This window comes from Staphylococcus sp. HMSC34G04 (assembly GCF_001838765.1).
GTDB classification, from domain to species: Bacteria; Bacillota; Bacilli; order Staphylococcales; family Staphylococcaceae; genus Staphylococcus; species Staphylococcus epidermidis.
Genome location: NZ_KV838705.1, coordinates 1 through 57,671, shown reverse-complemented (window position 1 = coordinate 57,671; position 57,671 = coordinate 1). Strand labels below are relative to the sequence as shown.

Sequence of the window (57,671 nt, the reverse complement as noted above, 5' to 3'; positions counted from 1 at the left end):
AGATGAAGAATTGCAACGTAAAAAAATTAGAGATACCAATATCGGTAAACAACTGCAAGATCAAATTGATATCCTCAAAATTTTAATGCACGACCGATATTTAAAATAATATCTTTAAACATATTTAGTAAGTTGATGTGTAATAACATATCTTATCTCCTAATAACTTAAATTAAAAGCGCCCGTACATACACTCATGTACAGGCGCTTAATTCATGTGCTAAAGTATACTATGTTTTATTTTAAATTAATTAATGGTCACGTCATTGATTATCTTTTCATAAAACAAATTAATTTTTGAAGTATGGCTTTTTATAACTTACGCAACACATTAAGTTAAATAAGCATTTTTTAAAATACCATAAACACCTGTTTCATGTTCAGGTATATCTCTATTACTTCGTTTAAACGTCACTTCTTTATCCTCATTGATATGATAGATTAACATATCATTTTCCGTAATTTTTTCATAATCTTCTGCCGGTACTTCAACAATATTATGTTGTGTAATAAATTGATTAAACCAACGTGGGGTATGATTTTCATCAAATAATATATGATTTCTAATTGGACCATTTAAATTGTTTCGTGCTTGCTCATCATTAAAAGATACTGGCATCATATCTACATTATTCAAGCCAAATTCAGGTACCAATTCATTAAATGCTAAACTGTTAAAGATAAACGATTGTGTCATCAAAATACATTTATTATAGCGTAATAAATCAGAATAAATTCTATCATTACTAGATAAAAGATTACCTTTAAATACTTCGAACCCCGCTTCGTGGGCTTTTTCTGATGTGTTTTCAAATAAGTTGAACATCATGACGGGTATACCATGATCCCTTAGATTAATGCCGAGATGGAATGAAAATTCACTTTCTCCGACGATGATTACGCCAGGTGGCTCTGTACTTGCTACACCGAACAGTTTACTTAAAGGTGTAAAACCAAATCCATAAATGACTACAGTGATAAATACAAGACCAAAGGTTACTGGTGTAATATATTGAGCCATAGGAATTTTATCGTCCATAAATAAACTTGAGAAGAATTGTGCCACTGTTAAAACCACAATACCTCTAGGCGCCATTAGTGCTACTACTGCACGTTCCTTTTTAGTTATTTCAGTACCTAATGTTGAAAGAAGCACTGAAATTGGTCTTACTAATACAATCATAACCAAACTAAAGAGTATGAGCTGCCAAGATAACACATTGAGCAACACATCTTTAGTTAAAGAGGACGTAATTAAAATAAATACAGTACTCACAAGTATAGAAGATGCATTATCTATAAAGTGGTCTGATTCTTTAAAGATGAGATCATGACGTTTTTTACGCGCCATCATTAAGCCGAAAATTGTTACAGCTAGTAAGCCTGATTCTGATAATATCTCATCGCAGATACTAAATGTTAAAAGAATAAATACAAACTGAATGGGTGGCATTAAACTTTGAGGAATTTTATCTTGACCTATAAGCCAATTAAATAGAAAGGCTGCACCAAAACCTATTAAAATTGCAGCTAAGAGTTTCAAGATAAAGAGAATAATAACAACAAAGCCTATCCCTTCCTCAAAAATCTGGAATACATAAAATGCTGTGAGTGCAATAATAGGTCCAATAGGATCCAATATAATACTTTCCCATCTTAATACTGAATCGACATTTCTTTTTACTTTCGCTTGCTTTAATAAAGGTTGAATCACAGTTGGACCAGTGATTAAAAATAGACCCCCAATCACAAACGAAATGGATAAAGGGAAACTCATTGTTATATGTAAAGCAATCGCTCCTAAAATCCACGCAATCCCTGCACCTATAGTTATAATTCTTATAACAGCTTTAGAAATGCCTTTTAATTCTCTAAAATCTAGATTACTACTACCTTCAAATAAAATAATTGCTACAGCAAGAGATACAATTGAACTAAATGCCTCAGGTCCAAGTGCCTCTTTTGGATTTGCTAATCCAAAAATAGGTCCTACGAGTAAACCTACGATGGCCATGACAACAATCGACGGCCATTTTATTCTACTCGCTAACCATTGACTAAAAATGCCTAGTGCTAAGAACAATACAATCGTTAGCATCACGGGCAATTCCAATGACATATTAAACACCTTCTTTATTTCCAATTCGATTTATATACTTAATATTGACCTATACTACCAAAAATGATTTGCAATTGCATTATGATTTGCTTAAAGATAATGTAAACATTTAAATGAAATATATGGATTTAGGTTAGATGGTACTTGACTATACGCACTTATCTGCCATCTTATTTAATCATACCACACTTAAACGTACACCCTATTTATACAATAGTACATATGTGGCGAACTTTACTGTTTATTTTTTCGGTAAAATCATCTAAAATAGATTAATGTAATTTTTAAAATTTTTGTAAGAAAAATTAATCTAACTTGGATAGCACCTGAAGGGATTTGTTTATTAAATGAGCAATGTTAAAGAATCCATCATTGTTGCCTTCGCCTTTGTAGGCGTTGTAGTTGGAGCGGGATTTGCGACAGGTCAGGAAATTTTTCAATTCTTCACTAGTCATGGTATTTACAGTATTAGCGGTATTTTTATTACTGGACTTATCATAACTCTTGGAGGAATATTCGTATTAAATACTGGCTTTCGTCTTAGATCTCAAAACCACTCCGAATCTATTCGCTATTATCTACATCCAACAATAGCTAAATTATTTGATATTATACTTACAATATTTTTATTTTCTCTAGCAATTATTATGACAGCCGGCGGAGCATCAACTATAAATGAAAGTTTTGGTTTGCCTTTTTGGTTAAGTTCTCTCATTTTAGTAATACTTATTTTGTTAACATTATTTCTAAAGTTCGATCGTCTCATCGCTGTTTTAGGAGGAGTAACACCATTTCTTGTGGCAGTCGTAGTAATGATTGCAGTGTATTACTTTATTACTGGTGATTTAAACTTTAGTGACGCCAGTCAATATTCAAATCAAAATAAGTCGATTTCTCCTGGTTGGTGGTTTGACGCAATTAATTATGCTAGCTTACAAATTGCTGCTGCATTTAGCTTTTTAACTGTAATGGGCGGTAAGCTACGATATCAATCGTCCACAATTTTTGGTGGACTTATCGGTGGTATTATTGTGACTTTACTATTACTTTTGATTAATTTTGGTCTTGTTACAGAATTTAATCAAATTAAAGAGGTAGCATTACCATCATTGCTACTTGCTAAGCATATTTCTCCATCCATTGGTATTATCATGTCTGTCATTATGGTTTTAGTCATATACAATACAGTAGTAGGTTTAATGTACGCCTTTGCATCGCGCTTTAGTCGACCGTTTACGAAACGCTATTATATTCTTATAGTTATGATGGCGATAATAACATTTGCTTGTACTTTTGTGGGATTCATTTCTCTCATTGGTAAAGTATTCCCTATCATGGGACTTTTTGGTTTTATCTTATTAATTCCTGTGATATACAAAGGAATTTTACGAAAATAATAATCTTAGCCTAGGACAAATTGTCTTAGGCTTTTATATTGTCAATAAGGTAAAGAGTTAAACACATACTAAACAAATTTTAATTCTATTAGCACTTCCTGTGTAAGTTAACCAATCTATTTAAACACTATTCACCTTCTTAATAGTTGCTCATTTTCTTGAAGTTCAGGAGAATTTTAATATAAATAACGCAATTTAAATTTAAAACTGATTTTTCAGGGAATACTTCTAATGGAGGTGTTTAACATGACAAACCAATTATTTATTAACAATGAATTTATAGAAAGTCAGTCTAAAGAAACAATGGATGTCATTAATCCAGCTACTGGAGAGGCATTTGATACTATCACTCTTGCAACTGAAGAGGAAGTAAACGACGCAATTGAAAAATCTCAACAAGCACAACTTGAATGGGAGCGCGTGCCTCAACCTACACGTGCAGAACATGTTAAATTACTTATACCTTTATTAGAAAAAAATCGCGATGAAATAGCTCAATTATACGTAAAAGAACAAGGTAAAACTTTAGCGGAAGCGTATGGAGAAATTGACAAATCAATCTCATTTATCGATTATATGACAAGTCTGAGTATGTCAGATAAAGGACGTGTTCTACAAAATAGTATTGCAAATGAAACGATTCAAATTATCAACAAACCTATCGGAGTTACTGCTGGTATTGTGCCATGGAACGCACCGATACTTGTCCTTATGCGAAAAGTCATTCCAGCTATAGTAACTGGTTGTTCAGTAGTGATTAAACCTAGTGAAGAGACAACGTTACTCACTCTTCGATTAGCTGAATTATTCAGAGCATCAACTATACCAGCAGGGTTGATTCAAATTGTTCCTGGCACTGGAGAAACAGTAGGTACACAATTAGCTTCGCATAAAGACATTCAACTTATTTCTTTAACTGGAAGTATGAGAGCTGGTAAGTCTGTTTACGAAAATGCTGCTCAAACTGTAAAGAAAGTAAATTTAGAATTAGGTGGAAACGCACCAGTCATTGTCACATCAAATGCCGATTTAGATAAAGCAGTTGACTATATTGTGACAGCCCGTATAAATAATGCAGGTCAAGTTTGTACGTGCCCTGAACGTATCTTTGTACATGAAGATGTCCACGATGACTTTTTAAATAAAGTAACTTCCAAAATGAAAAGCTTAACTGTTGGAGATCCATTTGAAGAAAACACCGATTACGGCGCAATTATTAACCAAAAACAACTTGATAGTATTCATGACAAGGTCCAAGATGCTATTAAAAATGGTGCAACATTGATGACTGGTGGACATCAATTAAAACGCCATGGTTTCTTCTACGCACCAACGGTATTAGATAACGTTAGAAAAGACGATAGTGTCTTTAAAGATGAAATTTTTGGTCCTGTTCTTGCGATAACAACATACCGTAATTTTGAACAAGTGATTGAAGACGCTAATGATACAAACGCCGGCTTATCTTCTTATATCTTCTCTGAAAATTTAACAGAAGTAATGACAGCAACCGAACGTCTAAAATTTGGTGAAGTATATGCAAATTGTGAGGCTGAAGAAGTCGTTAATGGCTATCACGCAGGTTGGCGTGAATCAGGCTTAGGTGGCGCTGACGGTATTCACGGTTTTGAAGAATACTACAATACCACTGTAAGTTATATCAGATACTAATGTAATCATTATCATATAACTAACGGGATGGGTTTAACGTTTTATTTAGAACGTTAGACCCACCCCGTTTTTAATTATTGAGTGCGCGATTTAATACGTGAATGTTCTTTTTCATTAATGATTGGTATGAAATTGAATCATCATTTTGCTCCTCTTTAGTCAATACAGCTAAATTATGAAAACTTAATGGTTTCGTATCTGTTTCTTTCTTAATAACATCTGTAATTTTGGAGGTAATATTTTGTTCATATAAAACATAAGGCGCGTGTGAATGCTGTATATCTTTAACGATATTCAAAATCTCTTTTTGACTAGGTTCTTCATCATTCATACCTTTAACACCTTGTTGTTTAAAACCATAACGATGCGCTAAATATCCTAGCGAATCGTGTGATATCACAACTTGATCTCTTTTAGAATGCTTCGTTATTGATTGTAGCTGTTGATCAATATGCACAATATCTTTATTTACTATTTTATAATTTTTATTGTAATAAGCTTGATGTTTAGGGTCTTTCTCTATTAATTTCTCTTTAATCATGAAAGCGAATTTTTGATTTAGAACAGGATCTAACCAAACATGAGGATCTTGATTCGATTCTTCATGATGTGAATGATGCTCATGATCTTCATCATGGTCTTTAGAGTGAATAAAATCACTTTGTTTGAGTCCTTCGGCAAGCGCTAATTTCATGCTATTATTGGTCATCGAATTCGTAATCTTTGCAGCGACAGGATCTAATTGATGACTTGAATAGACAAACAGGTCACTTTTGGCAATATCAATCATATCTTTTTGTGTTGGTTCATATGAGTGTAAATCAGCACCAGCAGGATAGATTGATTGCGCGTCAACATATTTTCCACCAATCTGTTGTGTCAAACTTTGAAATGCGTATACAGTCGTGTATACTTTCATTTTATTCTTGTCATTAATACTTTCGCGTTTACGATGATCAAAGCTACTGCATCCGCTTAACATTAAAATGATGATTGACACTATAATTAATTTCTTCAATATAAGTGCTCCCTACTATGACCAATTTATACGCTTATCACTATATCCGTTACATTATAAAAAAGCAATAGTTATCAATATAAATGTAAACTGTAAACCAATTATGTTTGAAAACGTCAAAGCGTGATAAATATAACTATATACTATTTTAAAGGAGTGAACGTCGATGGCTGCAGAAATTAAACAAGGCGATCATAAATTCTATGTAGGTGATGACGAAAATAACCCAAAAGCTGTTATTACATTTAAAGAGGTTGATAACAATGAGATAGACATAGATCATACTGGAGTTTCTGATGAACTCGGTGGACAAGGTCTAGGTAAAAAATTAGTTAATCGTGTTGTTGAACATGCACGAGAAAACAATCTAAAAATTATCGCTTCTTGTCCATTCGCAAAAAACGTATTAGAAAAAGATGATCATGCACAAGATGTTTATTTAGGATAGTTTATGTGAATGTACTCATATCAATTTGAGATATACGTCGTTCGCTTATTTCACCGAAAATTTATAGCAGTTGACTAAATATGCAATACGTTTATCAAATGGGCACACATATAGTTAACTATGTAAGGGTAGGACTAATTTCAAAATAATTTAGTTCTACTCTTTTATTTAGATTTTATATTAGTTCAATATATTAGCTATTTTAGTATCTTTTAAGTATATTAATTATACTTATTTTAAAATTGAAAGGAACACGAAACGATGACAAATTTTCATTCTATAGATGCTACACAAGTAACAAACGTCACTTTAAATGTTAAAGATTTAAATAAATTAACTGATTTCTATTCTAATGTATTAGGTTTTTCTATTGAAAAACAAACGAATCAACAGACCGTATTCAACATCGGAAATCTTGGTTATACTTTAACTTTAAACGAACTCAACAACGGTCGACAACCCGAATTTAGAGAAGCAGGTTTATTCCATGTTGCTTATCTTTTACCGACTCGTAGCGATTTAGCAGACTTCCTTTATCATGCTAACAATCACAACATCGCAATGGGTGGCGGAGATCACCTTGTCAGTGAAGCGCTATATTTCGCTGATCCTGAAGGTAATGGTATTGAAGTCTATCATGATCGTCCTTCAGAAGACTGGGTATGGCGAGACGGTTTTGTCAAAATGGATACATTGAAAGTTGATGTCAATGATTTAATGGCTCAACGCTCAAACGAAGGTTGGCAAGGTTGGCCGGAAGAAGGAAAAATCGGCCATTTACATCTCAAAACCCACAATTTAGAATCAGCTTATGAATTTTATGTTGAAAAGCTAGGGTTCGAACATATATCTAATTTCCCACAAGCACTATTTATGTCTACTCAAAAGTATCATCATCATATAGCTACAAATACTTGGCAGTCAAATAAGATTAGAACTCAAAATGAACAAACTTATGGTTTATGTCACTTTGACATATATCAACCTAATGCAAATAGTAGTCATGTTACTTCACCTGAAGGCTTTGACATTACAATTCATGGTAACAAAACAAAATAACGATGATAACTTACCGTAGTTGATACACACCTTATTTTGAATAAGTTATCCAAGTTACCGACAACTTGCTTTGCCCTGGGAATTTTTCGGTGAAATTCTCTTTGTTGGAGCCTCGAACCTCAACTTTTCTAATCCATTGAATTCCAACATATACTTCGTCTTTATGGGGTTTGTTGAAAGTGTTTGATATAAGGTAGATGTAATTTCTAGTGTTTTGTCTATATATTAAGAAAACCTGAGACAAGATTGATGTGTACTATACCTCACAATGTTAGAATTTAGTCTAACTTTACGTTGCACTCAATGTCTCAGGTTTTTATAATTTTATTTATTTTTCATTAATTTTACTTCGCTTAATGCTTGCTGACGTATTCTTTCTTCATCTTCTCTAACCCAGTTTGGAATTAAAAAAGCATCAATAATAGCCCAAATTAATGTAGGAATTCCAAAAGTAAACCAAACAGTTAATAATGTTAAGACTAATAATCCAACTCCACTTCCTACTTTACCATGATAAAATCTATGTGCTCCAAATCCTCCTAAAAAGAACCAAAGTACATAAGATACAGCAGTAGATTTTCCACGATTCGTTACTTGTTGTTCAATATAACTCTTTTCTTCTAAATTCATAAAATCCCTCACAACATTTTCATATTTAAAATTATTGTACCATACAAAATATAAAAACAAATATTAATTTATTATTTTTCACCAGATAAATAAATTTTTGTGTAATACTCAAAAATATTTTCTGCTTTTAATTGAAGTAAAATTTCAACAAAAAACAGGATGCACGCATACGCATGCATCCTGTAAAGTGCCTCTTTTTATTAATATAAACCTTTAGTTTGGTTGCTTGTATCAATAAAGATATTTTTAACTTGTTGATAGTTTTTGATAGCATCTTTATATACTTCGCGCCCAATACCTGATTTTTTATATCCTCCGAATGGCGCACCTGCAGGAATTTGATTATAAGTGTTAATCCAAATACGACCTGTTCTCATAGCTTTAGCTACATTTAATGCACGATTTAAATTTGTAGTAAAGATACCTCCAGCTAAACCATACTCAGAATCATTTGCAATTTCGATAGCTTCTTGCTCATCATCGAATTTTTCAACTACTACAACTGGACCAAAGATTTCTTCTTGAGCAAGTTGATGTTTATTATCGTTAATCTCAATAATTGTAGGCTCAAAGAAGTAACCTTTGTCTAAGCCGTTGTCTGTGATTCGATGACCACCAGTTAAGATGTTAGCTTTGTCATCTTCTTCAGCAATTTTTATATAACTTTCAATTTTATCTAATTGTTCTGGTCCAGTTTGCGCACTCATTTTAGTATCTTCATCAAATGGATCGCCAACTTTAATATTTTCAAATGCTTCTTTCAATTTTGGCAATAATTCATCGTAAATAGATGATTGTACTAATAATCTTGAACCTGCACTACATACTTCACCTTGGTTAAATAATATACCAAGTTGAACACCTTCAATCACTTGCTCTAAATTAGCGTCATCAAAGATAATATTAGCACTTTTACCACCTAATTCTAATGTTGTAGGAACGATACGTTCAGCACCTGCTTGTGCTACACCGTAACCCACGTCAGTAGAACCTGTAAATGATAATTTGTCTACACCTTCATGATGGAAAATAGCGTCTCCTGATTCAGACCCTTTACCAGTTAAGACATTAACTACTCCTTTAGGAAGAACTTCTTGGAAAATTTTAGCAAGTTCAATTAATGATAAAGGCGTAGATGATGATGGTTGAATTACTACTGTATTACCTGCTGCTAAAGCTGGTCCTAATTTCCATGATGCTAATAAAATTGGGAAGTTCCATGCTACTACTGCACCAACAACTCCAACAGGTTCATTAACAACTAAACTCATTGTATTTTGATCAATTTCATTAACTGAACCTTCGTCAGTTGTTAAAACGCTAGCAAAATACTTAAATTGATTGGCTGCTTGTGGTACATCAATTGTTGATGTTTCACGATAGGGTTTACCATTTTGCAGTGATTCAACTGTCGCTAAATGTTCAGTTTTCTCATGAATACGTCGACTAATTTCTAATAGATAATCTGCACGTTCTTCTTTAGAAATCTTACTCCAACTATCAAATGCATCATGAGCTGCCTGAACAGCTTTATCCACATCTTTTTTACCAGCGCGTGCAACTTTAGCTAAATCTTCACCATTAGCTGGATTAGAAACAGTTAATGTTTCCCCACTATCACTAGCTTGGAATTCATTGTTAATAAACAAGCCGTAACTTTCATCTATATAATTTCTTACATTAATATTTGTCATTAAAACCCATCCTTTTTTAGTGATATTTGAAGTAATCGCTTATCCCTAATAAAATGTAAGCGTTTACTCAATGTAACACTTATTTTAACCTCTTTTGTAAATAATGCAAAATTATCTGTTTGCATCATCAATAAAAGTGACTATGTTTGTGTTGTACCCGCTTCGAGTTTTATTATTCAACGTATAAAAATTTTATTATATTCAACAAAACAATCTGAGGCTTCAAGTAGAAGTCTCAGGTTGTTTATATATTAATTATTGATAACTCACTCAATTTTAAATTCATATAATCGTACTTGATTAAAGTTCTCACTATCAGGAGTAAACTATAGTATTTAACATAAACCTATGCTATACCTTGTGGTTTCATAAAATTTCTTTATTCAATCCAACTAATGATGTCGTCTTCATTTTGTCTAACTTTGCCATGTTTAGGCTCTTGTGCTCTGTAACCAAAGCCTACCATAACTGAAATACCAAATTGTTCTGTATCTAAAACACCCTCATCAGAAAGAATTTCAGTCACTTTGTCTAAATCAAATCCTTCAATTGGACATGAGTCGATACCTAGTAATGCAGCACTTGTCATCATGTTTGCTAACGCAATATATGTTTGTTTACTCGCCCAATCATACAATGTTCGTTCATTATCGGCGATATGGAAACTTTCTTGGAAATCATCAAATTTATTTTCAACAGCTGGAATTGTACTTTCTTCATATTTTTTAACACCACGAAGTAAATGTTGCACGTATTCTGTATGAGCCGTCACATTCTTACGGGCAAAAATTAATACAAAGTGACTTGCTGTATCAAGTTGCTTTTGTGCTCCCCAACTATAGGCTTTCAATTTTTCTCTCAATTCTTTATTTTGAACCACTACAAAGTGCCAAGGTTCTAAACCTAGTGAACTTGGAGATAATCTACCTGTTTCTAAAATCGTATTAAAATCTTCATCACTAATTTTTTTCGCAGGGTCAAATTCTTTTGTCGCATGTCTAAAATGGAATGCATCAACAATCGTTTGATTCATTTGATTCATCATCATACCTTCCTCTCTTTACTTCTGTTGATACAAATTATATACGACCTCAAAGTGTAACTAAAGTAATTGATTTCTAATCTCTTCAGCTCACTTATATAGTTAGTATAATTTAGAAATTTAAAAGACCTATGAAATAACTTGTTTAGTGAATTAAATCACATATAATAAAAAAATCATAAGTACTGACTTGTGAATGTTTTTACTATTCATTAATTCTAAATTTTAGAAATGAGGTAATTTTAATGACAAAAATTATGTTTTTCGGTACAAGAGCATATGAAAAGGACATGGCATTACGTTGGGGAAAGGAAAATAATATCGATGTTACTACATCAACAGAACTTTTAAGTGTAGATACAGTCGATCAATTAAAAGATTATGACGGTGTGACAACAATGCAGTTCGGTAAATTAGAACCTGAAGTTTACCCTAAATTAGAGTCTTATGGTATTAAACAAATTGCACAACGTACGGCTGGATTTGATATGTATGACTTAGAACTTGCAAAAAAACATGGAATTATTATCTCGAATATACCTAGTTATTCACCTGAAACAATTGCTGAATATTCGGTATCTATCGCTCTGCAGCTCGTACGAAAATTCCCAACAATTGAAAAACGTGTGCAAGCACATAATTTCACGTGGGCGTCCCCTATTATGTCTCGTCCAGTAAAAAACATGACCGTAGCAATCATCGGTACAGGACGTATTGGTGCTGCAACAGGTAAAATCTATGCTGGTTTTGGTGCGAAAGTAGTTGGTTATGATGCATACCCTAATCATTCTTTATCTTTCTTAGAATATAAAGAAACAATAGAGGATGCAATTAAAGATGCTGATATTATCTCATTACATGTACCCGCTAATAAAGATAGTTTCCATTTATTTGATAACAATATGTTTAAAAAAGTTAAAAAAGGTGCCGTTTTAGTTAATGCTGCAAGAGGAGCTGTGATTAACACGCCTGATTTAATTGAAGCAGTAAATAATGGTACATTATCAGGTGCTGCCATTGACACATATGAAAATGAAGCTAATTATTTCACCTTTGATTGGTCAAATCAAACGATTGATGACCCAATATTATTAGACCTAATTAGAAATGAAAATATTTTAGTTACACCTCATATTGCCTTTTTCTCTGATGAAGCAGTACAAAATTTAGTCGAGGGTGGTTTGAATGCTGCATTATCAGTAATTAATACTGGCACATGTGATACACGATTAAACTAATACGAATAAAGTCAGTAATCACTGTAATCAAGATATTATTTATCATTATTTCGATTTACTTACCCTATATCATTACATTATCACTTGGTATTAATGTGAATAAAATAAAAAACATTTTACTTTTCTAATAAAAAAATGGTTAAGCGTCTGTACATGTTAATGTTTCAGACATTTAACCATTTTATTATTTATTAGAATAACCGAGAACAACATTTTCGATTGTTGATAGTACGCCTTGTTCATCATTGGAAGGTGCCACATGACTCGCTATATTAAATAATGATTGATCTTCACTATTAGCCATGACATAACTATGTTCGGCGAGTTCCAACATATCTTTATCGTTATTTGCATCTCCAAATGCCATTAAATGTGAAGCAGACATTTGCCATTCTTTTAATAATCTAGACAAAGCTTGACCCTTAGTCATATTTGGCATAATAACATCTATACTATCTCTTCCACTTGATACTAGTTTAATATCATCTTTAAACTTAAGAGCTAATTTCTCATCTAAGTCTGGATGAGTTTGACGATTAATATTGAAAGCAATTTTTACATAATCATCGTCAGGTAATGTTTGTAAGGAGTCAATCTCTATGAGTTGGTGATAATATGTACGTGCATCTTGCTTAAATGCTTCGCTTGTCTCTTTTAAAATATATGCACTTTTTACGCCACAAATAATCAAATTGTTTATCTTTTGATTCAAATTTAAATAATTTACAACTTTTTGAAAAATATACTGATCAAAACTTCGATAATTATAAAGTTGATTCCCTTTATAGATGACTGCTCCATTTTCAGATATAAAGAACATTTCCCTATCTCCAAAAATTGATTTTAGCTTTGCAAATTGATTCCCACTCGCAGCTATAAATTTGATATTTTTATCTATTAATTCTTTAAAAATAGTTTCAAAACGATTTCTATCAAACTGTTTATTTGAGTCAAGAAATGTTCCATCCATATCTACCGCAATGGCTTTAATCATCGTTAAGCCCCCTATCTATAGATTAAAATTCATAATCATTATATAGCTGTTGGATTTGGGATTGAAGCAATATCAAATATAGTGAAAACATATTCATATATTGAAATTGTTTTCAACATAAAAAATAATTACCTTTGTCATTCACACTATCGCTTAATATATAAGATAAATCTCTAATTTACATTTATATAACTTGAATCGACATATTAAAAAGAGCCAAGGACAATCACTTTGTCCTTAACTCTCTAATCAATAAGTTATTAAAATTCATTTTAACAAAGCTTCTTCTCGAAGCAGAACATAATTCATACAGTTTATTACGTATCTTTCACTTATAAGAATATTAGTTAATTTGTGTAGCTATGAATATTTTCCTTGTTTCCCAAACACCCGTTTCTTCATTATAGTCATCACAAGTAATTAATGTTAATTGATTTTTCTTATTAGGATGTTCGTCTAATACCTTAACCTCTGTAGGTTTAACATCACGTATTTTAGTTATTTTATACTTTCTAGTTTGATTTCCAGTTTTAAAATACACTTTACTACCGATTTTTGCTGATTTTAAATTTGTAAATTGATAGTGCGGACGATCAGTAAACGTATGACCAGCAATTGAAATGTTCTGTTGATTAAGAGATTCGTCACCTTCTGCAAAACTTACACCTCTATTGAGTTGTTCTGGCGTTGCTGGACCAGGGTATACAGGTTCTTTTATTTGCGCATCTGGAACTTCTATATAACCAGCCATTTTAGATTTATCGGAAGGTATCTTTGGCGTCGATTTAGATGTCTTTGTCTGTTCTTTTTCCTTTTTATCATAATTTTCAATTTTATGATCGTTATCTTTTTCATGAAGATAATTATCGATATATGGCTTTGAGAATAAATAAATAGCTAAAATGATTAACAATACGCCTATTAAGGTGATTAATCTATTCATCCACTGCTTCATTTATGTTACTCCTTTATATTTATTTCGCAAATTATATAATTTTAGTTTAGTATAGCATTAAATTAAAAATTCAACATTACATGATGTGATATCTGAACTAGATGAGAATGCCTGAAGATGATGCATTGTCTATTGAATAAAAATAATAATTTTAAAGATTTGAGGGATTGAGATGATTAGATTTGCACGACTAGAGGATCTTCAAGATATTTTGACAATTTATAATGATGCTATCCTTAATACAACAGCTGTTTATACGTATAAGCCACAACAATTAGATGAACGTCTTCAATGGTATCAATCTAAAGCAAAAATAAACGAACCTATATGGGTTTATGAAAAAAAAGGGAAAGTGGTTGGTTTTGCCACTTATGGTTCCTTTAGACAATGGCCGGCCTATTTATATACTATTGAACATTCAATATATGTTCATCAACAGTACAGAGGACTAGGTATCGCTTCTCAATTATTAGAGAATTTAATTCATTACGCTAAAGAACAAGGTTATCGCACCATTGTTGCCGGGATTGATGCATCGAACATGGACAGTATCGCATTACATAAGAAGTTTGACTTCTCACATGCAGGTACAATTAAAAATGTAGGTTATAAGTTTAATCGATGGCTCGATTTATCATTTTATCAATATGATTTATCCGATTCATAAGAAAGTGTGGAGTTATTATTAAATAAGTTAATCCAAAAAGATACTCTTTATTTTTTATTTCTTCAGTCTTCTTTTTTATCTTCAATAACAAAACGAATGTAATAGAATATAAAAACAATTATCATGCTCAATGATAATGATTTAAATAGCAAGTTGGGCCATGTTCCCTCGATGGTCCATAAATAAGTTATCGTCGTGTTAATGATGAATGCGATGAAGATCAAAAATAATCTCAGCATTTCATCAACCCCTTTTTAGCTATTTTATGTTGTTGTCAGAAAATTTGCAATATATAAAACGCCTATAATCATATGATTATAGGCGTTCTTAATATAAGAACTTTATCTTTTATAATTTTTTCTTTATTTTTAACATCTTTTACTACTAAAAATGCTCAAGCTTTATAATTTATAAAGCCTGAGCATTTAAATCTTAATTATTTATTTTTAACCATGTTGTCTGCTTCGCCGAATATTTTACGTTTGATTTCTTCGCCAGTAGGTGTACCTGCTAAACCACCTAAACCTGTTTCTCTTAATGATGCAGGTAAATTACGACCTACTCTATCCATAGCACCTATGACTTCATCTACTGGAATTTGACTTTCAACTCCAGCTAGTGCAAGGTCTGCAGATATTAATGCATTTCCTGAACCAATAGCATTACGCATTACACATGGAATTTCAACTAAACCAGCAACTGGATCGCAAACTAAGCCTAATAAGTTACTAATTGCCAATGCCATGGCATGTCCTGATTGTTCAGGTGACCCGTTAAAAATTGATACTGCAGCAGCTGCAGCCATTGCAGATGCCGAACCCACTTCGGCTTGACAACCACCAGTTGCACCGGCAACGCTCGCGTTGTTTGCAACTACTCGCCCGAATAAAGCTGATGTGAATAGAAAATCTATCATTTGATCTTCAGTGATATTATGAGTTTTTTCTAATTTAAATATTACGCCGGGAATCGTTCCCGAGGAACCAGCTGTCGGAGTAGCACAAATAATACCCATTGCTGCATTAACTTCGTTCGTTGCAACTGCACCTTTGACTGCATCAATCATTTCATGACCTGATAATGCATGATTATTCTCGTTGTAATCTCTAAGTTTAGCAGCGTCATGTCCTGTATAACCTGTCACACTTTCTACACCGTCGCCAGTCGTACCTTTTTCAACCGCCTCACGCATAACGTTTAAGTTTTGTCTCATTAAATCACGCACTTCTTCGCGAGATTTACCTTCTCTTTCCATTTCATCATTAATCATCATATCAGCAAAACTGATGTTATTTTCAACTGAATAATCTATTGTCTCTCTAATTGAATCAAACATGTTAATCCCCCTCTATTTGATATAGGAAACGTTTAAATCACTATGTTTATCTTTAATAATATTTAATGCTGATTCTGAGATTGCTTTATTTAAAGGAAATACAACTAAACCTTCATTATCATTTGTTTTTATTAATTCTTCACCTAGGTCTAAGTTCATATCTGATAAATCATTAATAAGATGATTTATTTTAGCTTTATTCATATTTCCATCTATAACTAACATTGGAAGCCCATGATTCAGTTCCACATCTAAACCATTTACATTGATACCTTTTAGTTTGATTGTACCGCCACCAATAGAAATACCTATCACTTCTATATAACGTCCGTCTTTCGTATTTGCTTTGATATAAGCACAGTTAGGATGTTGACCAATACTTTCTCCTTCATCTTCAATAATATCAATTGTAATATTTTCATCTTTTGCTATGTCTAAGGATGATTTAATTCTACTATCGAAAGTGCTGTAGCCCATAGCACCTCCGACAATAGCAACGTCTGTACCATGCCCTTGATGCGTTTTAGCAAAAGATTCATAATAACGAATTTCTATATGCTTAGGCATATCTCCTAACACAGCTCTCGCTGAATTACCAATTTTTACTGCACCTGCTGTATGAGAACTTGAAGGTCCCATCATTACTGGTCCAATAATATCGAAAGCACTTTGATAATCATAGCTTTTAGCCATCATTAAACACTCTCCTTAACTTGGTTTTTTCTACGTGGTAACTTGAATCCGACATTCATCAAGTTAAATTTATTAATAATAGCACTAATAACGTACGCTAATATCACACTTGCAATTGCTACTGCGATAATTGTAATTGTAGATCTTACAGCATCGTTAAAGCCATAAAGTACAATAGCACCTGCTATAGGTGTTGCCATACCTTTAATATCAATAATTAGTCCACTGTATGTGACAATACAAGCATTTACAACACCAATAATGGCATTCGCACCAAACAGTTGTAGCGGATATTTGGCAATTAAGTCAATTTGAGTTAACGGCTCTACAAATACCGCGAAGGCATTACCTTTATTACCAATTTTTAATTTGCTAAATAAGATTCCATTAACAAAAGATGCTCCTGTACATGTTAACGCACCAATTGCCATTGGAATACCAGTTAAACCTAATAAACTTGTAAGTACCATTGAGCTTAATGGCGTCATACCAGTTACAGGAATAACAAGTCCTAAAATGACTGCTAATGCATATGGGTTGTTATCACCTACTGAAGTGATTGCACTACCAATTTGTTTAAGTACTGCAATAACCCCTGGAGAAATTAAGTTTGCAAGACCAAATGTAACTGCTGGAGCCAATAAAATAACAACAATTAAATCTAGTCCCTCTGGAACTTTTTTCTCAACAAACTTGATTCCAAATGCAACAACATACGCTGCGATAAACGCAGGTAATAATTTTGAGTCATGTAATACTAAACCTACAATGACTGCAAATACTGGAGACACTTCTAACTTTAGACAAGTTAATATACCAACAGCTATACCACTTAAACTCCCTGCTAAATCACCAATTTCTTGGAAAAATTTAACATGGAATACGCCACCAATTGCGTAACTTAAGAACGCCTGTGGTAAAAACGTGGCACAAGCAGCCCCTGATAAAGCTTGTAAACCTTGTTTACCATATGGCGCAAAATTTAAGAAAAGCGTCATGATAATAAGAACAAGTACTAAAGTCCCTACTCCTAAAATAATATCCATTTCCCCAAAACCTTCTTTCTTTATTTTTAGGCCATAGTTATCGTACACCCTAAAGAAAGCGATTTCAACAATTTATTGAACACAATTAAGTCTATATTGTGAATTAATTCACAAAACTGTTTTAATAGTATTTCTAAAGCATTTATATACACGAATTTTATATTTTAAGATGGTTTCAAATTACTTTTTTTAGTCAATTGGTTTTATTTATCTACTTTAAATACTGTAAAAGTAAAATGTTAATCACAATAATTCAATATTTTGTCAATGCATAACTAAGATGACTCCATGTATTCTAACGCTAAAAGTCATATTTGTAAAAAATTAGTCACAATTAAAAAAGGAGCGGAACTGAATTCATCTAAGAATTTTATGTCCCGCTCTATCGCTCTTATTGACTGAGTTTATAAAAAACTTAATGAACCAAAAATTTCATTTCAATCAATGATTGCGAAAAGATTGAGAATCTACACGTAATTTTATGGTATAGATTCTAAGCAATATGAATGTTTATGTTAAATAATGTGTTTTAATGACTTAATATCAAATAAATGAAACGAATTTTATCATACTTTAACCTTCTTATAACTTACCTTTCGTACCTTTTATGGTGGTGCTCGACATCTCACTATCAAATGTTTTAAGTGTCCATTTAATCTTTTGTATGGCATTGCGAGTAAAAATAATATTGACTCAATGAATATTCTTGTCTCGCGAGATGTTCAGGTAATTGAAATATAAGTAAAAAAAGCTTTTGTATATGGAAAATAAGATCATTCAAAGACGGTATCATGAAGGTATTTGAGATTTCGAGATATTGGAAATCTCTATGCCATGCGTGGATGCTATATTGTAATGGATATAAATGGTCTTGCTGTTCGTGATAGTTTAAATCGACCTTTATGATATAGTTTGGTAGTTTTATTTCGAAAGAATTATTCTTTAGAGAAACAGGAACTTGGCATTTGGTAATTTCGTTGATTAATTTTTGTAATAGACAAATTAAAATATCATTGTCTTTGTCAGAGCTTTGAGGTGGTGTAATTTCTTTACGAATAGAATGCTGATCTAAGGGGAATTTGAGTTTTAAACAATGTAATTGAGGCCGTAACTTTAGACTTTTCATTCTAGAATAAGCACTCAAAATTAAATGTATTTGCTGACGTGGATAAAAATGCAGGAAACTTAATTGTTCATTATTAATTGGGGTCGGAATTTCATCCTTTAAATGAATATAACAATTGTCTACGCGATTCTTAGGCTTCATAATTTTACTTCCTCGCAATGTTTTTCGAAGTTGATGAATCGGTGGAATAGATATTTGATGCTCTTCAATTATCATTAATAAGTTATAATAATCTATTTCATTCAAGTAGGCAAACGTTCTTGGTGTAACATATTGTAACTTTTCATATAATTCTTGTTTTGAAATAAACATAGTATCATCCTCTCGATGCTTATATAGTCTTGAGTGCTCAAATCTTAAAAATGATATCTATATTAAACGTATAATTTAAATCAATGTCAATATTCATTTTAATAATTAAATTTTTACTTATCATTTTTAGTTGACAGTTTTTCAATTTTTGAACTTTTCTACGACGAAATTGTATGTACTGTTGATAAATATAATTATTTTTTCATTTTCTTATAATTGACTATAATAAAAAGACTCATCGCCATTAAAAGTGAGCGATAAGTCTTTAATATTTTAATTCGTTATCGTTAACAAATCAGCAGTAAGCTGTTTCGTTTGTTTATATATAGCTTCATAAACTGAATAGTATTGTTCATAAAGGTCATGATTTTCATTATTCGGCTCAAACACCTCGTCTACTTTAATAAATGCCTCTACACAAGACTCAATTGTTTTAAACCATCCTAGACCGTATGCCGCTAAAATTGCCGCTCCCATGCTTGGTCCTTCTTCATGCTTCAACCTTTTTATTTGTACATTAAAAATATCAGCTTGAAGTTGTAACCAAAATCTACTCTTAGCACCACCACCGATTGAAGTGATAGAGTTCATTTCATGACCAGCTCGTCTCATAATCTTTATAGAATCATATAAAGAATACGTTATGCCTTCGATTACTGATCTCGCAAAGTCAGCTTTAGTATGTTGCCCACTGATACCTATAAAACTTCCACGTATTTGAGCATCACCATGTGGCGTACGTTCTCCAGCTAAGTAAGGTGTAAATAGTAGTCCATTGGCACCTATCTTTGAAGATGCAGCTAAATTTAAAATCTCTTCAAAAGATTCATTTTCAAAAAAAGTTTGTTTTAACCAGTTTAAACTATAGCCTGCTGCCAACGTTACTCCCATTGCGTAATAAGTGTCTGGAACACTATGATTAAATAAGTGTAAATTACTATCATATGAAGTCACACGTTGGTATTCAACATTTAATACAACACCTGAAGTACCTATGCTACATAATGCACTTTTATCATGGATGACACCAGCACCAATTGCACCACATGCATTATCGCCACCCCCAGCATATACAGCAACATCACTAGATAATCCTAATTCATTAGCCAGTGATTCAGTCACATTTCCAACATATGAATGTGATTGTACTAAGGGTGCGTAGATATCACCAATGTTAAATGTATCTCCAACATCTCTTGTCCATTCACAATTCTCAGGATTGAATAATAATGTACTACATGCATCACTATATTCCATATGAATTGTCTGAGTTAAGCAATAACGTAAATAATCTTTAGGCAACATAAAAACATCAACTCGACTCCAAATTTCAGGTTCATGTTGTTGTACCCATAACATTTTGGGAAGTGTAAATCCTTCTAATATCGGATTATAATTCAATCTTTCACCATATATATTTTCAATTTGTCTGCATTGTATTGAATTTCTAGTATCATTCCATAAAATCGCTTTTCTCAAAGGAATGCCGTTATCATCAACTATGACCAACCCATGCATTTGACCAGAAAAAGAAATCCCCTTTACTATCTTATCTGACATTTCTGTTGATTGAATTAATTCTTTTATCCCTTTCTTAGTAGCCTCAAACCATTCATTAGGGTCTTGTTCGCTATAACCAGGATGCTCTTGGTATAATTTTAATGTTTCACTTACTGATTCAATGACATTTCCTAATTGATCAACAGCAATAATTTTTATTGCGCTTGTGCCTAAATCAATTCCTAGAACTACTTCTTTCACCATCGTTCACCCTTTGTTTAAAATGTTAATTAATTATAAATATATTATAAATAGTTAGACTGAGAATTAAAACTTAAAATTAAAAAGTATCCATTACACAAAATAAGGGCGTGGAGAAGAATTCGTGTTAAATTTCGTCCTCGTCGTGCAACTGGCTTAATCTGTTCGATCTTTCTATAATTCCTTTTAATTGAGCCTTTGATATTATTTAAAAAGTTATAAAATTTAAAGATTCCCTCTTTATAAGTGAAGAAAGTCTGCGACATTATTTCATGTCACAGACTCTCATTTCATTAATTATATTCTGCCTCTACTTCTTTCCGTGTTGGTATAGAAGCTTGTGCTCCTTTTCGTTGTACTGTTAGAGACGACGCTTGATTTGCAAGTCGAATAGCCGATTCTAAATTGCTCAAATCTTTATTTAACTCACTTAAAAAAGCACCTATAAATGTATCTCCTGCTGCTGTCGTATCTACTGCTTTTACATTACAAGCAGGAATCATTTTGTATTGTTCTTGATATGCACTATACGTGCCTTGCTCCCCTAAAGTAATTAATACTGCAGATATACCTAAATCGAGAAAATATGTTGCTGTTTCTTTCATATCACTTTCATTATTGATTGAAATACCTGTTAATAATTCTGCTTCTGTTTCATTTGGAATAATTATATCAGTTAACTCTAAAAGTGACTTAGGCAATTCAATTGCTGGTGCAGGATTTAATACAGTAGTGATATTTTGCTTACGAGCAATTTTAAATGCTTGTTCTATCGCCTCAAATGGAACTTCAAGCTGCGCTACAACAAAGTCTGCACCAATAAACGCTTCTGCACTCATCTCAACATCAGTTGCACTTAATGTCATATTCGCACCACCGTAAACAAGAATCGTATTTTGTCCTGCTTCATCAACAGTGATAAATGCTTGCCCAGTTTCTTCACTTTCTGACGTTAAAATATATTGTGTATGAATACCTGCTTTTTTGAAATCTTCCAATATAAAGTTGGCATTGCCATCTTTACCAATTTTACTGATAAATGTTGTATCTGCTGCTAATCTACTAGCTGCTATGGCTTGATTGGCTCCCTTGCCCCCACCAAACTCCTTTTGAGCTTGATTAATATGTAACGTCTCACCAGGTTTTGGAAACCTTTTAACATTAAGAAATTTATCTACATTTGTTGATCCAATTACAATCACTTTATTTTTATTCATTTCAACTTCACCTACTTTATCTTTTTAAAAGCACAATCACATGACTATTAAACTTAAAAAGTCACATTAGATTCTAGGATAATGTTAGAAAAAGGGGTGATTTCACCAGTTCGTATATTCCCTTTATTTAAAGGGGATTTTAACATTTCTTTCATCTCAGAATGCGCAATAAATTTAATTTCTACGTCATCATTGATTAATTTCTTAATTGCTTTTAATTGCTGTGCATTCGTAGTTTTAATTTCTTCTGCTAAATATACTTTTTGTATTTCCATTTCAGTTAACACTGTCTCCAACACATCAATAAAACGTGGCAATGACTTAGTCACTGCTAAATCTATACGTCTGTCATCATTAGGTATAGGCATACCTGCATCATTAATCGTTAATAACTCATAGTGACCTAGTGTGGAGATTGCGCTTGAAATGTGACTATTTAATACTGCTGTTTTCTTCATCTTATTCTTCCCTTCTTAATATTATTTAATAAACACTGTGATTGATGCTGCAACTAAAATAAGAACTAATCCCACAATTGTAATCATTAATTCTTTTGATGTTTTTTTCTGATTTAAGAAAAAAATGCCTGTTAGCGTTGCTAATACTACAGATGTTTGAGATAGAACAAATCCTGTTGCTAAACCATTCATATTAGGTTGTGCTGAAATTAAATAAGTTAAAGCAGCAAATGCAAAGAAAAATCCGGATATTATTTGTTGCCAACTTACTTTCTCTTTAAAAGCATTACCTTTAGACATATTCATCAACGCATAGATAACAGCCACAATGACCATCCCTATAGCTTGAGGTAAAAATGCTTTAAAACCACCAATATCCGTTGCTTGAGGTGCAGCAGAATATATCCAATAGCCAATTTCACCTACAAGTAATAAGAGCACTGCACTTCTTAGATTTTTACTATATTCTTGTTGTTTTGTTTCAGTCCATACAGTCATACGTGCACCTATAAGAATTACGAGTAAAGCTAGAAATCCAATGATTTTGTTTGTTATACCTGGCCAGTTGCCAAGCGCAAAAACGCCCCATAATGATGCACCAAGTAATTGAAATGCAGTAGTAATTGGCATCGCTCTTGATGAACCTACTAATTCGAACGCTTTAAAAGTAATAATTTGACCAAATGCCCATCCTGCACCTGATATGAGCGAAAATACTAATGCCATACCTCCTGGTAAACCGATACCTTTAAATAGTGCTAGAACAATTGCGAAAATCAAAGTACCAACAGTAGCGCCAAAGATTTGATTGACTGGACGTCCACCAAACTTAGAAGCAATCGTTGGAAATAATCCCCAACCTAATAGTGGCCCTAATCCGATTAAAATAGCTATAAAGTCCATAAGACACCTCTATATATTTCATTTTTTTATGTAAATCTTCCACTCAATCATCATACTACTTCTTTTATTTATTGTATACGCTTACACTCTTTGTCAAAAAATTGTCTTAAATTATATTCATATTTGAGTTATTTTTGTCGTTAAACTTGAAAGCAAATAAATATATATAGTTTGTAATTTAATACACACAAAAAAGCACCTTAAATGTTTTCGTTACTCATTTAAGGTGCTTTTTAAATTAAATATTTATTTTAACGGTTACCTACATCATGACCGACATCTACAGTATTTTTATCTTTATCATAAACAGCACCTTGGACACTGCCAAAGTTTGGATCATTATGCTTTTCTTCAACACCATAACCAAGACTTTTAAAGATATTTATATCTTCATCAGTCATAGCATTTTCGTAAAATATCGTGCCGCCGTCATTATAAAATCTTGGTTTATTAATAGATTCTTGTAATGAACCATCACTGTTTAAATAATCGACAATCACTTCATTAAGAATTGTTGGAATTTTGTTCCCACCTGGTGTACCAATGCCCATATAGAAATTAGGGCCAACAATTACTGACGGAGAAATAAATGATCTAGGCGCCTTGTGAGGTTCACCGTGGTTTGGGCTTAATTTATCCTTACTAAAGTCGCCTAAAGAGTTATTCATATAGAAGCCCTCTTTCATATAGTCTCCTGTCCCGAAGTAACTAGATAGTGTATTAGTCGTACTTGCTAATTTACCATTCTTATCAATAATTACAAAATGGGTTGTACTTGTATTATCCGTTCTAATTTGATTAAAATCACTGCCATTATCTGTGTTTTCACCAATATTAACTTTGTTAAGTTCACCAAGTAAATAATCATCAGTCAGATGTTGTTCATTACTAGGCTCATTGCCATTAACTATGTCCCTATTCTTATACATGACATCACGTGATTTAATCATTGCTGTGATAAAATTATTGCGATCCATATTGTCTACGTTTTCTTTTTCATCAATTTTCAATCCTTGAAGCATTAATGTGCCACCTAAAGGATTAGGTGCTGAATACACTTGATTATTCTTATAATCAGTACTTACCGCTTCTTTTTCTTCTGTTTTAAATTCTTTGAAATCTCTTTCAGTTAATTTATTATCTAATTGTTTTGAGACACTCTTACCAATATCTTCATAGAAGTAATCAGGACCTTTATCTTTGATTTTAGTTAATGTATTAGCGAGTTTATCTTGTTTTACAATATCTCCTTCGCGAACACTTTTATTTCCTTTATAGAATGGTGAGTTGTGATCAATATCACGACCGTATAATTTTAAACTTCTTTCTAGTTCTGAATCTACCTCAAAACCATCTTTAGCAAGCGGAATGACGTAATCTAAAATCTTTTTCTCATCCATTTTTCCTTCTTTCACGTGCATATCATGTAATCCTCTCACTAAGCCAGGAACTCCAATTTTGTCTCCTTCTTTATATTCATATGAGGACATCGTTTTATATTCATAAGCTTTAGGTGTTTCATTCTCTTTACCATTATATGTAAGTGTCGCACCGCCACCTCCTAGTCCTGATGAATGAGGTTCTGTCACTGCAAGTGCATAAGAAACACCTATTGCCGCATCAACCGCATTTCCACCATCTTCAATAATCTTATTTCCGACTTTCGTAGCTATTTTATTATTAGATGCGACACCATAATTCTTAGGTTTACCTGCTTGTTTATGATTTGTAATTTTGTTTTCATACAATTTATCTTTGTCCACTTTTTTCTCTGTTGTATAAAAATAGAAGAGGAACGAAATGATAATTGTTATAACTAAAATGACAGATAATGTCACTTTATTATATATATTCATAATTAGCTTGCCCCTTTTGAAAGATATTGCTGTTCACCATTATTTAATTCATGTTGCTCATAATTATCTAAACCTTCATTTGCTCTAGCGAAAGTAACTAATAAAAAGATAACAACGACAAGAATGACTACAACAATTGGTAACCAATGCTTTTTAATATTCAAAAGTATATCCTCCATTTTGATCAGACTTTAAATCAATTGATTTATCTTTAATGTTATTTTTGAATCGAATATGATCCATTTTGTTCATATTATCTTTAGAGATTTTTCCATCTTTTGATTGTATTGGTGTGATATGGAACTGATTATGCGAACCTTTCCAGTCTTGTTGTACAATCATTCCTTTCTGATTTTTTGATAAGAAGTTATCAGACGTTGTGTTACCTAAACTATAAAAAATAGGCGTTCGCTTATAATTTTCAACTTTTTGAATTACTGTATTATGACCAATAATGACATCTGCACCAGCATTCGCTAACGCATGCGCATATTCTTTTTGACGTGTAGTCACATTTCGTTCATTAGGTATCCCCCAATCTACATTGACTACGACGTAATCATTATTTTCCTTTAATTTTTTTATTAAAGGATAAAATATATCTGGATCTAAACTGATTGACGTTGTGTTTTTTAAAGAGTTAGTATAGTTAGATTCGATATCGGTAAATGAAACATTAGCTATTTTTTTACCTTTAATGTCTTGTTGTACAGTTTTACTATTAATTGGATTTGAACCATTACCTGTTAAAAAATTATAACCTGCTTGGGAATCTATTTTTCTCATCATTGCTGTCGCTTGAATATTATCCATAGATTCATTGATTAAGTTAACACTTTTTACATTATGCTTGCGTAGAAACATGATATTTTCAATATTTTTATTTATGTTATCTTTTTGCTTTTTTGAAAAATCATTTACTATTAATGAACCTGTTGAAAAATCACTATGATCTAGAGTATCTTGAATACCTTTAAAAACATCATTCAAGTTAGTTTGTCGAATATGTTTATTTAAAGTGACGTTACCTAAATATGTGAGACGAATGCTATCCTTGTCTCTAGCATCACTTTTTACAGGTTCTACTTTTATTGAATTAACAGCAAATATGAGTAGAACTAACGCTACTAAAAGTACAATTGCCGTGTAAAGTGTATTTTTCCTTTTATGTCTTTTAGATTGTTTAAGCAACCACTCACTAGGCGATAAACGTTTTTTCTTTGTCATTAATACGCGCTCCTTGTTCGTGATTAATTAATAAAACTATATAAAAATAAGATGATATATGTAATACATGTTAATAACATTGTTGTTGAAAGTGTAATGACTACACCTTGTTTTTGAATTGTATTCGCAATAATACCAGGAATGACAACGCCTATACCTGAAACTTCAACCATTTCAAATGGGGTCAATGGGTACAAGAGATCAAATATAAATTTAATCACCATTCCTGTCAGTATCATGGCAGCGAATTTTCTTCTACCATATAAAATAACCCACTTACTAATACCGTTACTTACGATAAAATAAGTTAAGCAACTAATGATTAATACTGATAACAACATAATCGGTTGATCAAAAATCAAAGCTAAATAACCTGGAACGACTAACCCTGCTGGATTAATCCCAAATTTCTCAGCAAATATCAAACTGAGTACGACACCTACGAATAAGGAGAAATATAATTCTGAACCTATCATTTTATTCTATCCCTTCTATGAATTCCGCTATTCTACCACCCGGGCCGTGGATGTTTCCTACACAAAATACAAGTGCATTCTCAGCTTCATGTAGAATACCTTTTTCAATCTCTACAAAGTCTCGTCCTTCATAATTGATATATGTTTTTTCTGGCATTGTTTCCATGAACTGTGTCACCATTTGTGTACTTTTTCCTGTACAAATGAGAACATCGTAATCAACTTCACCTAAAAAGTTATCAACAAAGAGTTGTGTTCTATCAACCCTGTCTGAACGACAATTGAGAATGATTATTTTCTTATCGTATGGATAATTATATGATTCCACTTTATTCAAAATCGCTTTTGTAGACTGCGGTTCATTAGCAGCGAATGCATTAACAAATACATTTTTTGTGCGATTTGCATGGAAATATTTAATTCTAACAGCACCTGGATCGGCTGGTGCATTTAACATGCCTTGTAATGCAGTTTCTTCGTCTACACCAACTGCTTGCGCTATTCCTAACACAATAGCTACATTATCAGGAAATACTAAATAATCGAACTTCCGTAAATATGATTCTGGTATGACATCTTTATCTACAACAATGAGTTCTGAATTACGTTTTTTAGCTTCCTTTGCAAAGAAACTAGTATAGTCATCTTTCATTACAACTAATTTCCCGTTATATGGAATTGTTGCAGTAAATGCTTGCGCTACATCTTTAAGTGTCGGTCCTAAGACATCCATATGGTCTTCCATCACATTAACAATTACACCGATATTTGCTTTTACTAAATCATTTTGAAAGGTAATTTGATAATCTGGATTTACAGCCATACACTCATTAACTAGGGCATTTGCTTTTTGTTTAACCACCTTACGAATAATATCTCGTTGCTCTCCAATGTTGGCGCCTTGTGGTTTTCTGATTACTGGATATTCCTTTTCAGTAAACCAATAAAGCATTCGTGCATCTGTTCCTGTTGTCTTACCAATAACTCTATACTGGTCCTCACGTAGAACACTATAAGCCATCCGAGTAATCGTAGATTTCCCACGAATTCCATTTATGTTAATACGTAATGGAATTTTTTCAAGTCGATTTGCATGACGCTTCTTCTCTTTAATTCCTAGCCAGAGAATAAGCGCAACACACGCTATAATGAGTAACAATCTGCTTTACCTCTCTTTTCTTATGTATGTAAATCATGATACCTATAAATCTTTTTAATATTAAATTGTAAATTTTAAAGATAGTTTTAAAAACTTAAATCGTCACATCTAAATTAACTTAGAATTGTTAATTTAATATTTATGAAAATTTTAAGAAATACGTTACAAAATCACTTAATCTTTTGCTAGTAGTAGACTATCATTTCGATATTGATTCAGTTTTAAAAAGTTTAAATCAATGTTATGTTAACGTAAATTTATGTAAATCCATACGACAACACCAATATATTTGTGAATATAAATTAAATTTTACAGAATTAAATTACGTTAATTTCATTAACTATAGCTTATCATAGATGAGTTATAATAACTTTACTTTTTATTTACATTAGATTAAAACAATGATGTTACATTAAATATGAAAGATACTACGACCTTAGGAGGACAGGTATGGAGAAGTCAGTTAAACTTGCTGTTGGAATCTATCTCGCAATTATTTTAATTATCTGCAGTAGTTACCTCGCATTTATACTTATTGGAAGCTTAAATGGTAAAGACATGAGTAATTCTGTTCTAGATACTGATCACTCTCGTATCAATAATACTTCAAGAAACAGTGACGAAGATGTTACGTCATCAAATAATGAGTCAAACAACACAAAAGCGCACTCATATGCAAACTCTGAATATAAAGCTGTGAACATAAACGAAGCATTTAAAAATAATAAGCAAATTAAAAAAGCGAATTCGAGTTATCAATACTATTGATAACAAGAGTTCGCTTTATTTTTGGGAATACATAATTTTAACTTATCATTAAGTATCCACATCTCATTTGATTATAACTCTTTTGTGACAATGATTTTTTTAAGCTGTTCTAAAAAGCGTTGACGCTCTGGGATAGGAAATAAGGAATAAATATGAAATAAATTGTAACCTGGGATAAACTGATGCTTTATTCCTTTATCATTTAACATGTGAGAGAACTTAACTGCATCAGGATATAATGTTTCTTTGGTTCCTACAGTAAGTGTAATATGTCCTAGGCCTTCTAAATCACCATTCATTGGAGACATCTTATAGTCATCTAGTGGTGTATCACCAGCCCATAACTCTACAAGATATTTACTGCCGTCAATACCAAGCATTGGATCTTCTTTTTCATATTTTCTAGATTCTGGATTCTTAAATGTCGCATCAAGCACCGGTGAAATAAGAACAATATGGCCAGGTTGACTAAGTTGCTCTTTTTTTAACATTTGTGCGAAAGCTAATGCAATTTGTCCCCCGGCTGAATCTCCAATAATGACTAAGTTTTCAGGTTTATCAATTTTAGTCAATAATCGCTTATATATTTTTGTTAATAATTCAAATGTCGTACGATAATCTCTGTGTGGTATTTTAGGATATACGGGCATAATCACCCTAGCATCGAGCGCATCAACGAGTAAGTCTAAATATTCAAAATGATTTTCTAGAGGATCTTGGAACCATGCGCCGCCATGTACATATAAGACCGTGCGTTGATCTAATAGACCTTGATCATTAACAACATAGACTAAAGAACCATAATAATCTCTTATTTGAACTTTATGCTTAAATTCATATGTGGTTCCACTATATTTACCTGCAGTTTGATATTTCGTTTCATTCAATGCCTTTTTGGCATCATCTACACTTTCAAATGTCTTTTTCATTCCTGACATTCTAATCATTTTCTCTTGTAAAAAACTTTTATAACTACGCTTTTCTTTCATTTTTGCGAATAAAACTGTACCAAATAATGTCGAACCTATTATAGTAGCAATCTTTTTAAACATGAATGTGCTAACCTCCTCAATCTATAATCATTTTAAACCATCAGCGTCTAAACGTTGAGTAATTGGCTCGATTTATTAAATCTTATTTAATATTAATAAAACCATTACCTAAGACATCACGCACATCATGAATCACTAAAAAGGCATTTTCATCATTGGCATTAACAATCTTTTTTATTGCTCCAACTTGATTTTGGGATACCACGGCATAGAGAACCTCTGTATCACTTTTTTGGTAAGCACCTTTACCACTTAATAAGGTTGCCCCTCTTCCAGTCATTTCATATATATCAGCACTGATTTCTTTATTATATTTTGAAATAACTGTCACAGCTTTTTTAGGATTAAATCCTTCAACAACAAAAGACATAGACTTCTCAACAATAAATAGCATCACAATGGTATATAATACATTCGTTATAGGTAATACAACGATAAATGATAACACGATGATTGCATCTAAAATGAGTAACGCTTGTGACGTTTTTATCTCACTATACTTTGAAATAATACGTGCAATGACAGATGTCCCACCTAATGTACTATGAGCTGTGATGACTAAGCCAGAACCGATTCCCAACATTAAACCTGCAAAAATTGAGTTAATAAAATTATCATGAATACCTAATCCGAATGTGTGCGTTAAATCAAGAAAGATTGAACTTGCGGTGATTGTTATAGCAGTGTAAATCGCTGTCGTTCTACTAAGAAATTTCCAACCTACAATTATTAATATTGCGTTAATGATGAAGGAACTGAGTGCGGGTGAAATACCTAGAGTATAATTCAGAATTAATGAAAGGCCTATAGAACCACCCTCACCTAAATTGCCCGGTATAACAAAACTATTTACTGCGATTGCAATAAGTAATGTTCCTATAAGGCATAAAGATATATTAATCATATGGACTTTATTCTGTTGCTTCTTCATTTTGGCCTCCTTCATCTATTGACTGTTTAATTTAAAACATACGAGATTAATCATAACACGAATGAAGATACAGCCCAATGATTAAAAATACAAAAAAAGAAATGCCTGAAAATCAATAATTATTTTCCAAAGCATTTCTTTACAAATTCGTTATTTGATTTTGATTTATTTTACCCCGGTATCTTAATCAATGGCATTTTGCATCATATACAATTGTTTTTCAAACGATTGCATATCGATAAAACGTGCTTGTCTATGCATTTCTTTCCCATTAAAAAAAATTAAATCAACAGGTACTGTAAAAATAGAAAGTTCTCCGGCAATCTCTTCAACATTAGATTGATTAATCACACCTAATTGTGCTTTCGGATAGTCCTTTAGTAAATCTTGAATTTGGGGTAATACTGCATGACATACTGCACAATTATCTCTCATAATATGAACAACAGCTAAATCATGTACATTTATAAATCGATAAAAATCTTCAATATTTTGTAAATTCTCATACATGATATACACCTACTATCTTTCAAAGATTTAACTCAATCATAAATGATTTAAGTGTAAATGAACAATGTATCGCACTTCACTAATTTAAATACTCTATTTTAATTTCAGAAAGAACTGAACACACTGATTAAAATGTATTTTTTCACGAAAGTTATATATATCCATTCAAAAAACGTGGTATAATTATTGTGAAAAAATTCACATAGTAAATGGAGGTATTGATATGAAAGCTTATGAATACTTAAAACCTGGTCACGCACAACTTACGGATAAAGAGAAGCCAACAATTACGAGCAGTACTGACGCTATTATTCGCATAGTTAAGACGACAATTTGTGGTACAGATCTTCATATCATAAAAGGAGATACACCTGAAGTTCAATCACATACGACACTAGGTCACGAAGGTATTGGAATCATTGAAGAAATTGGTGACAACGTTAACAACTTCAAAGTTGGAGATAAAGTGATTATCTCTTGCATTTCATCATGTGGCAAATGCTACTATTGCAAAAAAGGTATCTATGCACATTGTGAAAACGGAGGAGGATGGATATTAGGACATTTAGTGAATGGTACTCAAGCAGAATATGTTAAAGTTCCTTTCGCAGATAATTCTTTATATCACGCCCCTTCAAATTTAAAAGACGACGCCCTTGTAATGTTATCAGATATACTTCCAACCGGTTATGAAATTGGTGTTTTAAAAGGTAAAGTTAAACCTGGCTGTACAGTAGCCATTGTAGGTGCTGGTCCTGTAGGTTTAGCAGCATTACTTACAGCACAATTCTATTCACCTTCAAAAATTATTATGATTGATTTAGATGATAATAGATTAGAAACCGCTAAAGAACTAGGTGCTACACATTTAATTAACTCTAAAGAAACTGAAACTGCAATAAAAAAGGTAAAATCGTTAAATCCACGTGGTGTTGATGTTGCTATTGAAGCTGTCGGAATTCCACAAACCTTTGATCTATGTCAAAATTTAATTGGTGTTGATGGTACGATTGCTAATGTTGGTGTGCATGGGTTACCTGTACAACTTGATATAGATAAATTATGGATTAAAAATATTAACGTAACTACTGGATTAGTTTCTGGAAATACAACTGAAGAATTACTTGAAGCGTTAAAAAGCAAAATAATACAACCAGAACAACTCGTGACACATTATAGTAAACTGAGTGAAATCGAAAGTGCCTATGATTTATTTAGAAATGCAACAGATCACAAAGCTATTAAATTAATCATAGAGAATGATATCACAATTTAACATGTAAAATAGACCTGATCAAAAGATAAATCTACTTTTAATCAGGTCTCTATTATTATGTTTACTATCTAAAATATAGCCATAAATAACCAACAAATACCGGTAATGTTGAAACAGAATTATTCAGCATGTGAACCATCATACTATCTTTAATATTACGTCTTCTGTTATAGGCAAGGTATAATACACAACCCATTAGAAAATAAATTGCATATGAAAATATGTTTGTTGATAAATGTTGTGAACTAAAAATAATAGAAGATATAATGAATGGTAGCCAAAATCGATATTTCATAAATAATGTTTCTTTAAAAATTCCTCGAAAGAGTAATTCCTCTAAATACGGACCTATAATACATATCATTAAAACAACAGTTGCAACAATTGAAATATGTGGTAAATGGTCTTTTTGTAAAAGTAGATCTAAACTTTCATTGATTTCTTTCTCATTAGCTGTAGTATCGTTACCAGTAAATATGACCATTAATAGACTACTTAGAATACTAAAAACCATTGCTAATATCAGAAAGCCAATATTAATAAAGATATCTTTTCCCCTCATTGATTGATATTGTCTTTCATATGTATGACTCAAATAATAATTCCTAACTAACCATATGATTAATAGTGCTATACCAGTTATTAGCATACTTAATGCGATGGAAGTTAACTGACTGAATTTCACTGAAAATGGTAAAGCTATTAGTGACACGCCAATAGGTATTTGAATTAATAAAATCATTCCGATGAATATCAAAATATTAACTATTTTATTACCTTTAGGTTTTTCGCTAGCAGATTGATTTTGCTTCAAGTCATCCATGATTATCAACTTTCCTTTCACTTTAAAATGATATGTCCAATATCAACATTGCCTATAATTATCACGCTTGTCAACTTTGTAAAATTTCCCCTATTAAAACGAGCGCCAAATTAGGATAGAAATCATAGTCCCCTGTCATCTCCCCACCCCAACTTGCTTTGTCCATGGTATTTCTTCGGAAATTCTCTCTGTTGGGCTCATCTCATAAGAATTTGTATATACATAAAGAAAGTCTGGGACATAAAATATCATTGTCCCAGACTTGTTTGTTTTAGCCATCAAGTTATTCTTATAGACTTTATTTAATTGTCATAATCGCTTTACCAGGATCGACTTGTTTTACATCTTCAATTGTTAATGTTTTGTCTTCTTGGTTTGTTATGATTACTGGTGTAATAATACTTGGAGCATGTTCTTTTAAGTATTCTAAATCAATCTTCATTAATGGTTGACCTTGTGTTACTGGTTCATCAGTATTTACTAAACTTTCAAAACCTTCACCATTTAATTTAACTGTATCGATACCAATGTGAATTAACACTTCAACGCCACTATCAGATTCCAATCCTATCGCATGTTTTGTAGGGAAAATTGTTTTAACCGTACCATCGAATGGTGCTACAATTTCTCCTGAATCTGGTACAAATCCGATACCATCACCCATCATCTTTTCAGAGAAAACTTTATCAGGTACTTCAGATAACGGAATTATCTCGCCATGTCCAGGTGCGTAAATTTCTGTTTCTACAATATCTTCCACATGTACAGGCTCATCTGACACTTCTTCATCAATTGTTGTTTCACTTGGTTTTGTAATTTCTCCACTTATTATCTTAGCCATATCATGTTTGATTTGGTCAGATTTAGGACCGAAAATGGCTTGCATATTGTTACCGACTTCAAGTACTCCTGAAGCGCCTAATGATTTAAGACCGGCAACATCAACTTTTGATTTTTCATTTACTTCTACTCTTAGTCGAGTAATACAAGCATCTAGATGTTTAATATTTTCTTTACCACCCATTGCTTTCAAAACATCGAATGGCAGTTGACTAGCTGATGTCGTTGTTACTGTTGATTTTTTATCTTCACGACCTGGTGTTTTATAGTTAAATTTAACAATAAGGAATCTAAATACAAAGTAGTAAATCACTGCATAAATAATACCTACTGGAATGACAAGCCACCATGCCGTTTTATTAGGTAGAATGCCTAATAAGACATAATCTATAAATCCTCCAGAGAAAGTATATCCCAAATGTACATTTAACAAGTACAGTGTCAAGAATGATAAACCATCTAATACAGCGTGAATTACGAATAAGAATGGTGCTACAAATAAGAATGAGAATTCTAATGGTTCAGTAATACCAGTTAAAAATGATGTTAATGCAGCAGAAATCATTAAACCTGCAACTACTTTCTTATTCTCAGGTTTTGCTGTTTGATAAATAGCCAATGCTGCAGCCGGTAATCCAAACATCATGACTGGGAATTCCCCTTGCATGAATTTACCAGAAGTTAAGTGAGCACCTTCACGGATTTGTTCAATAAAAATACGTTGGTCTCCTCTAATTATCTCGCCGGCAGCATTTTTCCAAGAACCAAATTCAAACCAGAATGGTGCATGGAAAATGTGATGTAAACCAAATGGTATTAATAGTCGCTTAATAAATCCAAATAAAAATACAGCTAAACCTGTATTAGAATCTAATAACCCCTCACTAAACGCATTTAAACCGTTTTGAATCGTTGGCCAAATAATTGCCATCGGAAAAGCTAAAATAAAAGATGTTGTTGCCATCATAATTGGTACAAAACGTTTACCTGCAAAGAATCCTAAATATGATGGTAAGGTAATATTATAGAATTTGTTATAACACCAGGCCGCTAGTGCACCTATAATAATACCTCCGAACACACCTGTTTGAAGTGTAGGAATCCCTAATACATTTGCGTATCCATTAGTTGGATCTGATAATTTATCTGGGGTTACATGCAAGAATGCACCCATTGTTTTATTTAAAATGATAAAACCAACAAATGCAGCAATAGCAGCTACACCATCTCCACCTGCAAGACCAATTGCTACACCTAAAGCAAAGATAATAGGTAGATTATCAAATATGATACCACCAGCACCTGTAAGCATATTAGCGATTTGTTGAACAATATCATTTTTTATAAATGGAAGATAATGTTGTAACGCTTCGCCTTGAAATGCAGTCCCAATTGCTAATAGCAACCCTGCAGCTGGTAAAATAGCAACTGGTAACATTAAAGCTTTACCGATACGTTGCATTTGACCAAATAGCTTTTTAAACATAATCAATTCATTCCTCTCTATCTTCTTATTCACGTGCCACAAAAAAAGCATGAACAAATAAGACTATCAATTTCATATCACGAAAGATAGACACTCTTATTTGCTCATGCCTGCATAACCAGTAACACGCAATGATTTTATTTACCTCTAGTATACACATTCAGTAAAGCGTTTACAATACTTTTTGAAAATTTACATAAAAAAACTCGACTACTTAGAGTCGAGTTTCTACAAATTTATTATTATAAGAAACGTTTAGCTGCTACAGAGATTGGTGGGATTTGATCAAAGTCTAAGTTTTTATCTTCAGTAATTGATCTATAAGCCCATTTACTGTAACCAAATGCTTCTTCGTTTACAATTTTACCTGGTAATGGTGCAGCATTAGGATCAACATGAACGTCAACGATTGTTGGAACATCTTGAGCCATTGCCTCTTCAACGATGTCGTCAAGACGACTTACATCTCTCACAACATAGCCTTTACCACCAGCAGCTTCAGCAAATTTAGCATGATCCATATCAGAGAAATCAATGGCATACTCTAATTCACCAGCAGCTTGTTGTTCATATTTAATGAATGACAATTGTTTGTTATTTAATACAAAGATTGTCATTGGTAAGTTATATTGAACAGCTGTAGCAAAGTCTTGCATTACCATTTGGAACGCACCGTCGCCTGTGATAGCTACTGCTTGACGGTTTGGATAAGCAATTTTAGCTGCCATAGCACCTGGTAAACCACAGCCCATAGTACCTAACCAACTAGAAATAATGAATTTATTATTTACAGATAAGTTTAAGTAACGCGTAGACCATACTGTAGATGTACCAACATCTGCTGAGATAATTGCATCATCTTTTAAGTTAGCATTGATTGCTTTCATTAAACGTTCTGGACGTAATGGTGAATTGTCATTATTCAAATCTTGTTTCATCCATTTATCCCAAACTGCTTTACGTTCTAATGTCTTATCTAAGAATGGACGTTTTGCAACATGCTTAATGTTTTCAGTTAGTTGATGGAAAGCAACTTTACTATCGCCTAAAATACCTACATTAATTTTAAAGCGTGCACCAATATTTTCTTCGTTCGTATCGATTTGAATAGCTTTAATGTTTTTCTTAGGTAAATAGTTAACATACGGATAGTTTGTACCAGCCATAATTAGTAAGTCTGCATCTTGAATTGTTTGATAAGATGTTTTAGTACCAATTTTACCTAAGTTACCAATACTATAAGGATGATCATCAGGTAAAATTGTTTTTGCAGGTAATGTGTGAATAACTGGAATTTTTGCAGCTTCAATAAATTCACGTAATTCATCTTTAGCGTGTTGTGTACCTAAACCAATAAGCATTACTGGTTTTTTAGCTTTATCAATTAATTTAGCTGCTTTTTTAATACTTTTGAATTTTGGTGAAACTGGTTTTGGTTTAGTTGTATCAACTGCACGATTTGTAGTGTCTTTAATTTTTTGAGTTAATAAGTCATTCGGACAAATGATAACAGAGACACCTTTTTTCTCGTATGCCGTACGAATTGCTTCATTTGTAATTTCAAATACGTTATCACCTTTTTGAATTTGGTGGTGATATACAGCAACATCATCAACCATTTTAGAAATGTTTGTCTCTTGGAAGAATTTTGTACCTAATAATGTACTATTTGTTTGTCCAGCAATAATAAGTTGAGGTACATTATCCATTTTAGCATCGTACATACCATTTAATAAGTGTACAATACCAGGTCCCCCGATACTTAAAGCTACACCAATTTTACCTGTCATTTTTGTGTAACTTGCAGCAGCTAAACTCGCTACCTCTTCATGACGTACGTGATAGAATTTAAATTGATCTCTGACCGTACGTAAGCTATCAACAACAGCATCTACTGAGTCGCCAGGAATACCATATAAATGATCAATATTCCAAGTTTGTAATGCTTTAACTAATGCTTCATTTGCTTTAATTTGTGCCATTTTTACAAATAGCCTCCCTTTCTATTAATATGAGTAAATCTTTTTCCCTTTAGTAAAACAATAAAATCAGTACTGGTATAAGAACAGAACTAATGACTGCTGTTAAAATCATACCAATTGAACTGAACGCTCCTGATTCAATATCAAGCTCTAATGCTTTTGCGGTACCAAATGCGTGAGAAGCATTTCCATAAGTTAGTCCTCGCGCAATGGAAGATTTAAAACCTCCCATACGTAAAAGCATTGAACCTAAAATACTGCCGATTAAACCTGTAGTTATAATAAAGAGCACAGTAATTGTATCTGTTCCTCCCAACTCTTGAGAAACCTCTATACCTACTGCTGCTGTAATTGATCTAGGTAATAGGGTAACAATTGTGTCTTTAGAATAACCAAAGATTTTCAACGTTGTAAATACTAACACAAAATTGAGAACTACACCAGTCAACACGCTTGTGAAAATAATTGTTAAATATTTTTTTATTTTCTTTTTATTTTGATAAAGTGGGTATGCAAGACATACAACTGTAGCGTTTAAAACATGGTTAATCCAGGTACCACCTTTCATATACCCCTTATAACTTACTCCGCAAACCAATAAAACAATAATTATTGCAATTGATGCAATAAGAGCTGGATTTAATAGTGGATTTTTATATTTATCTTGAATCTTTTTGGAAATATAATATAAAACGATGGTTAATAAAATCATTAGAACTGCTTGTAAGTATTCATTCATGAGTGATCAGTTCCTTTACGTGTATTGTTTTTTTCTAGCATTTTTTCAGCGATATAACCTGATGAAAGTGCTACAAGGCATGTACCAATTATAATAACAATAAAGAATAATATATAATTCATCGTGATATTAGATGCAACATCCATAATTCCTACCACTGATGGGATAAAGAAGAAAACCATTGTTTTAAGTAAAAAGTCTGCTCCTACATTAATCCATGATTCAGGTATGATTTTAAATTGTAACAATAGGAAGAAAAGCATTAGCCCTACAATACTACCTGCTAGAGGTATATGAAGTAATTTTTGAACTTCAGTGCCTATAAAAGTAATAAGCATGATAAGGGCAAGTTGAAGTATTAACTTAATGACAAATTTTGCTTTTTCCATCAACAACACCCCTTTCTAAAAATGTGTCCAAATTGTTACTGTGTTTTTTAGTGACATTTTCCATTATAGTGTTTACTATTATATATTAAAAATATTTATTCATGATATTTTATATTCCTTAAATCTATGAAAACGCTAGCAAATTAATAGTGCTACAAAATTAATAATTGATAATAAAAAACGTAAGGCAGAATTAATCTATAATTCAAAACCCTACGTTTTCGTTGTAATATGACTTTGTGAAAATAAATCATTTCACATCTTTAACAACTTCGCTCTTTTATTAAATGCGTTGTTTATTATTATATTTATATTATTCTTCAGATAATCTTTCTTTCAAAAATTCTATCCATTTATTTGTCGCATGACTTAAACGTTTATCTTTTTTCCAAACGACACCAAGCTCCCAAGTTGTATGTGCATTTTCCAAACGTACAATTTTGACGTCATCATTAAGTAATTGTGCTATAGTGGCTGGCAATATGGAAATACCTAATTGATTAATGACAAGATTCTCAATCACATTCCATTGTGAGATTTGTGAGGCCATGTTCGGCACGAATCCTGCATTCTTCGCATTTTCAATAATTTTATCGTTGAGATAGAAATCTTCATTAAATAAAATGAAGTTCTCATCAGCTAATTCTTCCATTTCAATAGAAGATTTTTGTGCTAAAGGATGTTCTTTATTTAAAACTACAGTCAGTTCTTCTTTGTTTAAAGATATACATTCAAATTTGTGATGATCTACTGGCAATGTTGTCACACCAATATCCACTTCATCATTAAGTATAAGGTTTTCAGTCGTCTTACCACCACTTTCGATTAAGTTGTAGGTGATATTCGGATAAAGTTGATGAAAGTCTCCTAATACGCCAATAAATTTACGCATGCTCATCACTGCAGACATACTAATAGTGATGTGACCTGTTTCTAAACCATACAAACTATTAATTTCAGTGGGCAAATTATCATATAGTGCGATAATTTCTTGACATTTCTTGAAAAAAATTTTACCTGCATCAGTAAGTACTAAACTTCTTTTACTCCGGTCAAATAAAGGGACAGCCATCTCTGCTTCTATATCCTTAATTGCTTTACTGATAGTTGGTTGCGCAATATACAAAGATTTTGAAGCGTTTGTCATACCACCTTGTTTGACAACTTCAACAAAGTATTTCATGTGTTTTATATCCATGCATATCCCCCTAGTTTTTATATGATTCAATAGTAAGTTTAATTATACAATAAAATTGACCTTTCTTGCGATTAATAAATTTAAAAACTATAATTCAAAACATTTTATTTTGTTTTTCAAGTATTTTAAAAAACGAAAATATGTTACAATAAAAGCCGGCTCATATAATAAATTATGAGGTGAGATATTGAGCTTTTACGAATTTATGCAAAATTTCCTTGGTGATGACACGCCATTAGGTGAATTGGTTGATTGGATTAATCAAGATATCAATTTTCCTAAAGACGTGAAGAGCCAAAACGAAATCTTGACATATTTTCGAAATCATCCATGTCCGGAAAACATACCAGTGGCGAGTATCAAACGGGCACTAGCTGTTTTCAACCAATTCACTAAAGTATAAATTGATGTTATGACATGACTTTAACATTAACGCATACTTATATACATGGAGTTAATCATCTCGTACCTGAGTGAGATTACATTTAATATAAATGTAGTCTCTCTCTTTTTTTACTCAAACCATTATTACAATAAAAATATGTATATTTCATTAATGTTACATTTACTTTGATAATTCGTTTCTTATATTGTATAGCGCATTTTTAAATATTATTATTATTACTGTCTTTAAATAAAAACATTTTTTGGGAGAAAGAAATGAAATTTAAAAAATTATTATCACGTATTATTATCGCTACCATGATTACGTTTACTGGAACACTCTCATATCAAGCTATTGAACAAACGCATATTTCACATGCTGCTTCACATAATTATTATGGTAAAAAACAATGCACTTGGTGGGCATTTAAACGTCGTGCTCAATTAGGCAAACCTGTATCAAATCGATGGGGTAATGCTAAGAATTGGTATAGCAATGCACGTCGATCTGGTTATGCAACTGGACATAAGCCTCGCAAATACGCTGTTATGCAATCAACAAGAGGCTATTATGGGCACGTAGCAGTAGTTGAAAAAGTATATAAGAACGGAAAAATCAAAATTTCTGAATATAATTATAATGTGCCATTAGGCTACGGCACACGCATTATTAGTAAATCGTCTGCACGAAACTATAATTATATTTATTAAACAAATCAAACAAACCGTCAAATAAGTATATCCTTAAAGCTATATATCAAGATATACCCGTTTGACGGCTTTTTAATTATGATTCTCTTATATTCATCAAGATTTCTTGAGCTTTAGCAGTATTAGCTTGTGATTCATATTTGAGCGCTTCAGCTACTTGCGCAATTTCTTCACCTTTTGCACCTACAACAATCGCTAATGATTTATATTGTAAACTCATATGTCCTTGTTGTATCCCCTCAGACACTAGCGCTCTACATGCGGAGAAATTTTGTGCTAATCCAACAGCAGCAACAACTTGCCCTAGTTCCTGTGCATTTTCAACATTGAGCAAATCTAAAGAGGCTTTAGCAATAGGTAAAACTTTCGTACCTCCACCTACTGTAGCTAAAGTCATAGGAACTTCAATAGTTCCAACCAATTTATTACGTGAGCGATCATATTCCCAAGTAGCTATCCCTCTATAATGACCATCTTTGCTTGCATATGCATGAGCACTTGCCTCAACGCCTCTTGTATCATTGCCTGTAGCCAATACTACAGCATGTATACCATTCATCACACCTTTGTTATGTGTTGCAGCACGATGTATATCTACTTGTGCAAGAACCGACGCTCGTTCCATACGTTGCGCTACCACTTCGCCACTTCTCTCTCCTCTATGTAAATCTTCAATATCTATTTCTCCTTGTACTTTTACTACTGATGCTGTCGCATGATTAGATAAAATGCTCATTAAAACATTTTGATTTGAAAATTTAACTTTAAGATGTGCAGTGATTGCTTCTAATATCGTATTTAACATATTGGCACCCATAGCATCTTTAGTATCAACAAAAACCTTTAAAGATAATAATTGTTGATCAGGAAATGTATCTATTTCAATACGTTGATATCCTCCACCTCTTGCTTTAATAGAAGGGTAAGCCTCATCAGCAATTTGATGAATTTGTGATTCAATTTGATATATTGAGTTAGCTAATGAGCCTGTGTCATCTACATCATCAAAGACAATTTGTCCAATCATTAGACGTTCACTTGAAATCGTCTTAAATCCTCCACTTTGATTAACGAGTTTTGCACCATAACTTGCTGCTGCTACAACAGAAGGTTCCTCTACCATCATAGGTACTACATATTCTTTACCATCAACTATAATTTGAGGTAATAATCCTACTGGTAGTGCACCTTGGCCAATGACATTTTCAATTAAACTGTTAGCGACTTCCTCATTAATTAACGGATAATTAAGTAATATTTCATAGTTTTCATCCTCTAGCCAACCATATTCAACAAGTTCTTTTAATTTATCTTTTCGTGTTAAATGTCTAAATCCTTTATCTAAACTTTTCATTCATATACTCCTTTAAAATATCTTTATATTAATGTAGTGATGTAATCATTTATACTTCTCTTTAAATATCAACTGCCAACATTGTCTTGCACAAAAATAATTCTAAACTTTTTACAATTGTTGTAAAGCGCTTACAAATTTATTATATATTCCTGGTCATGTCTGTTATATTTCATTGTATAAAAAGAATTTTCTTTGGTATGATACTAGTGCTACTTCTAAAAAAAGAAAGGATGTCACACCTTATGAATATAGGTATAGATAAAATAAGTTTTTATGTACCCAAATATTATGTAGACATGGCTAAACTTGCAGAAGCGCGCCAAGTCGATCCTAATAAATTTTTAATTGGAATCGGTCAAACTGAAATGGCTGTGAGCCCAGTGAACCAAGATATCGTATCTATGGGAGCCAATGCTGCTAAAGATATTATAACAGAAGAAGATAGAAAGAATATTGGTATGGTTATAGTAGCAACTGAGTCTGCGATTGATAACGCTAAAGCAGCAGCCGTTCAAATTCACCATCTTTTAGGTATTCAACCCTTTGCAAGATGCTTTGAAATGAAAGAGGCTTGTTATGCAGCAACACCTGCAATCCAACTTGCCAAAGATTATCTAGCTCAACGCCCTAACGAAAAGGTTCTTGTCATTGCCAGTGATACAGCTCGTTATGGTATTCGTTCTGGTGGTGAGCCTACTCAAGGTGCCGGTGCAGTTGCAATGATGATTTCACATAACCCAAGTATTTTAAAACTTAATGATGATGCCGTAGCATATACTGAAGACGTTTATGATTTCTGGCGTCCAACGGGTCATCAATATCCCTTAGTTGCTGGTGCATTGTCGAAAGATGCCTATATCAAGTCATTCCAAGAAAGTTGGAATGAATATGCACGCCGCCATAATAAAACACTCGCTGATTTCGCTTCACTATGTTTCCATGTACCATTCACCAAAATGGGACAAAAAGCTTTAGATTCTATTATTAATCATGCCGATGAAACTACACAAGAACGTCTTAACTCTAGTTACCAAAATGCAGTTGATTATAATCGTTATGTCGGTAATATTTACACAGGGTCCTTATATTTAAGTCTCATCTCTTTATTAGAAACACGTGATTTAAAAGGCGGACAAACGATTGGTCTCTTTAGTTATGGTTCTGGTTCTGTAGGCGAGTTCTTTAGTGGAACATTAGTAGATGGGTTCAAGGAACAATTAGATGTTGAGCGCCACAAATCTTTATTAAATAATAGAATAGAGGTTTCTGTTGATGAATATGAACATTTCTTTGAGCGCTTCGATCACTTAGAATTGAATCATGAACTTGAAAAATCAAATGAAGATCGTGACATTTTCTATTTAAAATCTATTGATAACAATATTCGCGAATACCATATAGCAGAATAATCTAAACTCAATTCTTTTGCTCTTTTAATTTTTTAATATGAAATAATCAAACTTGCTGTTCATATTTACCCCTAAAAACAACGTCATATAGCTGTTTTTAGGGGCTTTTTTAATCCCACGATAATACAATTTCATCTAGTATAGACCTCTACTATTTATATACTCTTTATCTACTATTCATAGATAAAAAACGAACCCTATCCATAGATCAACATTAACAAATAACTAAAGCAATTCTATATAATGACGTATCTCAAGGTTTCGTTGTTTTTTTAGGTCTATATAAATGTGTCATATCTATTTCTTCCAATTTTAATAATTTTATTTTGTTATCTAAAGTACCTCCATATCCTGTTAAATTTCCATCCTTACCAACCACTCGATGACATGGTATAAGTATAGAAATAGGATTACTCCCAACAGCACCTCCTACAGCCTGAGCTGACATTGCTGGTTTATTCATTGCTCGACCTATTGTTTTAGCAATCTCTCCATATGTTTTAAGTTCTCTATAACGAATTGTCTGAAGTTCATTCCATACCTTCTGTTGAAAATCAGTGCCTTTTGGTGCTAACGGTACTTTTATCTCAGGATAATTCCCTTTAAAATACTCTCTTAACCATGCTTTAGTATCTTTAAAAATATCTAAAGTATCCTTTGTTTTAATTCCTTTCAAATGTTGATTGGGATATAAGACATGTGACAACGAGATGCCATCGTTTGTAATTAATTGCAATAAGCCGACGGGCGAGTCATACATTGACTGATACATATTTCACCAACTCCTTAAGTGTGTATATCATTCTAGTCATATCCTTATAAACTAACGCATTCTATCCTGAACATCATTTTATAATATAGATAATTGCTATATTTATGAAATTGGATAAACACTTGAATAAAATATGATACACCAACAACGATAACTAAAATTGAAAAATGTCATTATCTTTATATTAAGTCAATTATTGACAGTCCATACTTTAAGAAAGTCTGGAACTTTGTTTTACGTTCCAGACTCGTCAAGATTTAGAATTTAAAGTCCAAATCAACCTTTTGATTAGATGTCATTGTATTTATTGAAAATTATAAAGTTCATACCCCTTATTTTTTGCATATTCTAATGCTAGAATTTCTAAAACATTAATGAACGCAGGTTCGTCTTTTACTTTTATATATTGGAAAGTGAAGCCGTAATTATCTGCAGTAATGTCTTTTAAATGGTTTTGATTTAAGTCTTTATTTTGAGCAAAAGCTTTTCTAAATTTAGTCGTACCTGTTTCTGAATGTGAATTGTATTGTCCTAATTTTGTATACAAATCACTATTAATAGGTTGATGTGTGGATGAGTATCCTCCAGTTTGACCTACAAACACTGGTTTTTCCTCATCGAAAATCACATAGACACCAAACTTATCCTTAACTTTTTCTCTATCCTCTGGTGTAAACGCCAATGCCTTTTTATGATCATACTTAAATAATTTTTTTAGTTTCTTATGATTATCTTCTAGTAATTCATTTAATTTTTTGCTACCCTTCATACATTTATTCCTCCCAATTAGTAATTGACTTATATACATACATTTTACATGTAGTATATCACTTTTTAAAACTTTTAATCATTATTGTACGGAGGTAACATGTCAAAATTTTATCAATACAAATAACCTCTTTCATTCGTAAATACATTTCCGAATGAAAGAGGTTTGTTATTGTAATTATCTATGACTTAATATGTGGAATATTTAATTTATTTTTATGAGGTGAAGGATTCGTATCGCATTTGCAATTAGATTTACACCCACCACAATCACCTTCTTTTGAACGTTTAAAGAATTTTACTAATGTCATTGCTGTATAACCAAAAATCGCTATGAACAATATTGTATTGACTAAAATAAACACGACGAATTCATCCTTTATATAAATAATTGACTAACTTGATAGAATATAAACGTTAATATATATGCTGTTACTATTGGATAAACAACCGCTAATAATGTCCATTTCCAAGAACTTGTCTCTTTACGAATCGTTGCGACTGTTGAGATACAAGGAACGTAAAGTAAAATAAAAATCATGAATGCATAAGCTGAGAGTGGGGTGAATTGCTGTTGAATGACTTGTGTTAAACCACTTTCGCTAGAAGAGTATAAAATAGCCATAGAACTGATAATCACTTCTTTAGCAAGAAAGCCAGGTATTAAAGTCGCTCCTGCCTGCCAAGAGCCAAATCCTAAAGGTGCAATTAAATTCGCAAACCCTTGACCAATCATGTGCATAAAACTTTGATTAATTGGCACATTAACACCGTGCGGACCGATGTATGTAAGTGTCCAAATAACGACTGAACCACCAAAAATAAAGGTACCTGCTTTTTTGACAAAACCTTTTGCTTTTTCCCAAGTACTGCGCCAAAGTGTTTTAAATGATGGAACACGGTATGTCGGTAACTCCACAATAAAAACAGACTGATTATCTTTTAATATCAATTTATTCAATAACGTACTTACTAGTAAAGCGACAACTATACCTAAAATATATAAGCTTAATACAACTAGTGATTGATGTGCTGAAAAAAATGCTCCTACAAAAAGTGCATAAACCGGTAAACGTGCTGAACATGACATGAAGGGTGCAACCAATATTGTAATCAAACGTTCTTTCTCATTATCTATACTTCTTGCTGCCATAATACTTGGTACATTGCATCCAAATCCAATAATCATAGGAATAAATGATTTTCCACTTAAACCTATAGATTCCATTGTTTTATCCATTAATACAGCTATTCTTGCCATATAACCTGAATCTTCTAATAAAGAAATAAAGAAGAATAACACAACAATTTGTGGTACAAATACCAATACAGAACCCACACCAGCGATAATTCCATCTGTAATAAGATCTTGAAGAAACGACGTAATATGTAATGTATTCATGACAGATTTAATCCATTCTGATAAAGGACCACTTATATAAGCGTCTAATTGATCAGATAATGGTGTTCCTATCCATGTAAAGGTTGTTTGAAAAATAAGCCACATAATGCCTAAAAATATAGGTATACCTAGATATCTATTTAATAATAATCGATCCACTTTTGAAGTAAAGAATTGTTTATCCTCTTCGGGATATTCTACGATATCTTCCAATAGCTGATTAATGTAATCATTTCGCACAGCTTCAATTCTTTGTCGTGTTGATTGTTCTGTCGCGTTACTCAACCCTCGCTTAATGGGCTCTAACTGTTCTAAAGTCATGGTGTCGAGTTCTTGATAAATTTGAACATTGTCTATTAAATACTGTATGGCTATAAAACGTAAACGTTCAGTTGGATACATATTATCTTGTTTGATAATTGAACAAATTTGTTGAATTGCAGTTTCAATTTCAGTTCCATAATTAATCTTAAATGCACGACGTTGATGTGGTTCTAAATAATTAAGCTCTCCTAAAAGATTATGTGTCCCCTTTGCCTTTCTTGCAACAATTGGAAATACCGGTATTTTTAATTTTCTCATCAATGCCTGATAGTTAATTTTAATACCTCTTTGTGTTGCAACATCTATCATATTTAAACCAATAATCATAGGTTTGTTGAGTTCCATCAACTGTATAGTAAGATTAAGATTTCTTTTAAGCTGACATGCGTCAATAATGTTAATCATTCCTGTGAACGATGTTGACATTAAATAATCTGTGACAACCGTCTCATCTTTAGAAATAGGTGATAAATCATAAATGCCTGGTAAATCAACTAAATCACCTACATTATCTTTCAATTTTCCTACTTTCTTTTCAACGGTTACGCCACTCCAGTTACCTATATATTCATAAGAACCGGTTAACGCATTAAATAATGATGTTTTGCCTACATTAGGGTTTCCAAGAATACAGTAGCTTTGAGTCATTATAACTACTCCTCTAATGTTATGAGTCGCGCATCACGTTGTCGTAAACTTAAATATTGACCATTTACTTCAACAACGCTAGGACCGTTGAGTAAACATTTCTGTTTGATGCTAATTTCACTTCCAATATTTAAGCCTAATGCTCCTAAGCGATACAACATATTTTTATTTGCAATCCCTATATGCTTCACTCTATATTTTTTATTTTTTACTCCATTGTTTACACTAACCATATTGTTCACACCCTCTAATTAATAATCATTATCATTATCATTTAACAACAGAATATGCTTTAAACTACTTTTTTACAATAATCAATTAACAGAATGTGTGTCTTTTTTGTGAACAATACATTAATTTAAACGTTTATTCATATAGTTAATATTGATGAAATTATTATTTTTATATATGACTAAACATTCTTCTATCAATTGCAATAATCATTTCCTTTCTAAACTAAAAAGTCGTTGTAAAGTGGTTATAAGTCATCTTGCCTCATTCACGCACATTACAACGACATGTTATATATAAATTAAAACATTTCGGAAACAACTTTTTGTTCTAAGAAATTAAGTAAGTAATCTGGACTTCCTGTTTTAGCATCTGTACCAGACATCTTGAATCCACCAAATGGATGATAACCCACTACTGCTGCTGTACAGCCTCTATTCAAGTAAAGGTTACCTACATCAAATTCATTCACAGCCTTAATCCAATGTTCACGATGATTAGTAATTACGGCGCCTGTCAAACCATAGTCAGTATCATTTGCTACTTCGATAGCCTCATCAAAATCCTTGACCTTAATAAATCCTACGACTGGTCCAAAAATTTCTTCTTGCATGATACGATCCGCAGATTGTAGTCCGGAAAAAATAGTTGGTTCAACGAAATAACCGGTAGAATCATCTGTTCCACCACCAGTCTCTAGCTTGCCTTCTTTTTTACCAATTTCAATATAATTTTTAATTTTATCAAATTGTTTTTGATTAATTACCGGCCCCATAAATGTGTTCTGTTCAGTATTACCTAAAGTTAATTTTTGAGTTAATTGAATTGCTTTTTCCAATATTTCATCATGTACATCTTGATGGACTATGGCACGAGAACACGCAGAGCATTTTTGACCAGAGAAACCAAAAGCAGATGTAACAATTGCTTCAGCTGCTAAATCTGTATCTACATTATTATCTACAACTATCGCATCTTTGCCACCCATCTCTGCAATAACACGTTTTAAAAACTGTTGTCCTTCTTGCACTACAGCACTACGTTCATAAATACGTGTGCCTGTAGCTCGGGATCCTGTAAATGTGACAAAATGTGTCTCTTTATGGTCGACTAAATAATCTCCAATTTCTTTTGGATCACCAGGAACAAAATTTACAACACCTTGTGGTAAACCTGCTTCTTCTAATATCTCCATTAATTTATAAGCAGTCAAAACTGTATCCTCAGCAGGCTTTAATAATACAGTGTTACCTGCAACAACAGGAGCTAAAGTTGTCCCAGCCATAATTGCAAATGGAAAATTCCATGGTGGAATTGTCACTCCTGTACCAATAGGCTTATAAAAATAACGATTATGTTCACCCTCTCTGTCTAATACTGGTTTACCATCTGCAAGTTCCATCATTGATCTTGCATAATATTCTATAAAATCGATACCCTCAGCCGCATCTCCAACTGCTTCATCCCAAGGCTTGCCAGCTTCATAAACCATAATAGCGGAAATTTCTTCTTTTCGACGACGGATAATTGCTGCTACACGTAACAATAATTCTGCACGGTCCTTATGCGACCACTTCTTCCATGATTGATACGCATGATTTGCTGATTCGAAGGCTTTTTCAACATCATCTTGCGTTGCTTTAGACACTTTCGCAATGAGTTGTGATGTATTCGCAGGATTCACTGAACTAAAAGTATCAGTTTTAGTAAGTTTTTCTCCGTTAATCACAAGTGGTATGTCTTGTCCTAGTTGCGCTTTTACTTTCCTTAATTCTTCATTAAAACGCTCAACATTTGCCTGTACTGAAAAATCAATACCAGGTTCATTTTTGAAAGGTACTACCATTCTTAATTACCCCCTATGAATTTATCTTTTCTACCATCCTTTGTGCATAAAGGTATGACTAGTCATCTTCTTTTATTTTAAAGATTTTTCTTCGCCATAACCTTTGTCTTATTTTACTATGTAAGCTCACATATTTGCAAACGCTTTCATTTTGAAATGAGTGACTTTTCAAAACGTATAATTTTCGTTTTCTATAAATAAATTTACAGTTTTAAACATTACCTATGTTTAGACATCTCATTTAACTTATACTTTTCATGGAAGATTTTTTTTAATTAATCGCTACATAGACTTATTCTTATGTTCACTTTCAATACACATAAACATTTATTCGATTATTGTATAGACATCTAATAGAATAAATTCTATCAAAATGATACTCTTTTCACACATCTCCTCGTCATATTACATCTATAAAGTCGTTTAATTTCAACTAATCTTCTCTTAAAGATTTAGCACTACTCAGAATGCCAAACATCAGCTCCAAGTAGTGCTATTAATTTTGTTAAGATGTGATAAAATCGCCACCATTGACATGAATGACTTGACCAGTAATATAGGAACTATCTGCATGTGTTGCTAAGAAGACATAAGAAGGTGCAAGTTCTGCTGGTTGTCCACGACGGCCCATCGGCGTTTCGCCACCTTGATGTTCTACTTTCTCTTCATCAAATGTCGCAGGAATTAAAGGTGAATAGATTGGGCCGGGCGCAACGGCGTTAACCCGAATTCCCTTTTCCATTAAAGTAGTAGCAAGAGAACGAGTAAACGATACTATGGCACCTTTTGTAGCTGAATAATCAATGAGATGTCCCGATCCTCTATATGCTGTAACACTTGTAGTGTTAATAATTGTATCTCCTTCAGATAGGTAAGGTACTGCTGACTGGGATAAAAACATCATGCCAAAAATATTCGTCATAAAACTTTCTTTCACTTGTTGTGGAGTGATATCTTCAAAATGATCGCGTGGAAATTGTACGCCACCATTATTTACTAATATATTTAAACCACCGAAGTCATTTATGACGTCTTTGATTAACTTTTGAGATTGGTTTTCATCTTTTAAGTCATGGGCATAAGCTTTAGCTTTTACACCAATTTCTTGAAGTCGATTAACAGTGTCTTTGGCATCTTGATGTTCGTCATAATAACCAATAGCAACATTTGCCCCTTCTTTAGCGTATAGTATTGCTATCGCACGTCCAATACCTGAATCTCCTCCTGTTATTAGAGCAACTTTATTTTCTAACTTTCCTGCTGCTTTATATTCTTCTAATTCTGCAATGGGTTTAGGTTCCATATCCGCTTCAATACCAGGTTGTCTATTTTGAGTATATCCTTTGATTTTGTTGTGAAATTTTAATAAATTCACTTCTCATCACCTCAATTTATGTTTTACATTTAAATTCCCATAAGGTTTTATCATCAAACACGTACAGCAATTATATTAGAAAATCTAATATGCTATTGCTTAATCAAACTAAGGAATGAGTCAATATCCATTCTATAGACGCATGTTTATCATCATAAAAAAATGTACACTCATATATAATTCAATAAAGGAGTTGTATCCTATGAGAAAAATACTTAAGGGAATTATATTATCATTAATAATCATCGGCTTAATCAAAACGTTCAATGAATACGATGTTATACATTGTGCAAATCATTATTTCGAACAAATCAAAAGTGGAAAAATGATTGAAGATATCAAAATAGACCATTTCAATAATTATCATAATATTAATTTTGAAAACCTAAATCCTTCTGACTTTTTCTAACGCTTATGCAATACTAATTGAGAAAAAGATAAGAACATGATGTTATGCATTGTTTCCTATTAATAAATTAAACGATGTATTTTGTTATTTTTATCCATTAATTATTTATACCTATATAGATTTATTGATTAATTTTTCTTAAAGGTAACACATAATACAATCCCATAATATATATGAGCTAAGCAGTTGACTTGTATACCTATAGGGGGTATATTAGATGTGAAATGGAGGCATTTAGATGGCGAATACAACGTTGACTTTGGATATTATTGGTATGACATGTGCTGCGTGCTCAAATCGCATTGAAAAGAAATTGAATCGTATGAATCATGTTCAAGCTAAAGTGAATCTGACTACTGAGAAAGCAACTATCGACTATGAGTCTGACGATTATCATCTCGAAGATTTTGTAGAGCAAATTCAAAGTCTCGGCTATGATGTTGCTGTTGAGCAAGTAGAATTAAATATAAATGGTATGACATGTGCTGCATGTTCTAATCGTATAGAAAAGGTTCTGAATCAAACGCAAGGTGTACAACAGGCAACAGTAAATTTAACTACCGAACAAGCACACATCAAATATTACCCTAGTGCTACGAACACGGAAGCATTAATTAAACGTATTCAAAATATTGGATACGATGCTGAAACTAAAACTTCATCAAAAGCGCAATCAAATCGTAAAAAACAAGAGTTAAAACATAAACGCAATAAATTAATCATTTCAGCTATTTTATCATTGCCACTATTACTAGTAATGGTGGTGCATATCTCACCTATTTCCATTCCATCCATTTTGGTCAATCCTTGGGTACAATTAATTCTTTCGACACCTGTCCAATTTATTATTGGTTGGCAATTTTACGTTGGCGCGTATAAAAATTTACGAAATGGTTCAGCTAACATGGATGTATTGGTTGCTGTTGGTACCAGTGCCGCATATTTTTATAGCATTTACGAAATGATGATGTGGCTCACACATCAAACACATCACCCACATTTGTATTTTGAAACAAGTGCTATTTTAATTACGTTAATTCTTCTTGGTAAATATTTAGAAGCACGTGCCAAATCACAGACTACCAATGCATTAAGCGAATTGTTAAATTTACAAGCAAAAGAAGCACGTGTAATTAAAGAAAATAAAGAAATTATGCTTCCACTTGATAAAGTTAAAGTCGGAGATACTTTACTAATTAAACCCGGCGAAAAGATACCTGTAGATGGCAAAGTCACTAAAGGAGATACTTCCATAGACGAATCCATGCTAACTGGTGAGTCTATACCTGTTGAAAAAAGTAGTGGCGATTCAGTGATTGGATCTACCATGAATAAAAATGGTTCAATCATGATTGAAGCAACTCAAGTAGGTGGTGATACTGCATTATCACATATAATTAAAGTGGTTGAGGATGCTCAAAGTTCTAAAGCACCGATTCAACGCTTAGCTGATATTATTTCTGGATATTTTGTTCCGATTGTGGTTAGCATTGCGGTTATTACTTTTATCATATGGATTATATTCGTTCACCCTGGACAATTTGAACCTGCACTTGTTTCAGCAATATCTGTTTTAGTTATTGCTTGTCCGTGTGCACTTGGTTTAGCAACACCTACATCTATTATGGTGGGTACGGGACGTGCTGCAGAAAATGGCATATTATTCAAAGGAGGCCAATTTGTAGAACGCGCACATTATGTTGATACAATCGTGCTAGATAAAACAGGTACAATTACTAATGGGCAACCCGTAGTAACTGATTATGTTGGTGACAATGAAACATTACAACTTTTAGCAAGTGCTGAAAATGCTTCAGAACACCCTCTTGCTGATGCCATTGTTACTTATGCTAAAAATAAAGGTCTTAATTTACTTGATAATGACACTTTTAAATCAGTTCCCGGACATGGCATTAAAGCTACGATTCATCAACAACAAATCCTTGTAGGTAATCGAAAATTAATGAATGATTACAATATATCTATTAGTAATAAATTAAATAATCAATTAAATCACTATGAATATTTAGGTCAAACGGCGATGATGATTGCCGTGGATAATCAAATTAATGGAATCATTGCTGTTGCTGATACAGTAAAAAATGATGCTAAACAAGCGATAAAAGAGCTTAGAAATATGAATATCGACGTGGTTATGTTGACTGGTGATAACAATCGAACAGCTCAAACCATCGCAAAACAAGTTGGCATTGAACATGTCATTGCAGAAGTATTGCCCGAAGAAAAGGCACATCAAATCTCTTTATTACAAGACAAAGGTAAACAGGTTGCCATGGTCGGCGATGGAATTAATGATGCGCCTGCACTTGTAAAAGCCGATATTGGAATGGCTATTGGCACTGGAGCTGAGGTAGCGATTGAAGCAGCAGATATTACGATTCTTGGTGGTGACTTGCTATTAGTTCCAAAAGCTATCAAAGCAAGTAAAGCTACGATTAAAAATATTCGACAAAATTTATTTTGGGCATTTGGATATAACGTAGCTGGCATCCCAATAGCTGCTTGTGGTTTATTAGCACCTTGGATTGCTGGTGCTGCTATGGCATTAAGTTCTGTTAGCGTAGTTACGAATGCATTAAGACTGAAAAAAATGAAACTATAGCATATATAAGATGATGATAAATATCTTACAAAATGATTTACTTTCTAAACAATTTATACAGAAAGCTTTAAAAATTTACATTTGAGCTTTATGATAGTATGTAATATGTGGAGTAAAAAGGAGTGATAATGATGACACAAAAAATCATAAAAGTTGAAGGTATGAGTTGCGAACATTGTAGAAACGCCGTAGAATCGGCACTAGCTAAACTAAATGGCGTATCAAGTGCTGAAGTAAATTTAGATGAAAATCATGTACGCGTTGAGTATAATGATTCAAAAGTTACATTTGACAATATGAAAGAAGCAATTGAAGAACAAGGTTATGATGTTAAATAATCGCTAATGTTAAAAAGCATAAAGGGAATGCTTCTCTCTCCCCTTTATGCTTTTTAATTTACTCTTAACTGTGTCGTGCCAGTATTTAATACTTCCATTGTTGCATCTAAAGCATCAAAAATCAGATGTTGGATTGCCGCTTCAGTATAAAATGCTATGTGCGGTGTAACAATAATATCTTCTCTAGTAATTAATTCCTCTAAAAGTGGGTCATTCAAACCGTCTTCACTTCTATCTGTCGTATATACGCCAACCTCATATTCATAAGTATCAAGTGCCGCACCTTTAATTTGACCTTGATCTATTGCAGATAACAAAGCCTTGGTATCTACTAAGGATCCTCTAGCACAATTTACAAACACAGCACCCTTTTTAAACATTTGAAACATATTTTCATTAAACAGGTAGTTGTTATACTGTGTTGACGGCATATGTATTGTGACGATATCTGCATCTTGAATAGCCTCATTTATACTTTGTTTATAGGTGACGTAAGGTTTCACATGTTCACTTGGAAATGGATCATACGCTACAACGTCACATAGATATCCTTCTGAGAATATTTGTGCAACAATGCCACCAATATGTCCCGTGCCAATAACCGCTACCTTTAAATCTTTGATAGATTGAGATAAAATTGATGCCTCCCACCTAAAATCATGCAATCTCATTTTTCTTTGAATATGATTAAAGTGACGTACAATATTGATGGCTTGAGTCACGGTAAATTCAGCAATGCTTCGAGGTGAATATGAAGGCACATTAGATATAATAAGACCATATTTAGATGCTAACTCTAAATCATAACCATCAAATCCAGCACTTCGTTGAGCAATCTGCCGAATTCCAAGTTGATTTAATTTATTATAAATTGTTTCTGATAATGGTAATGTTTGAGACAGTGATAGTCCATCAAATCCTTCAATAGATTGGACATTGTCTTCAGTTAACTGTTCTTTCGACATCTCCACCTCCACTTCATGTTGTTGTGACCACATTTCAATGTAAGGTTCATCTTCTTGTCTGACACCCATTAATTTAATTTTAGTCATTTTATAACTCCTTTATCTTTCATACAAATACCGTAACTGTGCTAAGCGATTCGCCGCTTCTTCTAATTGTTTATCATCGAGCGCCAATGAAATCCTCACATATTGATTACCATTTTCACCAAATGGTTTACCAGGTGCAACTAAAATTGACTTTTCTTTTAATAACAACTGTTCGAATGCTTCACTATCATAACCTGGGGGTGTATGTAACCAAATGTAAATACCTCCCTTAGAGTGAACAAACGGTAAATGTGCACGTTGTAGTTGTGATTCAAAATTATCACGTCTACGTCTAAATATTTCATTTTGCTTTTCTAAAAATTCATCATAATGATTGAGTGCGTATGTAGCAGCATCTTGAAGCGCTCCAAACATACCTGCATTTGTATGAGTTTGATATTTCTTTAACGCTTGAATCATTTTTTTATTCCCAACAGCAAAACCAACACGAAAGCCTGACATATTATAGCCCTTAGATAAAGAGAATATCTCGATAGCAACATCTTTTGCATTATTAGAAGCTAATATGCTTGGATTTTTGGCGTCAAATCCAAAAGCACTATATGCAAAGTCATGAACTATCTTTGTTTGAGTACCTTTAAAGCGATGAATTGCTTCATCAAAAACATCTTGTGTGGCTGTCGAACCGGTAGGATTATTAGGATATGTTAAATAAATTAGCTTAGTCTTTTCAAGAACTTTAGCATTTATAGTATTCCAATTCGGCAAATAATTTGGTGGCGACAATTTTAAAGGGAGTGGCTTAGCATCAGCTAACATGACCCCCGCTAAATAATCTGTATATCCCGGATCTGGTAAAAGTACGATTTCACCAGGATTAACAACACAAGTAGGTAATGCAACAAGACCATTTTTAGTCCCATATAAAATACAAACTTCATCTTCTTTGTCTAATTCAACATCGTAATGTCTTTGATAGAAGTTAACAATCGCTTGTTTAAAGGCATCTTTGCCGTGGAATGGACCATACTTTTGATTTTCTGGAATACATAGCGCCTCTGAAAAATGATTGATAATACCTTTTGGCGTTTCTCCATCTGGAATTCCAACTGCCATATTTATAAGTGGTAAAGGACCATGTTCAACTTTTTGGCCCATTGTTTTGCCAAAGTAACTATCAGGAATTGAAGCTAGCCTTTCTGACATTTCCATGCTATGCCTCCTCATTAAAATAATCTAATTAGTAAGTACTTTATATTATAACAATAGTTAGAATTTTCTGAAATAAAAAAGAGTTATATCTCGTAAACTACTGAAGCATCCGGAAAAAGCACTAGTGAACCATATCAAAAAATGATTGGTTGTCCAAACAGGTTAATTTTGCGTTCCATTTTTTGGAAATTCCGTCATTCGGTACACAGCAATGTTAAAACTTTGTGATATTAAACTTATTAGAAATTAAAAAAGCATTAAACAACATCATACAATGTTAGTTTAATGCTTTAAATATCAGTATATTATTAATCATATATAATTAGTGAATATAATTATATGAAGCAGCTTGG

Annotated in this window: 55 protein-coding genes (1 of these 55 running past the window's edge); 15 read left to right on the top strand and 40 right to left on the bottom strand. The window is 32.6% G+C overall.

What is annotated here, in order from left to right; translation table 11 throughout:
• Positions 1–109, top strand: the final stretch of a protein-coding gene (locus HMPREF3241_RS02485) for a fructose-1,6-bisphosphatase (RefSeq protein WP_002447121.1). Its footprint begins 1,856 nt before the window's first position; the window shows 109 of its 1,965 coding nt (coding positions 1,857–1,965); its start codon lies beyond the left edge, outside the window; it ends in the stop codon at positions 107–109.
• 222 nt (positions 110–331) lie between these two features.
• Here the strand turns inward: HMPREF3241_RS02485 and HMPREF3241_RS02480 are convergent, their stop codons facing one another.
• Positions 332–2,119, bottom strand: coding sequence for a cation:proton antiporter (locus HMPREF3241_RS02480; RefSeq protein ID WP_002490655.1), 1,788 nt, complete (start codon positions 2,117–2,119; stop codon positions 332–334).
• 347 nt (positions 2,120–2,466) lie between these two features.
• Between HMPREF3241_RS02480 and HMPREF3241_RS02475 the strand changes: the two genes are divergently transcribed.
• Together HMPREF3241_RS02475 and aldA are read left to right on the top strand one after the other, a co-directional pair.
• Complete coding sequence (locus HMPREF3241_RS02475; protein ID WP_070853422.1) at positions 2,467–3,516, top strand: YkvI family membrane protein; 1,050 nt, start codon at positions 2,467–2,469, stop codon at positions 3,514–3,516.
• 246 nt (positions 3,517–3,762) lie between these two features.
• Positions 3,763–5,187: an aldehyde dehydrogenase gene (gene aldA, locus HMPREF3241_RS02470; RefSeq protein WP_002486418.1), complete on the top strand. Its 1,425-nt coding sequence runs from the start codon at positions 3,763–3,765 to the stop codon at positions 5,185–5,187.
• 70 nt (positions 5,188–5,257) lie between these two features.
• On the opposite strand, the gene HMPREF3241_RS02465 is transcribed toward aldA, so the two are convergent.
• Complete coding sequence (locus HMPREF3241_RS02465; protein ID WP_002490656.1) at positions 5,258–6,205, bottom strand: metal ABC transporter solute-binding protein, Zn/Mn family; 948 nt, start codon at positions 6,203–6,205, stop codon at positions 5,258–5,260.
• A 166-nt stretch (positions 6,206–6,371) separates the two neighbouring features.
• Here HMPREF3241_RS02465 and HMPREF3241_RS02460 point away from each other — a divergent pair, with 166 nt between their 5' ends.
• Both HMPREF3241_RS02460 and HMPREF3241_RS02455 read left to right on the top strand, forming a co-directional pair.
• On the top strand, positions 6,372–6,653 hold the full coding sequence (locus HMPREF3241_RS02460) for a GNAT family N-acetyltransferase (RefSeq protein WP_002484947.1): 282 nt from the start codon (positions 6,372–6,374) through the stop codon (positions 6,651–6,653).
• A gap of 261 nt (positions 6,654–6,914) precedes the next feature.
• Positions 6,915–7,712: a VOC family protein gene (locus HMPREF3241_RS02455; protein WP_070853421.1), complete on the top strand. Its 798-nt coding sequence runs from the start codon at positions 6,915–6,917 to the stop codon at positions 7,710–7,712.
• A gap of 324 nt (positions 7,713–8,036) precedes the next feature.
• Here HMPREF3241_RS02455 and HMPREF3241_RS02450 read toward each other — a convergent pair whose 3' ends face one another.
• The 3 genes from HMPREF3241_RS02450 to HMPREF3241_RS02440 all read right to left on the bottom strand — a co-directional run bounded on the left by HMPREF3241_RS02450 (position 8,037) and on the right by HMPREF3241_RS02440 (position 11,078).
• Entirely contained in the window at positions 8,037–8,342 is a 306-nt protein-coding gene (locus HMPREF3241_RS02450) for a TM2 domain-containing protein (RefSeq protein ID WP_002458205.1), read from the bottom strand.
• Positions 8,343–8,542: 200 nt separating this feature from the next.
• Positions 8,543–10,036: an aldehyde dehydrogenase family protein gene (locus tag HMPREF3241_RS02445; protein WP_002447113.1), complete on the bottom strand. Its 1,494-nt coding sequence runs from the start codon at positions 10,034–10,036 to the stop codon at positions 8,543–8,545.
• A gap of 379 nt (positions 10,037–10,415) precedes the next feature.
• Complete coding sequence (locus tag HMPREF3241_RS02440; protein ID WP_002447111.1) at positions 10,416–11,078, bottom strand: NAD(P)H-dependent oxidoreductase; 663 nt, start codon at positions 11,076–11,078, stop codon at positions 10,416–10,418.
• Positions 11,079–11,323: 245 nt separating this feature from the next.
• Here HMPREF3241_RS02440 and HMPREF3241_RS02435 point away from each other — a divergent pair, with 245 nt between their 5' ends.
• Entirely contained in the window at positions 11,324–12,316 is a 993-nt protein-coding gene (locus tag HMPREF3241_RS02435; RefSeq protein ID WP_002447110.1) for a D-lactate dehydrogenase, read from the top strand.
• 184 nt (positions 12,317–12,500) lie between these two features.
• Here the strand turns inward: HMPREF3241_RS02435 and HMPREF3241_RS02430 are convergent, their stop codons facing one another.
• Together HMPREF3241_RS02430 and srtA are read right to left on the bottom strand one after the other, a co-directional pair.
• Positions 12,501–13,310 carry a Cof-type HAD-IIB family hydrolase gene (locus HMPREF3241_RS02430; RefSeq protein WP_002447109.1) on the bottom strand — a complete coding sequence of 270 codons (810 nt, stop codon included), beginning with the start codon at positions 13,308–13,310 and terminating at the stop codon, positions 12,501–12,503.
• Between the two features lie 343 nt (positions 13,311–13,653).
• Complete coding sequence (srtA, locus tag HMPREF3241_RS02425) at positions 13,654–14,265, bottom strand: class A sortase SrtA (protein WP_002447108.1); 612 nt, start codon at positions 14,263–14,265, stop codon at positions 13,654–13,656.
• Positions 14,266–14,437: 172 nt separating this feature from the next.
• Here srtA and HMPREF3241_RS02420 point away from each other — a divergent pair, with 172 nt between their 5' ends.
• A complete protein-coding gene (locus HMPREF3241_RS02420; RefSeq protein WP_002447107.1) occupies positions 14,438–14,932 on the top strand; it encodes a GNAT family N-acetyltransferase in 495 nt (164 codons plus the stop codon).
• A gap of 62 nt (positions 14,933–14,994) precedes the next feature.
• On the opposite strand, the gene HMPREF3241_RS12660 is transcribed toward HMPREF3241_RS02420, so the two are convergent.
• The 14 genes from HMPREF3241_RS12660 to pgsB all read right to left on the bottom strand — a co-directional run bounded on the left by HMPREF3241_RS12660 (position 14,995) and on the right by pgsB (position 28,502).
• The gene (locus HMPREF3241_RS12660; protein ID WP_002447106.1) at positions 14,995–15,171 is read right to left on the bottom strand and encodes a hypothetical protein; all 177 of its coding nucleotides are present in this window, start codon (positions 15,169–15,171) and stop codon (positions 14,995–14,997) included.
• Positions 15,172–15,368: 197 nt separating this feature from the next.
• Entirely contained in the window at positions 15,369–16,268 is a 900-nt protein-coding gene (sdaAA, locus tag HMPREF3241_RS02415; RefSeq protein WP_001832363.1) for an L-serine ammonia-lyase, iron-sulfur-dependent, subunit alpha, read from the bottom strand.
• Between the two features lie 12 nt (positions 16,269–16,280).
• Positions 16,281–16,961, bottom strand: a complete 681-nt coding sequence (sdaAB, locus tag HMPREF3241_RS02410; protein ID WP_002458212.1) for an L-serine ammonia-lyase, iron-sulfur-dependent subunit beta — start codon at positions 16,959–16,961, stop codon at positions 16,281–16,283.
• A gap of 2 nt (positions 16,962–16,963) precedes the next feature.
• On the bottom strand, positions 16,964–18,007 hold the full coding sequence (locus HMPREF3241_RS02405; protein ID WP_001832326.1) for a PTS sugar transporter subunit IIC: 1,044 nt from the start codon (positions 18,005–18,007) through the stop codon (positions 16,964–16,966).
• Between the two features lie 652 nt (positions 18,008–18,659).
• Entirely contained in the window at positions 18,660–19,445 is a 786-nt protein-coding gene (locus HMPREF3241_RS02400; RefSeq protein WP_002438128.1) for a hypothetical protein, read from the bottom strand.
• Positions 19,446–19,718: 273 nt separating this feature from the next.
• Positions 19,719–21,209: a xylulokinase gene (xylB, locus tag HMPREF3241_RS02395; RefSeq protein WP_083324154.1), complete on the bottom strand. Its 1,491-nt coding sequence runs from the start codon at positions 21,207–21,209 to the stop codon at positions 19,719–19,721.
• A gap of 290 nt (positions 21,210–21,499) precedes the next feature.
• On the bottom strand, positions 21,500–22,423 hold the full coding sequence (rbsK, locus tag HMPREF3241_RS02390; protein WP_002496335.1) for a ribokinase: 924 nt from the start codon (positions 22,421–22,423) through the stop codon (positions 21,500–21,502).
• A gap of 53 nt (positions 22,424–22,476) precedes the next feature.
• Positions 22,477–22,881 (bottom strand): D-ribose pyranase, encoded by a 405-nt coding sequence (gene rbsD, locus HMPREF3241_RS02385; RefSeq protein WP_002447103.1) that lies wholly within the window; start codon positions 22,879–22,881, stop codon positions 22,477–22,479.
• A 21-nt stretch (positions 22,882–22,902) separates the two neighbouring features.
• Entirely contained in the window at positions 22,903–23,784 is an 882-nt protein-coding gene (gene rbsU, locus HMPREF3241_RS02380; RefSeq protein ID WP_002447102.1) for a ribose/proton symporter RbsU, read from the bottom strand.
• A 251-nt stretch (positions 23,785–24,035) separates the two neighbouring features.
• Positions 24,036–25,640, bottom strand: a complete 1,605-nt coding sequence (locus HMPREF3241_RS02375) for a gamma-glutamyltransferase (protein WP_002447101.1) — start codon at positions 25,638–25,640, stop codon at positions 24,036–24,038.
• Between the two features lie 2 nt (positions 25,641–25,642).
• Positions 25,643–25,804 (bottom strand): hypothetical protein, encoded by a 162-nt coding sequence (locus HMPREF3241_RS02370; RefSeq protein ID WP_001832373.1) that lies wholly within the window; start codon positions 25,802–25,804, stop codon positions 25,643–25,645.
• Positions 25,794–26,867 carry a CapA family protein gene (locus HMPREF3241_RS02365; RefSeq protein ID WP_002490689.1) on the bottom strand — a complete coding sequence of 358 codons (1,074 nt, stop codon included), beginning with the start codon at positions 26,865–26,867 and terminating at the stop codon, positions 25,794–25,796. Before HMPREF3241_RS02365 ends, HMPREF3241_RS02370 begins: the two co-directional genes overlap by 11 nt.
• Before the next feature lie 23 nt (positions 26,868–26,890).
• Positions 26,891–27,343, bottom strand: a complete 453-nt coding sequence (pgsC, locus tag HMPREF3241_RS02360) for a poly-gamma-glutamate biosynthesis protein PgsC (protein WP_001832320.1) — start codon at positions 27,341–27,343, stop codon at positions 26,891–26,893.
• A gap of 1 nt (position 27,344) precedes the next feature.
• Positions 27,345–28,502, bottom strand: coding sequence for a poly-gamma-glutamate synthase PgsB (gene pgsB / locus HMPREF3241_RS02355; RefSeq protein ID WP_002490674.1), 1,158 nt, complete (start codon positions 28,500–28,502; stop codon positions 27,345–27,347).
• Positions 28,503–28,952: 450 nt separating this feature from the next.
• Here pgsB and HMPREF3241_RS02350 point away from each other — a divergent pair, with 450 nt between their 5' ends.
• Positions 28,953–29,270, top strand: a complete 318-nt coding sequence (locus tag HMPREF3241_RS02350) for a hypothetical protein (RefSeq protein ID WP_002438118.1) — start codon at positions 28,953–28,955, stop codon at positions 29,268–29,270.
• A gap of 71 nt (positions 29,271–29,341) precedes the next feature.
• Here HMPREF3241_RS02350 and HMPREF3241_RS02345 read toward each other — a convergent pair whose 3' ends face one another.
• The 3 genes from HMPREF3241_RS02345 to HMPREF3241_RS02335 form a co-directional block, all read right to left on the bottom strand.
• The gene (locus tag HMPREF3241_RS02345; protein WP_070853420.1) at positions 29,342–30,322 is read right to left on the bottom strand and encodes an alpha/beta hydrolase fold domain-containing protein; all 981 of its coding nucleotides are present in this window, start codon (positions 30,320–30,322) and stop codon (positions 29,342–29,344) included.
• Positions 30,323–30,404: 82 nt separating this feature from the next.
• Positions 30,405–31,253: a YitT family protein gene (locus tag HMPREF3241_RS02340; RefSeq protein WP_002458221.1), complete on the bottom strand. Its 849-nt coding sequence runs from the start codon at positions 31,251–31,253 to the stop codon at positions 30,405–30,407.
• Positions 31,254–31,436: 183 nt separating this feature from the next.
• A complete protein-coding gene (locus tag HMPREF3241_RS02335; protein ID WP_002458222.1) occupies positions 31,437–31,763 on the bottom strand; it encodes a thioredoxin family protein in 327 nt (108 codons plus the stop codon).
• Positions 31,764–31,986: 223 nt separating this feature from the next.
• On the opposite strand from HMPREF3241_RS02335, the gene HMPREF3241_RS02330 reads away from it, so the two are divergent.
• Positions 31,987–33,039 (top strand): zinc-dependent alcohol dehydrogenase family protein, encoded by a 1,053-nt coding sequence (locus HMPREF3241_RS02330; RefSeq protein ID WP_002458223.1) that lies wholly within the window; start codon positions 31,987–31,989, stop codon positions 33,037–33,039.
• A gap of 64 nt (positions 33,040–33,103) precedes the next feature.
• On the opposite strand, the gene HMPREF3241_RS02325 is transcribed toward HMPREF3241_RS02330, so the two are convergent.
• From HMPREF3241_RS02325 to HMPREF3241_RS02300, 6 genes are all read right to left on the bottom strand, one after another.
• Entirely contained in the window at positions 33,104–33,871 is a 768-nt protein-coding gene (locus tag HMPREF3241_RS02325; RefSeq protein WP_083319963.1) for a CPBP family intramembrane glutamic endopeptidase, read from the bottom strand.
• A 289-nt stretch (positions 33,872–34,160) separates the two neighbouring features.
• The gene (ptsG, locus tag HMPREF3241_RS02320) at positions 34,161–36,188 is read right to left on the bottom strand and encodes a glucose-specific PTS transporter subunit IIBC (RefSeq protein WP_002458225.1); all 2,028 of its coding nucleotides are present in this window, start codon (positions 36,186–36,188) and stop codon (positions 34,161–34,163) included.
• 242 nt (positions 36,189–36,430) lie between these two features.
• On the bottom strand, positions 36,431–38,170 hold the full coding sequence (locus HMPREF3241_RS02315; protein ID WP_002447089.1) for a pyruvate oxidase: 1,740 nt from the start codon (positions 38,168–38,170) through the stop codon (positions 36,431–36,433).
• A gap of 49 nt (positions 38,171–38,219) precedes the next feature.
• Positions 38,220–38,909 (bottom strand): LrgB family protein, encoded by a 690-nt coding sequence (locus HMPREF3241_RS02310; protein WP_002447088.1) that lies wholly within the window; start codon positions 38,907–38,909, stop codon positions 38,220–38,222.
• The gene (locus tag HMPREF3241_RS02305) at positions 38,906–39,298 is read right to left on the bottom strand and encodes a CidA/LrgA family protein (protein ID WP_002447087.1); all 393 of its coding nucleotides are present in this window, start codon (positions 39,296–39,298) and stop codon (positions 38,906–38,908) included. Before HMPREF3241_RS02305 ends, HMPREF3241_RS02310 begins: the two co-directional genes overlap by 4 nt.
• Positions 39,299–39,611: 313 nt before the next feature.
• Positions 39,612–40,496 (bottom strand): cidABC operon transcriptional activator CidR, encoded by an 885-nt coding sequence (locus tag HMPREF3241_RS02300; RefSeq protein ID WP_070853419.1) that lies wholly within the window; start codon positions 40,494–40,496, stop codon positions 39,612–39,614.
• 187 nt (positions 40,497–40,683) lie between these two features.
• Between HMPREF3241_RS02300 and HMPREF3241_RS02295 the strand changes: the two genes are divergently transcribed.
• Together HMPREF3241_RS02295 and HMPREF3241_RS02290 are read left to right on the top strand one after the other, a co-directional pair.
• Positions 40,684–40,899 carry a sterile alpha motif-like domain-containing protein gene (locus HMPREF3241_RS02295; RefSeq protein WP_002447085.1) on the top strand — a complete coding sequence of 72 codons (216 nt, stop codon included), beginning with the start codon at positions 40,684–40,686 and terminating at the stop codon, positions 40,897–40,899.
• 257 nt (positions 40,900–41,156) lie between these two features.
• Positions 41,157–41,591 (top strand): CHAP domain-containing protein, encoded by a 435-nt coding sequence (locus tag HMPREF3241_RS02290; protein WP_001832340.1) that lies wholly within the window; start codon positions 41,157–41,159, stop codon positions 41,589–41,591.
• 76 nt (positions 41,592–41,667) lie between these two features.
• Here the strand turns inward: HMPREF3241_RS02290 and HMPREF3241_RS02285 are convergent, their stop codons facing one another.
• A complete protein-coding gene (locus HMPREF3241_RS02285) occupies positions 41,668–42,945 on the bottom strand; it encodes a hydroxymethylglutaryl-CoA reductase, degradative (protein WP_001832354.1) in 1,278 nt (425 codons plus the stop codon).
• 245 nt (positions 42,946–43,190) lie between these two features.
• Between HMPREF3241_RS02285 and HMPREF3241_RS02280 the strand changes: the two genes are divergently transcribed.
• Entirely contained in the window at positions 43,191–44,357 is a 1,167-nt protein-coding gene (locus HMPREF3241_RS02280) for a hydroxymethylglutaryl-CoA synthase (RefSeq protein WP_001832323.1), read from the top strand.
• A 253-nt stretch (positions 44,358–44,610) separates the two neighbouring features.
• On the opposite strand, the gene HMPREF3241_RS02275 is transcribed toward HMPREF3241_RS02280, so the two are convergent.
• The 7 genes from HMPREF3241_RS02275 to HMPREF3241_RS02245 form a co-directional block, all read right to left on the bottom strand.
• Positions 44,611–45,129: a methylated-DNA--[protein]-cysteine S-methyltransferase gene (locus tag HMPREF3241_RS02275; RefSeq protein WP_002475794.1), complete on the bottom strand. Its 519-nt coding sequence runs from the start codon at positions 45,127–45,129 to the stop codon at positions 44,611–44,613.
• A 304-nt stretch (positions 45,130–45,433) separates the two neighbouring features.
• Positions 45,434–45,898: a hypothetical protein gene (locus HMPREF3241_RS02270; protein ID WP_002475791.1), complete on the bottom strand. Its 465-nt coding sequence runs from the start codon at positions 45,896–45,898 to the stop codon at positions 45,434–45,436.
• Positions 45,899–46,079: 181 nt separating this feature from the next.
• Complete coding sequence (locus HMPREF3241_RS02265; protein ID WP_002447079.1) at positions 46,080–46,262, bottom strand: FeoB-associated Cys-rich membrane protein; 183 nt, start codon at positions 46,260–46,262, stop codon at positions 46,080–46,082.
• Between the two features lie 14 nt (positions 46,263–46,276).
• Positions 46,277–48,271, bottom strand: a complete 1,995-nt coding sequence (feoB, locus tag HMPREF3241_RS02260; protein ID WP_070853418.1) for a ferrous iron transport protein B — start codon at positions 48,269–48,271, stop codon at positions 46,277–46,279.
• Positions 48,272–48,276: 5 nt separating this feature from the next.
• Positions 48,277–48,504 (bottom strand): FeoA family protein, encoded by a 228-nt coding sequence (locus HMPREF3241_RS02255; protein WP_070853417.1) that lies wholly within the window; start codon positions 48,502–48,504, stop codon positions 48,277–48,279.
• 299 nt (positions 48,505–48,803) lie between these two features.
• A complete protein-coding gene (gene pruA, locus HMPREF3241_RS02250) occupies positions 48,804–50,348 on the bottom strand; it encodes an L-glutamate gamma-semialdehyde dehydrogenase (protein WP_070853416.1) in 1,545 nt (514 codons plus the stop codon).
• A 505-nt stretch (positions 50,349–50,853) separates the two neighbouring features.
• Complete coding sequence (locus HMPREF3241_RS02245; protein WP_070853415.1) at positions 50,854–51,723, bottom strand: SDR family oxidoreductase; 870 nt, start codon at positions 51,721–51,723, stop codon at positions 50,854–50,856.
• A gap of 202 nt (positions 51,724–51,925) precedes the next feature.
• Here HMPREF3241_RS02245 and HMPREF3241_RS02240 point away from each other — a divergent pair, with 202 nt between their 5' ends.
• The 3 genes from HMPREF3241_RS02240 to copZ all read left to right on the top strand — a co-directional run bounded on the left by HMPREF3241_RS02240 (position 51,926) and on the right by copZ (position 55,093).
• Positions 51,926–52,132 carry a hypothetical protein gene (locus HMPREF3241_RS02240; RefSeq protein ID WP_002447074.1) on the top strand — a complete coding sequence of 69 codons (207 nt, stop codon included), beginning with the start codon at positions 51,926–51,928 and terminating at the stop codon, positions 52,130–52,132.
• A 238-nt stretch (positions 52,133–52,370) separates the two neighbouring features.
• Positions 52,371–54,755: a heavy metal translocating P-type ATPase gene (locus HMPREF3241_RS02235; protein ID WP_070853414.1), complete on the top strand. Its 2,385-nt coding sequence runs from the start codon at positions 52,371–52,373 to the stop codon at positions 54,753–54,755.
• 131 nt (positions 54,756–54,886) lie between these two features.
• Positions 54,887–55,093: a copper chaperone CopZ gene (gene copZ, locus HMPREF3241_RS02230; protein WP_002476992.1), complete on the top strand. Its 207-nt coding sequence runs from the start codon at positions 54,887–54,889 to the stop codon at positions 55,091–55,093.
• A gap of 53 nt (positions 55,094–55,146) precedes the next feature.
• On the opposite strand, the gene HMPREF3241_RS02225 is transcribed toward copZ, so the two are convergent.
• Together HMPREF3241_RS02225 and HMPREF3241_RS02220 are read right to left on the bottom strand one after the other, a co-directional pair.
• The gene (locus HMPREF3241_RS02225; protein ID WP_002447071.1) at positions 55,147–56,145 is read right to left on the bottom strand and encodes a D-lactate dehydrogenase; all 999 of its coding nucleotides are present in this window, start codon (positions 56,143–56,145) and stop codon (positions 55,147–55,149) included.
• Between the two features lie 12 nt (positions 56,146–56,157).
• Entirely contained in the window at positions 56,158–57,318 is a 1,161-nt protein-coding gene (locus HMPREF3241_RS02220; RefSeq protein ID WP_070853413.1) for an aminotransferase class I/II-fold pyridoxal phosphate-dependent enzyme, read from the bottom strand.
• Between the last annotated feature and the right edge of the window lie 353 nt (positions 57,319–57,671).

Bases quoted from the DNA above. Each gene is read 5' to 3' on its own strand.
- HMPREF3241_RS02480 (WP_002490655.1), bottom strand. From the start codon at position 2,119: ATGTCATTGGAATTGCCCGTGATGCTAACGATTGTATTGTTCTTAGCA.
- HMPREF3241_RS02475 (WP_070853422.1), top strand. From the start codon at position 2,467: ATGAGCAATGTTAAAGAATCCATCATTGTTGCCTTCGCCTTTGTAGGC.
- aldA (WP_002486418.1), top strand. From the start codon at position 3,763: ATGACAAACCAATTATTTATTAACAATGAATTTATAGAAAGTCAGTCT.
- HMPREF3241_RS02460 (WP_002484947.1), top strand. From the start codon at position 6,372: ATGGCTGCAGAAATTAAACAAGGCGATCATAAATTCTATGTAGGTGAT.
- HMPREF3241_RS02455 (WP_070853421.1), top strand. From the start codon at position 6,915: ATGACAAATTTTCATTCTATAGATGCTACACAAGTAACAAACGTCACT.
- HMPREF3241_RS02450 (WP_002458205.1), bottom strand. From the start codon at position 8,342: ATGAATTTAGAAGAAAAGAGTTATATTGAACAACAAGTAACGAATCGT.
- HMPREF3241_RS02445 (WP_002447113.1), bottom strand. From the start codon at position 10,036: ATGACAAATATTAATGTAAGAAATTATATAGATGAAAGTTACGGCTTG.
- HMPREF3241_RS02440 (WP_002447111.1), bottom strand. From the start codon at position 11,078: ATGAATCAAATGAATCAAACGATTGTTGATGCATTCCATTTTAGACAT.
- HMPREF3241_RS02435 (WP_002447110.1), top strand. From the start codon at position 11,324: ATGACAAAAATTATGTTTTTCGGTACAAGAGCATATGAAAAGGACATG.
- HMPREF3241_RS02430 (WP_002447109.1), bottom strand. From the start codon at position 13,310: ATGATTAAAGCCATTGCGGTAGATATGGATGGAACATTTCTTGACTCA.
- srtA (WP_002447108.1), bottom strand. From the start codon at position 14,265: ATGAAGCAGTGGATGAATAGATTAATCACCTTAATAGGCGTATTGTTA.
- HMPREF3241_RS02420 (WP_002447107.1), top strand. From the start codon at position 14,438: ATGATTAGATTTGCACGACTAGAGGATCTTCAAGATATTTTGACAATT.
- HMPREF3241_RS12660 (WP_002447106.1), bottom strand. From the start codon at position 15,171: ATGCTGAGATTATTTTTGATCTTCATCGCATTCATCATTAACACGACG.
- sdaAA (WP_001832363.1), bottom strand. From the start codon at position 16,268: ATGTTTGATTCAATTAGAGAGACAATAGATTATTCAGTTGAAAATAAC.
- sdaAB (WP_002458212.1), bottom strand. From the start codon at position 16,961: ATGGCTAAAAGCTATGATTATCAAAGTGCTTTCGATATTATTGGACCA.
- HMPREF3241_RS02405 (WP_001832326.1), bottom strand. From the start codon at position 18,007: ATGGATATTATTTTAGGAGTAGGGACTTTAGTACTTGTTCTTATTATC.
- HMPREF3241_RS02400 (WP_002438128.1), bottom strand. From the start codon at position 19,445: ATGTTTATTTCAAAACAAGAATTATATGAAAAGTTACAATATGTTACA.
- xylB (WP_083324154.1), bottom strand. From the start codon at position 21,209: ATGGTGAAAGAAGTAGTTCTAGGAATTGATTTAGGCACAAGCGCAATA.
- rbsK (WP_002496335.1), bottom strand. From the start codon at position 22,423: ATGAATAAAAATAAAGTGATTGTAATTGGATCAACAAATGTAGATAAA.
- rbsD (WP_002447103.1), bottom strand. From the start codon at position 22,881: ATGAAGAAAACAGCAGTATTAAATAGTCACATTTCAAGCGCAATCTCC.
- rbsU (WP_002447102.1), bottom strand. From the start codon at position 23,784: ATGGACTTTATAGCTATTTTAATCGGATTAGGGCCACTATTAGGTTGG.
- HMPREF3241_RS02375 (WP_002447101.1), bottom strand. From the start codon at position 25,640: ATGAATATATATAATAAAGTGACATTATCTGTCATTTTAGTTATAACA.
- HMPREF3241_RS02365 (WP_002490689.1), bottom strand. From the start codon at position 26,867: ATGACAAAGAAAAAACGTTTATCGCCTAGTGAGTGGTTGCTTAAACAA.
- pgsC (WP_001832320.1), bottom strand. From the start codon at position 27,343: ATGATAGGTTCAGAATTATATTTCTCCTTATTCGTAGGTGTCGTACTC.
- HMPREF3241_RS02350 (WP_002438118.1), top strand. From the start codon at position 28,953: ATGGAGAAGTCAGTTAAACTTGCTGTTGGAATCTATCTCGCAATTATT.
- HMPREF3241_RS02345 (WP_070853420.1), bottom strand. From the start codon at position 30,322: ATGTTTAAAAAGATTGCTACTATAATAGGTTCGACATTATTTGGTACA.
- HMPREF3241_RS02340 (WP_002458221.1), bottom strand. From the start codon at position 31,253: ATGAAGAAGCAACAGAATAAAGTCCATATGATTAATATATCTTTATGC.
- HMPREF3241_RS02335 (WP_002458222.1), bottom strand. From the start codon at position 31,763: ATGTATGAGAATTTACAAAATATTGAAGATTTTTATCGATTTATAAAT.
- HMPREF3241_RS02330 (WP_002458223.1), top strand. From the start codon at position 31,987: ATGAAAGCTTATGAATACTTAAAACCTGGTCACGCACAACTTACGGAT.
- ptsG (WP_002458225.1), bottom strand. From the start codon at position 36,188: ATGTTTAAAAAGCTATTTGGTCAAATGCAACGTATCGGTAAAGCTTTA.
- HMPREF3241_RS02315 (WP_002447089.1), bottom strand. From the start codon at position 38,170: ATGGCACAAATTAAAGCAAATGAAGCATTAGTTAAAGCATTACAAACT.
- HMPREF3241_RS02310 (WP_002447088.1), bottom strand. From the start codon at position 38,909: ATGAATGAATACTTACAAGCAGTTCTAATGATTTTATTAACCATCGTT.
- HMPREF3241_RS02305 (WP_002447087.1), bottom strand. From the start codon at position 39,298: ATGGAAAAAGCAAAATTTGTCATTAAGTTAATACTTCAACTTGCCCTT.
- HMPREF3241_RS02300 (WP_070853419.1), bottom strand. From the start codon at position 40,496: ATGGATATAAAACACATGAAATACTTTGTTGAAGTTGTCAAACAAGGT.
- HMPREF3241_RS02290 (WP_001832340.1), top strand. From the start codon at position 41,157: ATGAAATTTAAAAAATTATTATCACGTATTATTATCGCTACCATGATT.
- HMPREF3241_RS02285 (WP_001832354.1), bottom strand. From the start codon at position 42,945: ATGAAAAGTTTAGATAAAGGATTTAGACATTTAACACGAAAAGATAAA.
- HMPREF3241_RS02280 (WP_001832323.1), top strand. From the start codon at position 43,191: ATGAATATAGGTATAGATAAAATAAGTTTTTATGTACCCAAATATTAT.
- HMPREF3241_RS02275 (WP_002475794.1), bottom strand. From the start codon at position 45,129: ATGTATCAGTCAATGTATGACTCGCCCGTCGGCTTATTGCAATTAATT.
- HMPREF3241_RS02270 (WP_002475791.1), bottom strand. From the start codon at position 45,898: ATGAAGGGTAGCAAAAAATTAAATGAATTACTAGAAGATAATCATAAG.
- feoB (WP_070853418.1), bottom strand. From the start codon at position 48,271: ATGACTCAAAGCTACTGTATTCTTGGAAACCCTAATGTAGGCAAAACA.
- HMPREF3241_RS02255 (WP_070853417.1), bottom strand. From the start codon at position 48,504: ATGGTTAGTGTAAACAATGGAGTAAAAAATAAAAAATATAGAGTGAAG.
- pruA (WP_070853416.1), bottom strand. From the start codon at position 50,348: ATGGTAGTACCTTTCAAAAATGAACCTGGTATTGATTTTTCAGTACAG.
- HMPREF3241_RS02240 (WP_002447074.1), top strand. From the start codon at position 51,926: ATGAGAAAAATACTTAAGGGAATTATATTATCATTAATAATCATCGGC.
- HMPREF3241_RS02235 (WP_070853414.1), top strand. From the start codon at position 52,371: ATGGCGAATACAACGTTGACTTTGGATATTATTGGTATGACATGTGCT.
- copZ (WP_002476992.1), top strand. From the start codon at position 54,887: ATGACACAAAAAATCATAAAAGTTGAAGGTATGAGTTGCGAACATTGT.
- HMPREF3241_RS02225 (WP_002447071.1), bottom strand. From the start codon at position 56,145: ATGACTAAAATTAAATTAATGGGTGTCAGACAAGAAGATGAACCTTAC.
- HMPREF3241_RS02220 (WP_070853413.1), bottom strand. From the start codon at position 57,318: ATGGAAATGTCAGAAAGGCTAGCTTCAATTCCTGATAGTTACTTTGGC.